Source organism: Pseudomonas sp. B21-010 (assembly GCF_024749325.1).
GTDB lineage: Bacteria > Pseudomonadota > Gammaproteobacteria > Pseudomonadales > Pseudomonadaceae > Aquipseudomonas > Aquipseudomonas kilonensis.
Map to the genome: position 1 here is coordinate 5975515 of NZ_CP087198.1, position 57469 is coordinate 6032983.

Annotated in this window: 48 protein-coding genes, 1 pseudogene and 1 riboswitch (2 of these 50 running past the window's edge); of the genes and pseudogenes, 27 read left to right on the top strand and 22 right to left on the bottom strand. The window is 61.6% G+C overall.

Annotated features, from left to right (window positions below; translation table 11 throughout):
- The 7 genes from betA to yccS all read left to right on the top strand — a co-directional run.
- Positions 1 to 683: the 3' portion of a choline dehydrogenase gene (gene betA, locus LOY50_RS26690; protein ID WP_258689586.1), read on the top strand. 1021 nt of this gene lie to the left of the window's left edge; 683 of the gene's 1704 nt are visible here — the last part of the coding sequence; its start codon lies off the left edge, out of view; it ends in the stop codon at positions 681 to 683.
- A 435-nt stretch (positions 684 to 1118) separates the two neighbouring features.
- Complete coding sequence (locus LOY50_RS26695; protein WP_053182646.1) at positions 1119 to 2561, top strand: TldD/PmbA family protein; 1443 nt, start codon at positions 1119 to 1121, stop codon at positions 2559 to 2561.
- 1 nt (position 2562) lies between these two features.
- On the top strand, positions 2563 to 3900 hold the full coding sequence (locus tag LOY50_RS26700) for a TldD/PmbA family protein (RefSeq protein WP_258689588.1): 1338 nt from the start codon (positions 2563 to 2565) through the stop codon (positions 3898 to 3900).
- Between the two features lie 236 nt (positions 3901 to 4136).
- Entirely contained in the window at positions 4137 to 5564 is a 1428-nt protein-coding gene (mdtD, locus tag LOY50_RS26705; protein WP_253470082.1) for a multidrug transporter subunit MdtD, read from the top strand.
- A 320-nt stretch (positions 5565 to 5884) separates the two neighbouring features.
- On the top strand, positions 5885 to 7222 hold the full coding sequence (dbpA, locus tag LOY50_RS26710) for an ATP-dependent RNA helicase DbpA (RefSeq protein WP_253478327.1): 1338 nt from the start codon (positions 5885 to 5887) through the stop codon (positions 7220 to 7222).
- 179 nt (positions 7223 to 7401) lie between these two features.
- On the top strand, positions 7402 to 8580 hold the full coding sequence (locus LOY50_RS26715) for an NAD(P)/FAD-dependent oxidoreductase (RefSeq protein ID WP_253470088.1): 1179 nt from the start codon (positions 7402 to 7404) through the stop codon (positions 8578 to 8580).
- A gap of 295 nt (positions 8581 to 8875) precedes the next feature.
- Entirely contained in the window at positions 8876 to 11059 is a 2184-nt protein-coding gene (gene yccS, locus LOY50_RS26720) for a YccS family putative transporter (RefSeq protein ID WP_253470092.1), read from the top strand.
- Between the two features lie 136 nt (positions 11060 to 11195).
- On the opposite strand, the gene LOY50_RS26725 is transcribed toward yccS, so the two are convergent.
- Entirely contained in the window at positions 11196 to 11933 is a 738-nt protein-coding gene (locus LOY50_RS26725) for an ABC transporter substrate-binding protein (RefSeq protein WP_253470094.1), read from the bottom strand.
- Positions 11934 to 12193: 260 nt separating this feature from the next.
- Here LOY50_RS26725 and LOY50_RS26730 point away from each other — a divergent pair, with 260 nt between their 5' ends.
- The gene (locus tag LOY50_RS26730; RefSeq protein ID WP_253470097.1) at positions 12194 to 12646 is read left to right on the top strand and encodes a GNAT family N-acetyltransferase; all 453 of its coding nucleotides are present in this window, start codon (positions 12194 to 12196) and stop codon (positions 12644 to 12646) included.
- Positions 12647 to 12753: 107 nt separating this feature from the next.
- Here LOY50_RS26730 and LOY50_RS26735 read toward each other — a convergent pair whose 3' ends face one another.
- The 3 genes from LOY50_RS26735 to LOY50_RS26745 are packed head-to-tail and all read right to left on the bottom strand — an operon-like array spanning position 12754 to position 15724.
- Positions 12754 to 13050 carry a winged helix-turn-helix domain-containing protein gene (locus LOY50_RS26735; protein WP_258689590.1) on the bottom strand — a complete coding sequence of 99 codons (297 nt, stop codon included), beginning with the start codon at positions 13048 to 13050 and terminating at the stop codon, positions 12754 to 12756.
- Between the two features lie 4 nt (positions 13051 to 13054).
- The gene (locus tag LOY50_RS26740; protein WP_024619094.1) at positions 13055 to 13558 is read right to left on the bottom strand and encodes a M48 family metallopeptidase; all 504 of its coding nucleotides are present in this window, start codon (positions 13556 to 13558) and stop codon (positions 13055 to 13057) included.
- Positions 13559 to 13600: 42 nt separating this feature from the next.
- Positions 13601 to 15724 carry a bifunctional diguanylate cyclase/phosphodiesterase gene (locus LOY50_RS26745; RefSeq protein WP_253470101.1) on the bottom strand — a complete coding sequence of 708 codons (2124 nt, stop codon included), beginning with the start codon at positions 15722 to 15724 and terminating at the stop codon, positions 13601 to 13603.
- A 322-nt stretch (positions 15725 to 16046) separates the two neighbouring features.
- Here LOY50_RS26745 and LOY50_RS26750 point away from each other — a divergent pair.
- The 4 genes and pseudogenes from LOY50_RS26750 (at position 16047) to LOY50_RS26765 (ending at position 19418) form a co-directional block, all read left to right on the top strand.
- A pseudogene (locus LOY50_RS26750) lies at positions 16047 to 16708 on the top strand (polysaccharide lyase family 7 protein).
- A gap of 282 nt (positions 16709 to 16990) precedes the next feature.
- The gene (locus tag LOY50_RS26755; RefSeq protein WP_253470105.1) at positions 16991 to 17662 is read left to right on the top strand and encodes a polysaccharide lyase family 7 protein; all 672 of its coding nucleotides are present in this window, start codon (positions 16991 to 16993) and stop codon (positions 17660 to 17662) included.
- A gap of 342 nt (positions 17663 to 18004) precedes the next feature.
- Positions 18005 to 18673, top strand: a complete 669-nt coding sequence (locus LOY50_RS26760; RefSeq protein WP_258689591.1) for a polysaccharide lyase family 7 protein — start codon at positions 18005 to 18007, stop codon at positions 18671 to 18673.
- Positions 18674 to 19133: 460 nt separating this feature from the next.
- A complete protein-coding gene (locus LOY50_RS26765) occupies positions 19134 to 19418 on the top strand; it encodes a fructose-bisphosphate aldolase (protein ID WP_258689592.1) in 285 nt (94 codons plus the stop codon).
- A gap of 1030 nt (positions 19419 to 20448) precedes the next feature.
- Here LOY50_RS26765 and fba read toward each other — a convergent pair.
- The 6 genes from fba to tkt form a co-directional block, all read right to left on the bottom strand.
- A complete protein-coding gene (gene fba, locus LOY50_RS26770; RefSeq protein ID WP_003177554.1) occupies positions 20449 to 21513 on the bottom strand; it encodes a class II fructose-bisphosphate aldolase in 1065 nt (354 codons plus the stop codon).
- A gap of 270 nt (positions 21514 to 21783) precedes the next feature.
- The gene (locus LOY50_RS26775) at positions 21784 to 22116 is read right to left on the bottom strand and encodes an MliC family protein (RefSeq protein WP_003206388.1); all 333 of its coding nucleotides are present in this window, start codon (positions 22114 to 22116) and stop codon (positions 21784 to 21786) included.
- Positions 22117 to 22172: 56 nt separating this feature from the next.
- Entirely contained in the window at positions 22173 to 22397 is a 225-nt protein-coding gene (locus tag LOY50_RS26780; protein WP_214509942.1) for a hypothetical protein, read from the bottom strand.
- A gap of 31 nt (positions 22398 to 22428) precedes the next feature.
- Positions 22429 to 23592: a phosphoglycerate kinase gene (locus LOY50_RS26785; RefSeq protein WP_258689593.1), complete on the bottom strand. Its 1164-nt coding sequence runs from the start codon at positions 23590 to 23592 to the stop codon at positions 22429 to 22431.
- 24 nt (positions 23593 to 23616) lie between these two features.
- Complete coding sequence (epd, locus tag LOY50_RS26790; protein WP_014340625.1) at positions 23617 to 24672, bottom strand: erythrose-4-phosphate dehydrogenase; 1056 nt, start codon at positions 24670 to 24672, stop codon at positions 23617 to 23619.
- Between the two features lie 151 nt (positions 24673 to 24823).
- Positions 24824 to 26821, bottom strand: coding sequence for a transketolase (gene tkt / locus LOY50_RS26795; protein ID WP_253470115.1), 1998 nt, complete (start codon positions 26819 to 26821; stop codon positions 24824 to 24826).
- A 293-nt stretch (positions 26822 to 27114) separates the two neighbouring features.
- On the opposite strand from tkt, the gene LOY50_RS26800 reads away from it, so the two are divergent.
- Positions 27115 to 28110: a metalloregulator ArsR/SmtB family transcription factor gene (locus LOY50_RS26800; protein WP_253470117.1), complete on the top strand. Its 996-nt coding sequence runs from the start codon at positions 27115 to 27117 to the stop codon at positions 28108 to 28110.
- A 19-nt stretch (positions 28111 to 28129) separates the two neighbouring features.
- Positions 28130 to 29320 (top strand): methionine adenosyltransferase, encoded by a 1191-nt coding sequence (gene metK / locus LOY50_RS26805; protein ID WP_258689595.1) that lies wholly within the window; start codon positions 28130 to 28132, stop codon positions 29318 to 29320.
- A gap of 254 nt (positions 29321 to 29574) precedes the next feature.
- Here the strand turns inward: metK and LOY50_RS26810 are convergent, their stop codons facing one another.
- The gene (locus LOY50_RS26810) at positions 29575 to 30195 is read right to left on the bottom strand and encodes a LysE family translocator (RefSeq protein ID WP_014340629.1); all 621 of its coding nucleotides are present in this window, start codon (positions 30193 to 30195) and stop codon (positions 29575 to 29577) included.
- Between the two features lie 206 nt (positions 30196 to 30401).
- On the opposite strand from LOY50_RS26810, the gene ligB reads away from it, so the two are divergent.
- Positions 30402 to 32075, top strand: coding sequence for an NAD-dependent DNA ligase LigB (gene ligB, locus LOY50_RS26815; protein ID WP_258689596.1), 1674 nt, complete (start codon positions 30402 to 30404; stop codon positions 32073 to 32075).
- Between the two features lie 90 nt (positions 32076 to 32165).
- Complete coding sequence (locus LOY50_RS26820) at positions 32166 to 32561, top strand: DUF1090 domain-containing protein (RefSeq protein ID WP_212797954.1); 396 nt, start codon at positions 32166 to 32168, stop codon at positions 32559 to 32561.
- Between the two features lie 82 nt (positions 32562 to 32643).
- On the opposite strand, the gene LOY50_RS26825 is transcribed toward LOY50_RS26820, so the two are convergent.
- Positions 32644 to 33093 (bottom strand): cytochrome c, encoded by a 450-nt coding sequence (locus LOY50_RS26825; protein WP_003206409.1) that lies wholly within the window; start codon positions 33091 to 33093, stop codon positions 32644 to 32646.
- Between the two features lie 125 nt (positions 33094 to 33218).
- Between LOY50_RS26825 and LOY50_RS26830 the strand changes: the two genes are divergently transcribed.
- Positions 33219 to 34406, top strand: coding sequence for a murein transglycosylase A (locus LOY50_RS26830; RefSeq protein ID WP_214509949.1), 1188 nt, complete (start codon positions 33219 to 33221; stop codon positions 34404 to 34406).
- 136 nt (positions 34407 to 34542) lie between these two features.
- On the opposite strand, the gene LOY50_RS26835 is transcribed toward LOY50_RS26830, so the two are convergent.
- Both LOY50_RS26835 and LOY50_RS26840 read right to left on the bottom strand, forming a co-directional pair.
- Positions 34543 to 34926 carry an MAPEG family protein gene (locus tag LOY50_RS26835; RefSeq protein ID WP_253470121.1) on the bottom strand — a complete coding sequence of 128 codons (384 nt, stop codon included), beginning with the start codon at positions 34924 to 34926 and terminating at the stop codon, positions 34543 to 34545.
- Between the two features lie 52 nt (positions 34927 to 34978).
- Positions 34979 to 35812, bottom strand: coding sequence for an EamA family transporter (locus tag LOY50_RS26840; RefSeq protein ID WP_214509951.1), 834 nt, complete (start codon positions 35810 to 35812; stop codon positions 34979 to 34981).
- 338 nt (positions 35813 to 36150) lie between these two features.
- On the opposite strand from LOY50_RS26840, the gene LOY50_RS26845 reads away from it, so the two are divergent.
- Entirely contained in the window at positions 36151 to 37311 is a 1161-nt protein-coding gene (locus LOY50_RS26845; protein WP_253470125.1) for an MFS transporter, read from the top strand.
- Between the two features lie 55 nt (positions 37312 to 37366).
- Here LOY50_RS26845 and LOY50_RS26850 read toward each other — a convergent pair whose 3' ends face one another.
- Together LOY50_RS26850 and LOY50_RS26855 are read right to left on the bottom strand one after the other, a co-directional pair.
- Complete coding sequence (locus LOY50_RS26850; protein WP_253470127.1) at positions 37367 to 38248, bottom strand: formate/nitrite transporter family protein; 882 nt, start codon at positions 38246 to 38248, stop codon at positions 37367 to 37369.
- Between the two features lie 189 nt (positions 38249 to 38437).
- The gene (locus LOY50_RS26855) at positions 38438 to 38839 is read right to left on the bottom strand and encodes an acyl-CoA thioesterase (RefSeq protein ID WP_057449563.1); all 402 of its coding nucleotides are present in this window, start codon (positions 38837 to 38839) and stop codon (positions 38438 to 38440) included.
- Positions 38840 to 39031: 192 nt separating this feature from the next.
- Positions 39032 to 39139, top strand: a riboswitch (S-adenosyl-L-homocysteine riboswitch).
- A gap of 23 nt (positions 39140 to 39162) precedes the next feature.
- Between LOY50_RS26855 and ahcY the strand changes: the two genes are divergently transcribed.
- The 5 genes from ahcY to LOY50_RS26880 all read left to right on the top strand — a co-directional run bounded on the left by ahcY (position 39163) and on the right by LOY50_RS26880 (position 45773).
- The gene (gene ahcY, locus LOY50_RS26860) at positions 39163 to 40572 is read left to right on the top strand and encodes an adenosylhomocysteinase (protein ID WP_258689597.1); all 1410 of its coding nucleotides are present in this window, start codon (positions 39163 to 39165) and stop codon (positions 40570 to 40572) included.
- Positions 40573 to 40756: 184 nt separating this feature from the next.
- Positions 40757 to 41602 (top strand): methylenetetrahydrofolate reductase [NAD(P)H], encoded by an 846-nt coding sequence (gene metF, locus LOY50_RS26865; RefSeq protein WP_018605035.1) that lies wholly within the window; start codon positions 40757 to 40759, stop codon positions 41600 to 41602.
- 84 nt (positions 41603 to 41686) lie between these two features.
- Positions 41687 to 42769 (top strand): hypothetical protein, encoded by a 1083-nt coding sequence (locus tag LOY50_RS26870; protein ID WP_258689599.1) that lies wholly within the window; start codon positions 41687 to 41689, stop codon positions 42767 to 42769.
- 89 nt (positions 42770 to 42858) lie between these two features.
- Positions 42859 to 43635: a substrate-binding periplasmic protein gene (locus LOY50_RS26875; RefSeq protein ID WP_408980826.1), complete on the top strand. Its 777-nt coding sequence runs from the start codon at positions 42859 to 42861 to the stop codon at positions 43633 to 43635.
- Positions 43636 to 43901: 266 nt separating this feature from the next.
- Positions 43902 to 45773, top strand: coding sequence for a DEAD/DEAH box helicase (locus LOY50_RS26880; RefSeq protein WP_253470134.1), 1872 nt, complete (start codon positions 43902 to 43904; stop codon positions 45771 to 45773).
- A 247-nt stretch (positions 45774 to 46020) separates the two neighbouring features.
- On the opposite strand, the gene LOY50_RS26885 is transcribed toward LOY50_RS26880, so the two are convergent.
- From LOY50_RS26885 to LOY50_RS26895, 3 genes are all read right to left on the bottom strand, one after another.
- A complete protein-coding gene (locus LOY50_RS26885; protein WP_003206427.1) occupies positions 46021 to 46617 on the bottom strand; it encodes a YceI family protein in 597 nt (198 codons plus the stop codon).
- 32 nt (positions 46618 to 46649) lie between these two features.
- The gene (locus LOY50_RS26890) at positions 46650 to 47201 is read right to left on the bottom strand and encodes a cytochrome b (protein ID WP_253470136.1); all 552 of its coding nucleotides are present in this window, start codon (positions 47199 to 47201) and stop codon (positions 46650 to 46652) included.
- A 1101-nt stretch (positions 47202 to 48302) separates the two neighbouring features.
- A complete protein-coding gene (locus LOY50_RS26895; RefSeq protein WP_253470140.1) occupies positions 48303 to 50057 on the bottom strand; it encodes a flavin monoamine oxidase family protein in 1755 nt (584 codons plus the stop codon).
- Positions 50058 to 50304: 247 nt separating this feature from the next.
- Here LOY50_RS26895 and LOY50_RS26900 point away from each other — a divergent pair, with 247 nt between their 5' ends.
- Both LOY50_RS26900 and LOY50_RS26905 read left to right on the top strand, forming a co-directional pair.
- On the top strand, positions 50305 to 51711 hold the full coding sequence (locus LOY50_RS26900) for an adenosylmethionine--8-amino-7-oxononanoate transaminase (RefSeq protein WP_253470141.1): 1407 nt from the start codon (positions 50305 to 50307) through the stop codon (positions 51709 to 51711).
- Positions 51712 to 51917: 206 nt separating this feature from the next.
- On the top strand, positions 51918 to 52637 hold the full coding sequence (locus LOY50_RS26905) for a 16S rRNA (uracil(1498)-N(3))-methyltransferase (RefSeq protein WP_253470142.1): 720 nt from the start codon (positions 51918 to 51920) through the stop codon (positions 52635 to 52637).
- Between the two features lie 111 nt (positions 52638 to 52748).
- Here the strand turns inward: LOY50_RS26905 and LOY50_RS26910 are convergent, their stop codons facing one another.
- Both LOY50_RS26910 and LOY50_RS26915 read right to left on the bottom strand, forming a co-directional pair.
- The gene (locus LOY50_RS26910; RefSeq protein WP_258689603.1) at positions 52749 to 53651 is read right to left on the bottom strand and encodes a transporter substrate-binding domain-containing protein; all 903 of its coding nucleotides are present in this window, start codon (positions 53649 to 53651) and stop codon (positions 52749 to 52751) included.
- Positions 53652 to 53672: 21 nt separating this feature from the next.
- Positions 53673 to 54914 (bottom strand): D-amino acid dehydrogenase, encoded by a 1242-nt coding sequence (locus LOY50_RS26915; protein ID WP_253470145.1) that lies wholly within the window; start codon positions 54912 to 54914, stop codon positions 53673 to 53675.
- A gap of 105 nt (positions 54915 to 55019) precedes the next feature.
- Here LOY50_RS26915 and LOY50_RS26920 point away from each other — a divergent pair, with 105 nt between their 5' ends.
- The gene (locus LOY50_RS26920) at positions 55020 to 55943 is read left to right on the top strand and encodes a LysR family transcriptional regulator (RefSeq protein ID WP_258689604.1); all 924 of its coding nucleotides are present in this window, start codon (positions 55020 to 55022) and stop codon (positions 55941 to 55943) included.
- On the opposite strand, the gene LOY50_RS26925 is transcribed toward LOY50_RS26920, so the two are convergent.
- Positions 55940 to 56557: a PAQR family membrane homeostasis protein TrhA gene (locus LOY50_RS26925; protein ID WP_018609564.1), complete on the bottom strand. Its 618-nt coding sequence runs from the start codon at positions 56555 to 56557 to the stop codon at positions 55940 to 55942. The genes LOY50_RS26920 and LOY50_RS26925 overlap by 4 nt on opposite strands.
- A 252-nt stretch (positions 56558 to 56809) precedes the next feature.
- Between LOY50_RS26925 and LOY50_RS26930 the strand changes: the two genes are divergently transcribed.
- A protein-coding gene (locus tag LOY50_RS26930) for a LysR substrate-binding domain-containing protein (protein WP_014340651.1) crosses the window boundary here: on the top strand, positions 56810 to 57469 show its 5' portion. 255 nt of this gene lie beyond the right edge of the window; 660 of the gene's 915 nt are visible here — the first part of the coding sequence; its start codon is at positions 56810 to 56812; its stop codon lies beyond the right edge, outside the window.

Genomic DNA, 57469 nt, shown 5'->3' on the forward strand with positions numbered 1-57469 from the left:
CCAGCAACCAGTTCGAGGCCGGCGGTTTCATCCGCACCCGTCCGGAATTCGATTGGCCGAACATCCAGTATCACTTCCTGCCGGTGGCGATTAACTACAACGGCAGCAACGGGGTGAAGGAACACGGTTTCCAGGCGCACATGGGTTCCATGCGCTCGCCAAGCCGCGGCCGGATCCAGGCCAAGTCCAAGGACCCACGCCAGTACCCGAGCATCCTGTTCAACTACATGGCGACCGAGCAGGACTGGCAGGAATTTCGCGATGGCATCCGCCTGACCCGCGAGATCATGCAGCAGCCAGCGCTCGATCCGTTCCGTGGCCGTGAGATCAGCCCGGGCATCGAGGTGCAGACGGACGAGCAGTTGGACCAGTTCATCCGCGAGCATGCCGAAACCGCGTTCCACCCCTCCTGCTCGTGCAAGATGGGCACCGACGACATGGCCGTGGTGGATGGCGAAGGCCGCGTGCATGGCATGCAAGGGTTGCGCGTGGTGGATGCCTCGATCATGCCGATCATCACCACCGGCAACCTGAACGCGCCGACGATCATGATCGCCGAGAAAATCGCCGACAAGATCCGCGGCCGCAAGCCCCTGCCACGCAGCACCGCGCCGTACTTCGTGGCCGGCGATGCGCCGGTGCGCGGCAAGCCGATGCGTGAAGTGGGGCCTAGCGCCCAGTAAGACTCAGGACCGCGGCGCGACCTTCGCGAGCAGGCTCGCTCCCAAATTTGGATCTGCAGCGGACACACATTTTGTGACCACTAAGATCCCTTGTGGGAGCGAGCCTGCTCGCGAAGGGGTCAGACCATTCAACATCTTCGCTGACTGCCACACCGCCATCGCGAGCAAGCTCGCTCCCACAGGGATTGGCGGCGGACACACATTTTGTGACCACCAAAGACCCACAGTGAGAGCTCCCACTGGGTTTGGTGGTGAACACAGATTTTGTGACCACCAAAGTTCCACTGTGGGAGCGAGCTTGCTCGCGATCGCGTCCACCCTGACGCCCCCAAATTCCTATCTGCCTTGATCCCTCCCCCGCCCCAGGCCTACTCTAGAGCCACCGCGTCAAAGCGCCGCACCTCGCCGCACCGCCACTCCAGACAAGGAGGTTCCATGTTCGACTTCCACCCCCAGCTCAAGCAGCGTTTTGCTGCCTTGCGCACGGGCGCTGAATTCTTTTCCCTGCGTTACGTGCGCGAGTCCGGCCAGCACCTGTCGGTGCGCAAGAATGTCGCCGAACCGCCCAGCCTGGGCCGTGATGAAGGGGCGATGCTCACCGTGCGGGTCAACGGGGTCGAGGCGTATGCCGCTACCAACGACCTGTCCCAGGCCGGCCTGCAAGCGGCACTGGAACGCGCCGAGCAACATGCTCGTGGGCTCAAGCCCCACGCCCTGTTGGACCTGCGCGAGCAAGCGGTGTCCAGCGACCGCGCCGATTACTTCTCGCCGAATTTCGACCAGGCCTTCCCGCCACTGAGCGATTGCTACCAATTGCTCGGCGACGAGTCAGCCGCAGTGCCTCAGGACGAGCGCCTGGTGAACTGGCAAGCCAGCATCGGCCTGACCCAGGTCGAGCAGATCTACCTCAACAGTGCCGGCGCTGAACTGCGCCAGGCCCAACGCTTCATCTACCCGGCCCTGGAAGTCACCGCCTTCGACGGCAACGACAGCCAGACCCGCACCCTGGGCCGGGAAAATTTCGGCCAGCAAGGCAGCTTCGATGTAATCAGCCGCAGCGGCTTGATCGGTGCCGGGCGGAAAATCGCTGACCAGGCCCTGCAATTGCTGCTGGCACCGAACACCCCGCAAGGCCCCCGTGACCTGCTGCTGATGCCTGACCAGATGATGTTGCAGATCCACGAATCCATCGGTCACCCGCTGGAACTGGACCGCATCCTCGGGGACGAGCGCAATTACGCCGGCACCAGCTTCGTCAAGGCCAGCGATTTCGGCCACCTGCAATACGGCTCCAGCCTGTTGAACGTGACCTTCGATCCGGACATTCCCGAAGAACTGGCGAGCTACAGCCATGACGACGATGGCAGCGCCGCCAGCAAACAGTTCCTGATTCGTGAAGGCCTGTTGCTGCGTCCACTGGGCGGCGCACTGTCACAGTTCCGTGCTGGCCTGGACGGTGTCGCCAACAGCCGCGCCTGCGGCTGGAATCGCCCGCCCATCGACCGCATGGCGAACCTGAACATCGAACCTGGCGACCAGTCCCTGGAACAACTGATCCAAGGCACCGAGCACGGCGTGCTGATGCGCACCAACCGCTCCTGGTCCATCGACGACGCCCGCAACAAATTCCAGTTCGGCTGCGAGTGGGGCCAGTTGATCGAGAACGGCGAGCTCAAGGGCGTGGTGAAGAACCCCAACTACCGGGGTATTTCCGCGCAATTCTGGAAGAGCCTGCGCGCCGTGGGCGATGCCAGTACCTCTCGGGTCCTGGGCACGCCGAACTGCGGCAAGGGCGAACCGAACCAGGTCATCCGCGTCGGCCATGCGTCGCCGGCCTGTGTGTTCAGCAACGTTGATGTGTTTGGGGGGGATGCCTGATATGAGCACCGTCAATAATCAGGCCGAGGCATTCAAGGTGTTGGTCGACTGGCTGCGCGATGCGCTGCATGAGCAGGAACAGTTCACCTTGGGTTATGCCGCCGAGTCCTCGGCCTTCGTGCGTTTCAACCACGCCAAGGTGCGCCAGGCCGGGCAGGTGCAGCAGGCCAATGTCAGTTTCAAATTGATCGACGACGGACGCCACGCCGACTTGCAGATCACCTTGTCCGGCGATACCGAGACCGACCTGCAACGCCTGTCCGAAGGCCTGCAACAGCTGCGCGAAACCTTGCCGCTGCTGCCCCGCGATCCGTACCTGCTGCTCAATCCCGACCACTGGCAGAGCCATAACGTGCAGGACCATCCGCTGCCGGACACCGAGCAGGCCGTGGCCGAAATCAGCCGCGCCGCCGAGGGCCTGGACCTGGTGGGGTTCTATGCGGCCGGGCCCATCAGCCGGGGTTTCGCCAGTTCGTCAGGAGCGTTCGGCTGGCATCAGGCCAACAGCTTCAACTTCGATTTCAGCCTGTTCCATGAAAACGGTCAGGCAGTGAAAGCCAGCTATGCCGGGCATGCGTGGAGCAGCGAAGGATTTGCCCGGCGCTTCGAGCAGGCCCGCGAGCAACTGGCGTTTCTCGGCCTGCCGTTGCGCACGTTGCCGCCTGGCGAATACCGTGCCTACCTGGCACCGGCCGCCCTGGAAGAGATCATGGGCATGCTCAGTTGGGGCGGGTTCTCGGCCCGGGCGATTGCCAGCAAGCAGAGCCCGTTGCAGAAGTTCTACGCCAACGAAGCAAGCCTGAGCCCCAACGTGTGGCTGAGCGAACAGGTCAGCGGCTCCTTGAGCCCGGCGTTTTCCGACGAAGGTTATCCCCGCGATGACCTGGGGCTGATCGCCAAGGGCACGGCCAATGCGCAGTTGGTCAACTCCCGAAGCGCCGCCGAATACGGCCTCGCCGCCAACGGCGCCAGCAGCTACGAATACCCCACGGCGCTGGACATGCAGGGCGGGCAACTGGAGCACAAATACATCCTCGAAGAACTTGGCACCGGGCTGTACATCAGCAACCTCTGGTACCTGAACTACTCGGACCAACCGGCCGCCCGCCTGACCGGCATGACCCGCTTCGCCACGTTCTGGGTCGAGAACGGCCAGATCGTAGCACCGGTCAGTACCATGCGCTTCGACGACAGCGTCTACAGCCTGCTCGGCTCGCAACTCGAAGGCCTGACCCGAGAGCGGGAACTGCTGCTCTCGGCCAGCACCTACAGCCAGCGGGCCACGGCCTCGATGTTGTTGCCGGGGGCGCTGGTCAAGCGGTTGACCTTGACGCTGTAACACCAGGAAGGTGGCTTCATCCCCTGTGGCGAGGGAGCTTGCTCCCGCTGGGTCTGTAGGAGCTGACGAGCGGAGCGAGGCTGCGATCTTTTCGCTGTCGATTGAGTCTGGAGCGAAAGATCAAAAGATCGCAGCCTTCGGCAGCTCCTACAACGCAGCCGAGCGGGAGCAAGCTCCCTCGCCACAAAGAGCTTCTCCGCCACAAGTAATTGTTCACTTTTCATACAAGAGGTCCCATGCCCAACCGCGCACCGCTCGACGCCGTCACCGCCCGCTGGCTTCCGTGGGTGGTGGCGATTGCCTTCTTCATGCAGTCCCTGGACGGGACCATCCTCAACACCGCCCTGCCCGCCATGGCCGGTGATCTGGCGGAAAACCCGCTGCGCATGCAGGGCGTGATCATTGCCTACATGCTCACCGTGGCGTTGCTGATCCCGGCCTCGGGCTGGATCGCCGACCGCTTCGGCACCAAGAAGATTTTCTTCGGGGCGATCCTGCTGTTCAGCTTCGGCTCGTTGCTGTGTGCCTTGTCCAGTTCGTTGAGCATGCTGATTGGCGCCCGGGTCATCCAGGGCCTGGGCGGTGCGCTGATGCTGCCGGTGGGCAGGCTGGTGGTGCTGCGGGCGTATCCGCGCTCGGAACTGGTGCGGATCATGGGCTTCATCACCATCCCCGGCCTGCTCGGCCCGCTGATCGGGCCGACCATGGGTGGCTGGATGGTCGAGTACCTGACCTGGCACTGGATCTTCATCATCAACCTGCCGGTGGGCGTGATCGGCTGTTATGCCGTGTGGAAGTTCATCCCCGACCTGCGGGGTAGCGAGCGCACGCGTTTCGACGGGGTGGGGTTCCTGCTGTTCGGCGCGGCGATGGTGCTGATCACCATCGCCATGGAAGGCCTGGGTGAACTGCACCTGCCGCACCTGCGCGTGATGTTGTTGCTGTTCGGCGGCATGGCCTGCCTGGCGGCCTATTGGCTACGGGCCGGGCATGTTGAAAACGCGCTGTTCCCGCCGTCACTGTTCAAGACCCGCACCTTCGCCGTGGGCATTCTCGGCAACCTGTTCGCGCGCCTGGGCAGCGGCGCCCTGCCGTTCCTGGTGCCGTTGCTGCTGCAAGTCGCCCTGGGCTATTCACCGTCCCAGGCCGGAATGAGCATGCTGCCCCTGGCGGCGGCGGCCATGGTCGCCAAGTCCGTGGCCCGGCCGCTGATCGAACGCCTGGGCTATCGCATCGTCCTGACCGGCAACACCCTGGCCCTGGGCCTGATGCTGGCAAGCATGGGCCTGGTCAGCGAACAGACGCCGTACTGGCTGCTGCTGGCGCAACTGGCGGTGCTGGGCGCGATCAACTCGCTGCAATTCACCGCGATGAACACCGTGACCCTGATCGACCTGGACGACGCCAGCGCCAGCAGCGGCAACAGCCTGCTGTCGGTGGTGGCGCAGCTGTCCCTGAGCCTCGGCGTGGCCTGCGCCGGCGCCCTGCTCGGCGGCTTTACCGCCCAGGTGGGCAACGATGGGGTGGAGACTGTACTGGGAGCGTTCCAGCTGACGTTCGTGACGGTGGGGATCATGGCGATGCTGGCGGCGACGATTTTTTCCCAGTTGTCGAAGCAGGATGGGCGGCGGGTCAAGCGGCCGGATGAGCATATCGAGCACTAGATAGGACTCGGGCGGTTTTAAGGCCTCAGGGCTTTTGTGGCGAGGGAGCTTGCTCCCGCTCGGCTGCGCAGCAGTCGCAATCCAGGCGATGCGAACTTTCAGGTACACCGTGTTGGCCGGTTTGGGGTCGCTTCGCGCCCCAGCGGGAGCAAGCTCCCTCGCCACAGGGAATTCGCCCACTTCAGAACTGCGCCACAGCTCGTCCAGAACTTTCGAAGAAAGTGGCACGAGGCTGCTACACTGCGCGACATTTTGTTTTGCAGGCCAGTCCCGTGACCACCATTGCCACCGCTTTTAATACTTTGCCGCTGTCCGCCGCCATGCTGGCTAACCTCGAATCACTCGGTTATGCCCAGATGACGCCGATCCAGGCGCAAAGCTTGCCGGTGATCCTCAAGGGCATGGACCTGATCGCCCAGGCCAAGACCGGCAGCGGCAAGACCGCCGCTTTCGGCATCGGCCTGCTGAACCCGATCAACCCGCGCTTCTTCGGCTGCCAGGCTCTGGTGATGTGCCCGACCCGTGAGCTGGCCGACCAGGTTGCCAAGGAAATCCGTCGCCTGGCCCGCGCCGAAGACAACATCAAGGTCCTGACCCTGTGCGGCGGCGTATCCTTCGGCCCGCAGATCGCCTCCCTGGAACACGGCGCCCACATCATCGTCGGCACTCCTGGACGCATCCAGCAGCACCTGCGCAAGGGCTCGCTGATCCTGGACGGCCTCAACACGCTGATCCTCGACGAAGCCGACCGCATGCTCGACATGGGTTTCTACGACGCCATCGAAGACATCATCCAGCAGACCCCGGAACGCCGCCAGACGCTGCTGTTCTCCGCCACCTACCCGGTGGGCATCAAGCAACTGTCGTCCAAGTTCATGCGTAACCCGCAGCAAGTGAAGGCCGAGGCGTTCCACTCCGACGCGCAGATTGAGCAGCGCTTCTACGAGATCTCCCCCGAGGAGCGCATGGACGCAGTGGTCAAGGTCCTCGCGCATTTCCGCCCAGCCTCCTGCGTGGCGTTCTGCTTCACCAAGCAGCAGGTCCAGGAAACCGTCGATCACCTGACGTCCAAGGGCATCTCGGCCGTCGGCCTGCACGGCGACCTGGAACAGCGCGACCGCGACCAGGTACTGGCCATGTTCGCCAACCGCAGCACCTCGGTGCTGGTCGCCACCGACGTGGCGGCCCGCGGCCTGGACATCGATGCTCTGGACATGGTGATCAACGTCGAACTGGCCCGGGACTCGGAAATCCACATCCACCGCGTCGGCCGCACTGGCCGCGCCGGTGAGAAAGGCATCGCCATCAGCCTGGTGGCGCCATCCGAAGCCCACCGCGCCCAAGCCATCGAGCAACTGCAGAAGTCGCCGCTGAGCTGGGACCAACTGGACAACCTCAAGTCCCAAGGCGGCGGCCCGCTGTTGCCGGCCATGAGCACCCTGTGCATCGGTGCCGGGCGCAAGGACAAGGTCCGCCCCGGTGACATCCTCGGCGCCCTGACCGGCGAGGCCGGCATCCCTGGCGCCCAGGTCGGCAAAATCGCGATCTTCGATTTCCAGGCCTACGTGGCCGTGGAACGCGGCATCGCCAAACAGGCCCTGCAACGCCTGAACGATGGCAAGATCAAGGGCCGCTCGTTGCGGGTGCGGATCCTGTAACCGATCGCCTGACGAACAGAGATCAAACTGTGGGAGCGAGCTGTGTGGGAGCAAGGCTTGCCCGCGATGAAAACGCCGCGGTCTCTTGAGGACCGCAGCGCCTGGATCGCGAGCAAGCTTTGCTCCCACACAGCTCGCTCCCACATTCAGTTATGTGGGAAAGCTGAGAGGACACCGTTTTGCGCTCTACCGAAGTCGTGATCATTGGCGCTGGCGCCGCGGGGTTGATGTGCGCGCTGACCGCGGCCGCGCGCGGGCGGCAGGTGATGTTGCTGGACCACGCCAACAAGGCCGGCAAGAAAATCCTCATGTCGGGCGGTGGGCGCTGCAATTTCACCAACATGTACACCGAGCCAGGCAATTTCCTCTCGCAGAACCCGCACTTCTGCAAATCGGCCCTGGCCCGCTACACCCAATGGGACTTCATTGCCCTGGTGGCCAAGCACGGCGTGCCCTATCACGAGAAAAAGCTCGGCCAGTTGTTCTGCGATAACAAATCCAGCGACATCCTCGGCCTGCTCTTGGATGAATGCGACCAGGCCGGCGTCAGCCTGCACCTGGACACCTCGATTACGCAGATCGAAAAAGCCGACGGCGGCTACCTGCTGCAAACCACCCTCGGCGCCATCGCCTGCCAGTCCCTGGTGATCGCCACGGGCGGGCTGTCGATCCCGACCCTGGGGGCGACCGGCTTCGGTTATCAGGTGGCAAAACAGTTTGGCCATGAACTGCTGCCGACCCGCGCCGGCCTGGTGCCGTTCACCATCACCGACCAGCTCAAGACCCTCTGCACCGAACTCTCGGGCACCTCGGTCGATTGCCTGGTGAGCTGCAACGAGCAGAGCTTTCGCGAGAACATCCTGTTCACCCACCGCGGCCTGAGCGGTCCGGCGATCCTGCAGATTTCCTCGTTCTGGGAATCGGGGGACACGGTGCAGATCAACCTGTTGCCCGACCACGACGTGCCGCAATGGCTGCAACAGCAACAGGCCGAACGCCCCAATAGCGAGCTCAAGACGTTGCTGGGCGAGTTGTTCACCAAGAAAATGGCCAACCTGCTGGCCGACACCTGGTTCGTCTCCAAACCCATGAAGCAGTACACCCACGCGGAGCTGGCAGACATCGCCGAGAAACTGGCGAGCTGGAACGTCGTCCCCGCCGGCACCGAAGGCTACCGCACCGCCGAAGTCACCCTGGGCGGCGTCGATACCCGGGAAGTCTCGTCCAAGACCATGGAATCGCTGAAAAGCCCTGGCCTGTATTTCATCGGCGAAGTGCTCGACGTCACCGGGCACCTGGGCGGGTTCAACTTCCAGTGGGCGTGGGCGTCGGGGTATGCGGCGGCGCAGTACGTCTGACCCCGCCCCATGTTGTACCTGCTTTTGTGGCGAGGGAGCTTGCTCCCGCTCGCTCTGTAGGAGCTGCCGAAGGCTGCGATCTTTTGATCTTTCGCTTGGGATTCAAGCGTCAGGGGAAAGATCGCAGCCTCGCTCCGCTCGACAGCTCCTACAGCCATCGCGAGCAAGCTCGCTCCCACAGGGGTTCAGCGGTATACGCCGGAACACTTTTTGCTGTCAGATGTGATCGCCGCCATTGCGTCGGCGTCATTACTGCCTCAATTTAGCGTCATTGCCCGTCAGGCCTGTGCACTTCATGTCAGCGAATTCGTTTAGCCAGTCTTTGCGTCGCCTTTGGGCGTTGGATAAGTTCAGTTATAGCGTGCGGGTCTTCATCGCCCTCACCGGCAGCATGGGGCTGTGCTGGTACCTGGACGAAATGGTGCTGCTGATTCCCTTGTTCCTGGGCATCATCGCCAGCGCCCTGGCCGAGACGGACGACAGTTGGCAGGGCCGCCTCAACGCGCTGGCCGTGACCCTGGTGTGTTTCACCGTCGCGGCGCTGTCGGTGGAATTATTGTTCCCCTACCCCGTCCTGTTCATCATCGCCCTGGCCCTGGCGGCCTTTGGCCTGACCATGCTTGGCGCCCTGGGTGAGCGCTATGGCGCCATCGCCTCGGCCACGCTGATTCTGTCGGTCTACACCATGATCGGCGTGGACCAGCGCGGCGGCGCCGTCAACGATTTCTGGCATGAACCCCTGCTGCTGGTCGCCGGTGCCGCGTGGTACGGCTTGCTGTCGGTGTTGTGGCAGGCGTTGTTTTCCAACCAACCGGTGCAACAAAGCCTGGCGCGGCTGTTTCGCGAGCTGGGGCGCTACCTGAAACTCAAATCGTCGCTCCTGGAGCCGATCCGCCAACTGGACGTCGAAGCCCGCCGCCTGGAACTGGCCCAGCAAAATGGCCGGGTGGTCGCTGCGCTCAACAGCGCCAAGGAAATCATCCTGCACCGCGTGGGCAATGGCCGCCCCGGCTCGAAAGTCAGCCGCTACCTGAAACTGTACTTCCTGGCCCAGGACATCCACGAACGCGCCAGCTCATCTCACTATCCCTACAATGCCCTGGCCGAGGCCTTCTTTCACAGCGATGTGCTGTTCCGCTGCCAGCGCCTGCTGCGCCAGCAAGGCAAGGCCTGCCAGGCACTGGCCGAGTCGATCCAACTGCGCCAGCCGTTCGTCTACGACCACACCTTTGCCGAGGCCCTCGACGACCTGCACGCGTCCCTCGAACACCTGCGCATCCAGAGCAACCCGGCCTGGCGTGGCTTGCTGCGTTCGTTGCGGGCACTGTCGGTGAACCTTGCCACCATGGACCGCCTGCTCAGCGACGCGAGCAACCCCGACACCCTGGCCGACGCCACCGACAGCAGCCTGCTCGACCGCTCGCCGCGCAACCTCAAGGATGTCTGGCTGCGCTTGCGCACCCAGCTCACGCCCACTTCGCTGCTGTTCCGGCATGCCCTGCGCTTGCCCTTGGCCCTGGCCGTGGGCTACGCCATGGTGCACCTGATCCACCCGTCCCAGGGCTATTGGATCATCCTCACCACACTGTTCGTGTGCCAGCCCAACTACGGCGCCACCCGGCGCAAGCTCGGCCAGCGGATCATCGGCACCGCCATCGGCCTGACGGTGGCCTGGGCGCTGTTCGATCTGTTTCCCAATCCGCTGGTGCAATCGAGCTTCGCCATTGCCGCCGGGGTAGTGTTCTTTACCAACCGCACGACCCGCTACACCCTGGCGACAGCGGCGATCACCATCATGGTGCTGTTCTGCTTCAACCAGGTGGGCGACGGCTACGGGCTGCTGTTGCCGCGGCTGTTCGATACCTTGCTCGGCAGCCTGATTGCCGGGCTGGCGGTCTTCCTGTTCCTGCCCGACTGGCAGGGCCGTCGGCTGAATAAAGTGCTGGCCAATACGCTGACCTGCAACAGCATCTACCTGCGCCAGATCATGCAGCAGTACGCCGCCGGCAAAAGCGACGACCTGGCCTATCGCCTGGCCCGACGCAACGCCCACAACGCCGATGCCGCGTTGTCCACCACCCTGGCCAACATGCTGATGGAGCCGGGGCATTTCCGTAAGGAAGCCGATGTGGGGTTCCGCTTCCTGGTGTTGTCCCACACCCTGCTCAGCTACCTGTCGGGCCTGGGCGCCCACCGCGGCACCGAACTGCCGGCGCAGGTACGCGAGCAACTGATCGATGGCGCGGGAGTGAAGCTGGCGGCGAGCATCGACGAGATCGCCCAGGGCCTGGCGAGTAAAACGCCGATTGTGCTCCAAAGCGACGAGGAGGAAGCCCTGGCCAACGAGCTTGAGCAGATGCCCGATGAAATTGACGAAGGACAGCGGTTGGTGCAGACACAGCTGGGGTTGATCTGCCGTCAGCTCGGTCCGTTGCGGACCTTGGCAGCACATCTGATCAAGGACACTGGCGAGGCTTGAGGGTTGTGGTGTTTACACCATCGCCATCGCGAGCAAGCTCGCTCCCACAGGGGGTTTCTTGTGTACACAGACTTTGTGGTTACAGCAGGTCCAATGTGGGAGCGAGCTTGCTCGCGATGAGGCCGGCCCAGGCCCCCTACATCCCGTGGGCCTTCAATAACCGCGCATAACTCCCATCCGCCTTCATCGCCGCGATCTCCCGGTCAAACCCCGCCACGATCTGCTCATGCTCCGGGTTCTTCAAGCTGACCAGGATGTGCAAGCTGTTTTCACTCAATGCCTTGGGCAAAAACTCCACGGCGTTACGCACCTTGGCGGATTCGCGGGCCAGGTAATAGCGGGCGACGTACTCGTCTTCCAGGGTCAACTTCACACGATCGGCAGCCAGCATGCGCACCGCCATCGCAAAGTTATGCACAGGGACTTTCTGCATTTGCAGGTCTTCGTCGAAGTCCTTGGAGTAGGCGTAGCCGCGAACCACGGCGATGGGATAGGCACGCAGCTGTTGCAGGTTGTCAAACTGGATCTCTTCGTCCTTGCGCTTGATGAAACGCACACGGTTGAGCAGATACTCGGCCGAGAACTGGCCGATGTGAGTGCGCTCCTCGCTGTACCAGGTGTTGACCAGCACGTCATAGCGGCCCTCGCCGATGCCCAGCATCGCCCGGGCCCAGGGCACCTGTTCGAAGTCCGTGGCATAGCCGGCCCGCGCCAGGGCCGTGCTGACGATATCGGTCGCCAGGCCACCATTGATCAAGGTGGAATCGGTAAAGGGCGGCCAGCCATCGGCGACCAGACGCAGCTTTTGCGCACAGGCCTCATAGCTCAGTAACAGCAACCCGATCAATGCAAGAGCTCGATGCAATCGCGGCATGCCAAACGTCCTTGACGGGTTCAAAGCCCGGTTTGTTTTTAGCCGACACTCAACAGGCATCCTCAGACACCCGGTTCTAACATTAGCTCATTGGAACCGCTGCGCAGCGCTGTCACGAAGATTACACAAAGACGACAACGCCGCGACAGAGGAATGATGGCGTTTTGGCCTTTATCGCAGATTTTCCAGCCGACCGAGAAAAAGACTTCCGGGCCAAGCACGCTTAATATCGGCATCAGGTTCTTCAGGAAATTCAAAAAATGGACATCGAGTGGGTCTGTAAACATCACAGTGACCTGAGCAAGGAACAGCTGTATGCCATCCTCAAATTGCGTGCCGAAGTGTTCGTTGTCGAGCAGAACTGCGCCTACCCGGATGTTGACGGCCTGGACCTTGAAGGCGACACGTGCCATTTGATGGCCTGGCAGGACAACCACCTGGTGGCCTACCTGCGCCTGCTCGACCCGCACTCGCAAAACAGTGACGTGGTGATCGGGCGCGTGATCATCGCGCCCCACGCACGCGGCCAGGGGCTGGGTCACACGTTGATGGAACAGGCGCTCAAGCAGGCCGAGAAATATTGGCCCGGTACGTCGATCTCATTGTCGGCCCAGGCGCATTTGCAGGGGTATTACGGGCGGTACGGGTTTGAAGTGGTGGGTGTGGAATATCTGGAAGATGGGATTCCGCACATTGGCATGCATCGGCCCTGAGGACGCCATCGCGAGCAAGCTCGCTCCCACAGGGATCTTCAGTGAACAACGATCAAATGTGGGAGCGAGCTTGCTCGCGATGGGGCCAGCCCAGGCAAAGCCAATACTCAGGGATACTCAAGCACCGCCTTGATCTGCGGCAAATTCCCCTCGATCCACCCCCGATCGATCGCCCCCCAATCGCGAATCCGATAACGCCCGGCATGGTTGCGTGCGCCGTCCTCTTGCTCGAACTCACAAACGATATCCAGGTCAGCCAGCGCGGCAATGGTGTCCTGGGCGGTGCGCCGGGGCATGCCGGTGGTTTCGGTGAGGGCCGGGACGTTGCTGGCGATACCGCTGTCGATCAGGTAAGCCACGTACAAGCGACGGTAGAAGCTGGTCTTGGTCTTGCTGACATCCATTCGGTCATTCCTTGTGGGGTTGCAGATCCCGCCAGGTCAGGTACACCCGCAGGTCGAATTCCAACTGGTGATACCCCGGCAGCATGTGCTCGCAGAGTTGGTAGAAGGCCTTGTTGTGGTCCGACTCCTTGAAGTGCGCCAGCTCGTGCACCACGATCATGTTCAGGAACTCGGGCGCCGCGTCCTTGAACAACGCAGCGATGCGGATTTCTTTCTTGGCCTTGAGCTTGCCACCCTGCACCCGCGACACCGCGGTATGCAGGCCGAGGGCGCGGTGGGTCAGGTCCAGGCGACTGTCGAACAACACCTTGTCGATGGCTGGCGCGTTACGCAGGTATTGCTGCTTGAGGTCCAGCGCATAACCGTACAGGGCTTTGTCGCTCTGGATCGGATGTCGGCCCGGGTAGCGCTGCTGCAGGTAATCGCCCAGTCGGTCCTGGGCAATCAATTGCTGCACTTGGGCTTGCAGGGCGGCGGGATAGGCCTGGAGGTATTTGAGCGCGGTCATCAAGGGGCAACACAGTCACAAGAGGCCGCCAGTGTAGCGAATTCAAGCCTGCACCGCGCTCCAGTCGAACGGCGTGGCGAAGGCATTGGTGTCTTCGGCCATCAAGGGCCGCGCCACGAGGAACCCCTGCACGTACTCACAGCCATGGGCCTGCAGCCACTCATATTGCTCGCGGGTTTCCACCCCTTCGGCAATCACCCGCAAGCCCAGTTGCGTACACAGGTCGATCACCGAGGCGGCCAACGCGGCATCCCGGGGCGATCCTGGTATGCGGGCGATCAAATGCCGATCGAGCTTGAGGGTATCGAGCTCAAGGTCGCGCAGATGCGCCAGTGAACAGGGCCCCGAACCAAAGTCATCCAATGCAACCCGCACCCCGAGGTGACGCAGCAGTCGCAATTGCTTTTGGGTTTCATCGGGGTTGCGCATCAGCGCATCCTCAGTCACCTCGACCTCCAGTTGCCGGGGCTTCAAGGCATGACGCTCCAGGACCTGGCGCAACTCGGTCACCAGGTTGGGCATGCCGAACTGGGTACTGCTCAGGCTTACCCCCAACACCAGGTCGTCAGCGAACAAGCGCTCCCAGACTTTGCGCTGGGCGGCGCTGCGATGATAAATCCAGCTGCCCAGGCGACTGATCAACCGCGCCTCTTCCAGCAAGGGCAGGAACAGGCCCGGCGGAACATCACCGACGCTGGGGTGCTGCCAGCGCAACAGCGCTTCGAACCCGCGGATCCGCCCGTCGACGATGCTCACCTGCGGCTGGTAGACCATATTGAAATCGCGGTTCTCGATGGCCGAGCGCACGCTCTCTTCCAGCATCAGCCGTGAACGGGCTCGACCGTTCATTTCATGATCGTAAAAACGGTATTGCTGGCGGCCGGCACGCTTGGCTTCGTACATGGCGATGTCGGACGCCCGCAGCAAACCATCGAGATTGGCGCCGCAGTCGGGGTACGTCGCGATGCCGATGCTGGCCCCAAGGGCCACGTCCATGCCTTCGATCTGCTGGCAGATGGCGACGCGCTCGATAAGTTTCTCGGCGATCTTGGCCGCCTGCTCGGGGAACTCCAGGTCCAGCAGCGCCGTGAACTCGTCCCCGCCCAGGCGCGCCAGGATATCGAATGGGCGCAGGCAGGCCTTCAACTGTTCCGACACCCAGCGCAATACCCGGTCCCCGGCATCGTGCCCCAGCGAGTCATTGACCCGCTTGAAACCATCGAGGTCCAGGTACAGCAACACCCAGTTGCTTTCCTGGCGCTCGCTGCGCATCAACAGGTTTTCGGCGGTCTGGTAGAACCCCCGACGGTTGAGCAAACCGGTCAGCGGGTCCGTGACGGCCTGGTATTCGAGTTGTTGGTGCAAGTGGCGAACCACGGACATGTCCTGGAGCGTCACCACCATCGCCTTCTGCTCCGACGGCAACGGCGCACAGGACAAGGCCACCGACACCTGCTGGCCGGGCGCCGTGCGCAGGACCGCGTCATGCAATCGCCAGGTTTCACCGCGACGATAGGCGTTGTGGATATCGGAATCGAGCCACTCGGGAATGTGCGGTTTCTGCAGGAAGTCCAGGAATGGCATGCCCTGCAATTGCTCGGCGGTGGCATTGAGCAAGCGGCAGGTAGAAGGGTTGGCGAAGCGGATACAGCCATTCTCATCCACCACCAGGATGCCTTCGGCGGCGTTGTCCAGCACCGAGGCATTAAAGGCCCTGGCCGCTTCGAGATCCTGGCTCAGGCGCTGCAAGGCCCGGCGATTGCGCTGGTGCTCGAGCAACGCCTGGACCTTGGGCTTGAGGATTTGCGGATCGAAGGGCTTGAACAGGTAATCCACGGCGCCACTGGCATAGCCCTTGATCACCGCATCCTGGGATTGCTCGTTGGCCGTCAGGAAAATGATCGGCGTGAGCCGCGTGCGCTGGCTGCCGCGCATCAGGCGCGCCACTTCGAAACCGTCCATGTCAGGCATCTGCACATCCAGCAGAACCAGGTCGATATCGTGTTCGAGCAGCAGGTTAAGCGCCTCGACCCCCGAGGACGCGGTCATGACTCGCCAATCCTGACGCTGCAACAAGGCTCGCATGCTGAGCAGGTTTTCAGGGTAGTCATCAACAATCAAAAGGACAGAGCTGTCTTCGCCGAGCGGTGGTTGCGCGCATTCCATGCTGCTTCTCTTATCGGGCGCCACGTCCGTTTTTACGTAGCAAAGCGGACAAATACTGTCCCCCCACTCTAGACCGGGATTGTCAAAAGCAGTAGGTGTCAACGCGCCATCATCCAGACAAAGCCCGAAATAGCCGACTAACGGTCACCCTCCTCGGGCACAGAAACTGCAATGACACCCTCGACGGACAATTGACGTCAACCACCCGCCGAAAAGTTGCCAGGCAGTTTCTTCCGTCACTTACCCATACGCCCGAAAAGACCGGCCTAGAGCCTTGGTTCGTGGTGTGCGGCTTTTTCATCGAGTGACATAGGATCCCATCATGATCGATCTCTCAACCTGGAACCTGAGCATCCCCGAAGGCAGCCCTCCGGCCACCATCGAAACCTCTCAACTCGTGCAAGGATTCCAGGACCAGTATTTCCATTCCGATTCCGGCACGGTTTTTTTCTGGGCACCGGTAACCGGCGCCACGACCACCAATGCTATTTATCCGCGCAGTGAACTTCGTGAAACCTACAGCAACGGCACCTTGCGCAATTGGCTGTACCCGGCCGCGGACAACAAGCTGGCTGCCACCCTGGCCGTCAGCCAGGTGCCCAGCACCGGCAAGGTGGTGATTGGTCAGATCCATGCCAAGGACAGCACCAGCCCCCTGGTGAAGCTGGAATACCAATATAAGACCTACCCACCGGCAACATTGTCGCCAAGGTGCGCATGCGCCCGGACGACGAAGCAGGCCAGGTCATTACCATCGCCACGGGCATCAAGCTGAATCAATCCTTCTCTTACCTGATCCATCTCAGCCCCGCCGGCGTCCTGACCATCAATGGCGCGGGTTACCAGTGGAGCTCCCCCATCAGCTCCACCTGGAGCGACAAGCCGCTGTACTTCAAGGCGGGCGTGTATGTGCAGGACAACACCGGTTATCCCACCGAAGGCGGGACCGTGACGTTCAGCCTGCTGGATATCGATCACATCTAGGCGCTTTGCGTGGTGCCAGGGCAGCAACGCAATGCTGCCAGCCAAGCCAGACACTATCGATACGCCATAGTTCAGTGCGATCTCGAAACTACCGACTAACGGTTATCCATCCAGGCATAAATGCTGCAATTGACATGTTCGACGGACAATTGACGTCAAACATCCGCCGGATGGCTATTCAAAAAGACCCCTTCCTGCGTGATCAACACACTCCAAATGCTCGGAGTAGAGCCTCCCGCTTTGGTACTCAGCACTTTTACGCCCGTTACGCAGGATCCGACCATGATCGATCTCAACACCTGGAACTTGAGCATTCCCGAAGGCAGCCCCGCCATCACCATCGAAACGCCTCGACTGGCCCAAGGGTTCAAGGATGAATATTTCCACTCCGACACCGGCACGCTGCTCTTCTGGGCGCCGGTGACCGGCACCAAGACTGCAAACGCGATCTACCCACGCAGCGAACTGCGGGAAACCTACAGCGACGGCACCCTGCGCAACTGGTTGTACCCAGCGGCGGACAACACCCTGCGTGCCGCCATCAGCGTCAATCAGGTGCCCAGCTCCGGCAAGATCGTGATCGGTCAGATCCACACCAAAGACAGCACCAGTCCGATGGTGAAACTGGAGTACCAGTACAAAACCTATAGCTCCACCGGCAACATCGTCGCCAAGGTGCGCATGCGCCCCGACGACGAAACCGGTCAAGTCATCACCATCGCCACCGGCGTGAAGCTCAACCAGAGCTTTACCTACATGATCCACCTCAGCCCGAAGGGGGCACTGGGCATCAGTGCGGCGGGCTACAACTGGAGAACCACTGTCGACCCTACCTGGAAGGTCAAACCGCTGTATTTCAAAGCGGGCGTGTACGTGCAGGACAACACCGGCTACACCACCGAAGGCGGCAAAGTGACGTTCAGCGCGCTGGAAATCAAACACACGACGCTTTGATCGAAAATCTGCTCAGCCGCAACAGCAGCACGGAACGCTGCTATCGGCGCCCCTCCTTAGAAGGCATCCGGTTCAGGGTGCTTTTTTTGCCCTGTACCTGGCAAAGCTGCCAAATTGCCATCGCGCAATGGTTCCGAGAAAAAACCAGGCAGCCGACCAATGGTTGTTTATCTCGGGCACAAAACCGGAAAACACCACTCTGACGGTCTGCTGACGCCAACCCTCCGCCGGACGACCGCGCCAAAAACTCGTCCGCGCCCCCCTTATGGCCTCAGCAAAAGCGCGTCTTAGAGCCTCCGGCTGTGGCGTAAATCATTTCTTCTTCTCAGAAAGGATCCGAACATGGTCGATCTTGCAACCTGGAACCTGAGCATCCCCGAAGGCAGCCCGCCGAAAACCATCGAAACCCCTCGACTGGTGGATGGGTTCCAGGACAAATATTTCAACTCCGAAGGCAGCACGGTGTATTTCTGGTCGCCGGTGACCGGCACCAAGACTGAAAACGCGATCTACCCGCGCAGCGAATTGCGAGAGACCTATAAAGACGGCACCTTGCGCAACTGGCTGTACCCCGACGCCGACAACCAATTGCGTGCGAACCTGGTCGTCAACCAGGTGCCCAGTAGCGGCAAGATCGTGATCGGTCAGATCCATGCCAAGGACAGCAGCAAGCCCTTGGTGAAGCTGGAATACCAATACAAGGATGCCACCAGCACGGGGGACATCGTCGCCAAGGTGCGCATGCGCCCCGATGACGACGAAGGCCGGGTCATCACCGTCGCCACCGGCGTGAAACTCAATCAGTCCTTCAGTTACCGGATCCACCTTGATCGTACCGGCGACCTGGGCATTACGGCGGCGGGTCGTAGCTGGTACACCACCATCAGCTCCACTTGGCGGGTCAAGCCGTTGTACTTCAAGGCCGGGGTGTACGTGCAGGACAACAGTGGCTACACCAGTGAAGGCGGGAAAGTGAAGTTCAGCGTGCTGGATATCGATCACAACACTTAAAAGTGCTTCCGAAAATCTCGTAGGATTTTGCTCCCCGTGGCGAGGGAGCTTGCTCCCGCTGGGCTGCGAAGCAGCCCCTCTTTTCGTCAGACCCACCGCATGTGCCGACTTTACGGCGGCTGCGCCCCCGAGCGGGAGCAAGCTCCCTCGCCACAGGGGGGCGGTGCGTCCTACAGGTCGATTTTGGTCTCGAAAATCTCCTCTATAGTTCGGCTTGTCTGCTGGCTTTGGTCAGTAGGCAGGGGTTTCGCAGCCCACTGACAGAACAGAGACTTTGCACCGTCAAATGAAAATTCAGGCAAACTCGCCTGCGTTCATTTTATGGCGGTTGCGTGCGGGAGACCTTCGGGTCTGCCGGGTTTGGTCTCTATCTCGGTCTGCGAACCCGCGCGCAACTGCCACCCATTTGTTTCGCAGCAAGAGGGTGGCGATCGATTTTTATTAATAGAGCCCAAACCTTATGACGACGACTCAATCACTTAGCCGCTTCACCCCTCTCACTCCAATCGCCACCACCCAACCTGTGCTGTTCATTGACAAAACCGTCCCGCTAACAGAGCTTCACGCCTGCGCCAGCGAACGCCTACACGCCACCCTCGACTATCTGACACTCATGGCCTGCGCCACCCTGCGCGATTCGGCCGCCAGCGATTTCAACACCCTCACCAATGTTGCCCGGATCCTGGTTCAGGATGTCACCGATGTGTTTGGTGTCATTGAACAACGCGGGCTCGAAGACCAATAAAGCCCTCCCAGTGGGAGATGATCCCCTGTGGGAGCGAGCTTGCTCGCGATAGCGCTGGGTCAGTGATAGGGATGTCGGCTGACACAGCGCTATCAGGATCTGTGTGTATATCCGTTTTTTTGTAACGGCCACTTATGGTTCCGCTCTTACAGCGGGTCACTTTCGAAAAGCGCGAAAGTAACCAAAGCGCTCCTGCCCCACCACTTGGCACCTCGCCTAGGCTCGGTGTGCCCTCACTCCGGCATCGCTCCGTGGGCCCGCCGCGAAGGGCCATCCATGGCCCAGCGCGGCTACCTCGGCATCCATGCCGAGGTGCCCACTACGCAATGCCTGCGTTCGGCCAGCGTGGTTAACGGGGCGCCGAGATCAACGTCCACCGCGAGGCGGCCTAGTAGCCGACCTGGCTCTCCCGGTCGTACACCCATCAGCTCTGCTTGAGCAGGACCTGTGGGAGCAAAGCTTGCTCGCGAGGCGGCCTGACAGCCGACCTGGCTCTCCCCCGGTCGTACCCCCATCAGCTCTGTTTGAGCAGGATCTGTGGGAGCAAAGCTTGCTCGCGAGGCGGTCGGTACATTCAACATCTTCATCGACTGAACCACCGCCTTCGCGAGCAAGCTTTGCTCCCACACATACCTGTTCCCACAGGGGAAACGCGGTCTCACCAAGAGCCAGGTCGGCTATAAGGCCGCCTCGGCGTGGACGTTGATCTCGGGCGCCCCGTTAACCACGATGGCCGAACGCAGGCATTGCGCAGTGGGCATCCCGGCATGGATGCCGGGATAGCCGCGCTGGGCCATGGATGGCCCTTCGCGGCGGGCCCACGGAGCAATGCCGGAGTGAGGGCATGCCGAGCCCTAGCGAGGCACCGAGTGGTGGGGCAAAAGCGTTTTGCTTACTTTTGCGCTTCTCAAAAGTGAGCCGCCGTAAGGGCGGAACCATAAGCCGCCATCACCCAAAAAACGGATACACACACAAACCCCACCCATAAAAAAACCCGCATCACTGCGGGTTTTCTCACAACGCTAAAACATCAATTAACCTTAGCGTTCAACTCACCTTTCAGATACCGCTGATACATAGCCTCCAGAGAGATCGGCTTGATCTTGGAAGCATTACCCGCAGTACCAAACGCCTCATAACGCGCAATACACACATCACGCATCGCCGTCACGGTCGCACCGAAGAACTTACGCGGATCAAACTCGCTCGGGTTGGTCGCCATCAAACGACGCATGGCACCAGTAGAAGCCAGACGCAGATCGGTATCGATGTTGACCTTGCGCACGCCGTACTTGATGCCTTCGACGATTTCCTCAACCGGCACGCCGTAGGTTTCCTTGATGTCGCCACCGTACTGGTTGATGATCGCCAGCCACTCTTGTGGAACCGAGGAAGAACCGTGCATCACCAGGTGGGTGTTCGGGATGCGCTTGTGGATTTCCTTGATGCGGTCGATCGCCAGCACATCGCCGGTTGGCGGCTTGGTGAACTTGTAGGCGCCGTGGCTGGTGCCGATGGCGATGGCCAGGGCGTCGACCTGGGTCTTCTTGACGAAGTCCGCCGCTTCTTCCGGATCGGTCAGCATCTGGCTGTGGTCCAGCACGCCTTCGGCGCCGATGCCGTCTTCTTCACCGGCCATACCGGTTTCCAACGAACCCAGGCAACCCAGTTCGCCTTCCACCGACACGCCGCAGGCGTGGGCCATGGCGACGGTCTGCTGGGTGACGCGTACGTTGTACTCGTAGTCGGTCGGGGTCTTGCCGTCTTCGCCGAGGGAACCGTCCATCATCACCGAGCTGAAGCCCAGCTGGATGGAACGCTGGCAGACGTCCGGGCTGGTGCCGTGGTCCTGGTGCATGCACACCGGGATGTGCGGGAATTCTTCGATCGCAGCCAGGATCAGGTGACGCAGGAACGGCGCGCCAGCGTATTTGCGGGCACCGGCCGAAGCCTGGACGATCACCGGAGAGTCAGTCTTGTCAGCGGCTTCCATGATGGCGCGCATCTGCTCAAGGTTGTTGACGTTAAAGGCTGGAACGCCGTAGCCGAACTCGGCTGCGTGGTCCAGCATCTGACGCATGCTGATAAGTGCCATTGTGTCTCTCTCCCGGTCGAGGGTCGTTAATCGTGCCAGCCTGCCGGAGCGGCGGCGGCTATTCAAGTCATTGCGGATCGGGGGTCGGTCCCGGTCTGCGTGTTCGGTATCGCTAAACCCAGATACTGACGCAATCCCTGTGGGAGCGAGCTTGCTCGCGATGAGGGCGGCACATGCAACATCACTGTCGCCTGCTACACCGCTATCGCGAGCAAGCTCGCTCCCACATGGGTTCTGTTCCAGCCTCTGGATCCGTGTGGATCAATCTTGTCACTCGGCCTTGCAGCCGCGCCCAATCAAATCATTGGTGGCGACCCAATAAACCAGGCCTTCCTCACCCTTGACGTGAAACGCCAGCATGTCATCGCTGTACAGTGAACCTTCAGCACCCGGTTCAAGCTTGAGGCGATAAACCTTATCGGCGCCGCCCAGGCGTACATCGACTTCCTTGTGGGCGGTGTCGGTGTAGCGCCAGAGCACCTTGGCCTCGCTGTCACAGGTCCAGGTCGTCCAACCTTCAACAGGTTCGGACGTGTGCAAAAAGTCCAACTGCGCACAACCGCCCAGCAATGCCAACGCCACGACGGCGATCAAGCCTTTCATCCGTGTTCCTCGACGGACGGCACACGCCGCCAGCCATGAGTTAAGAGTCAGACCCGTCAAGGACAACCATGTTCCTTGGTCGGGGTTTGCGTCTCGTATTTGTCCAGGCCGTCCGGTCCGGAACGCTTGTTCAGCACCGGGTTGGTCTCGGCCTGCCAGTCGGCCTGGTAACAGCCGTCTTCAGGCGCCGGCGTGCCGGGTTGCGAGGCCGGAGCCTGCGGGCCGCTTGAGCAGGCCACCAGCATCGTCGCCGCCAACAGCAACGGGATCGTCTTGACCATCAGAACACTCCTTTGCCTGGTCAATGCAGCTTCAGGCCTTGGCCCGGCTTTCCAGGACTTCCACGGCTGGCAACACTTTGCCTTCGACGAACTCGAGGAATGCGCCACCGCCAGTAGAAATGTAGGAGATCTGCTCGGCCACGCCATATTTGTCGATGGCCGCCAGGGTGTCGCCGCCACCGGCGATGGAGAACGCAGCGCTGTCGGCAATGGCCTGGGCCAGCACCTTGGTGCCGTTGCCGAACTGGTCGAACTCGAACACGCCGACCGGGCCGTTCCACAGGATGGTCTTGGAAGATTTCAGCAGTTCGGCGAAGTTGGCTGCGGTTTGCGGGCCGATGTCGAGGATCATGTCGTCCTCGGCTACGTCATCGACCAGCTTGACGGTGGCAGTGGCGCTTTCTGCGAACTCCTTGGCCACGACCACGTCCACTGGCAACGGTACGCTGACCTTGGCGGCGATTTCCCGAGCGGTGTTCAGCAGGTCCGGTTCGTACAGGGATTTACCGACCGGGTGACCCGCAGCGGCGAGGAAGGTGTTGGCGATGCCGCCACCGACGATCAACTGGTTGCAGACCTGGCTCAGGCTGTTGAGCACGTCCAGCTTGGTGGAGACCTTGGAGCCGGCAACGATGGCGGCCATCGGCTGGGCCGGGGAGCCCAGGGCCTTGCCCAGTGCGTCCAGCTCGGCAGCCAGCAACGGGCCTGCGGCGGCGACTTTGGCGAACTTCGCCACGCCGTGGGTCGAGCCCTCGGCACGGTGGGCGGTGCCGAACGCGTCCATCACGAACACGTCGCACAGGGCGGCGTATTGCTGGGCCAGTTCGTCGGCGTTCTTTTTCTCGCCCTTGTTGAAGCGCACGTTTTCAAACAGCACGACATCGCCGGCTTTCACGTCCACGCCGCCCAGGTAGTCAGCGACCAATGGCACTTCACGGCCCAGGGCACGGCTCAGGTAATCGGCCACAGGCTTGAGGCTGTTTTCCGCCGAGAACTCGCCTTCGGTCGGACGGCCCAGGTGGGAGCAGACCATCACGGCCGCGCCTTTTTCCAGGGCCAGCTTGATGGTCGGCAGCGAGGCCAGGATGCGCGCGTCGCTGGTGACAACACCGTCCTTGACGGGGACGTTGAGGTCTTCGCGGATCAGTACGCGCTTACCTTGCAGATCGAGGTCGGACATCTTCAACACGGTCATGGGTCGCAATTCCTGGGTAACTGTTTAGAGAGCAGGTTTTTTAGAAGCGGTTTGCAGGTAATGCTCGGCAACGTCCAGCATTCGGTTGGCAAACCCCCATTCGTTGTCGAACCAGGCCAGGATGTTCACAAGCCGAGGCCCGGAAACACGGGTCTGGCTGGCATCGACGATGGCCGAATGTGGGTCATGGTTAAAATCACAACTGGCATGAGGCAACTCGGTGTAGGCCAGAAGGCCTTTGAGCGGACCGCTGGTGGCGGCTTCGCGCAGGATCCGGTTGACCTCGGTGGCGTCGGTATCGCTCACGGTCTGCATCGTAATGTCGAGGCAGGACACGTTGACCGTCGGCACCCGCACGGCTTTGGCCTGAATTCGCCCCGCAAGTTCCGGCAACAGCCGTTCGATGCCGCGCGCCAGACCAGTGGACACCGGAATCACCGATTGGAACGCCGAACGGGTGCGGCGCAAGTCCTCATGGTGGTAAGCGTCGATCACCGGCTGGTCGTTCATCGCCGAGTGAATGGTGGTGATCGACACGTATTCCAGGCCAATGGCCTGGTCCAGCAGGCGCAACAGCGGCACGCCGCAGTTGGTGGTGCAGGACGCGTTGGACACCAGCAGCTCTTCGCCGGTCAGGCAATCCTGGTTCACGCCGTAGACGATGGTGGCGTCCACGTCCGCTTCACTGGCCATCGGCTGGGAGAACAACACCCGTGGCGCGCCGGCAGCGAGAAAACGCTGGCCGTCTTCGCGGGTGTGGTAGGCGCCGGAGCACTCGAGCACCAGATCGACATCCAGGGACGCCCAATCGATGCCTTCGGGGGTGGCACTGCGCAAGACCTTCACGCAGTCGCCATTAATATGCAGACAATCACCCTCGACCCGCACTTCGCCGGGAAACCGGCCGTGGGTGGAGTCAAAGCGTGTCAGGTATTCGATGCTGGCCATGTCGGCCAGGTCATTGATCGCCACAATCTCGAAACCGGCCTTGGCCCCTCGCTCGAACAACGCACGCAAGACGCAACGACCTATCCGGCCGTAGCCGTTGAGTGCAACTTTGTAGGGACGCGGTTGGGGCATGGGGTTCTCGATTAGCGGGGTGAATCCTTCAATCCTGCATGGCCTGGGCCATCGCTATCGCGAGCAAGCTCGCTCCCACATGGGATTGCATTCCAAATGTGGGAGCGAGCTTGCTCGCGATGGCGTCAGCCCAGGCGACGCAACTTTCGGATCAGTCTTCCAGCAACTCTTCAGCCTGACCCAGGATGTTTTCCAGGGTGAAACCGAATTCCTCGAACAGCGCCGGCGCAGGCGCCGATTCGCCGTAGGTGGTCATGCCGATCACGCGACCTTCCAGGCCCACGTACTTGTACCAGTAATCGGCGTGAGCAGCCTCGATGGCGATCCGCGCACTGACCTGCAGCGGCAACACCGCTTGCTTGTAGCCGGCATCCTGGGCATCGAACACGCTGGTGCAAGGCATGGACACTACGCGCACGTTGCGGCCCTGCTCGGTCAGCTTGTCGTAGGCCTGGACGGCCAGGCCGACTTCGGAACCGGTGGCGATCAGGATCAGCTCAGGCTCGCCGATGCAGTCCTTGAGCACATAGCCGCCACGAGCGATGTCGCCGATCTGGTCGGCATCGCGGTTCTGGTGCTGCAGGTTCTGGCGGGAGAAGATCAGCGCCGATGGACCGTCGTTGCGCTCGATGGCGTGTTTCCAGGCCACCGCCGATTCCACGGCATCGCATGGGCGCCAGGTGTCCAGGTTCGGCGTGCAACGCAGGCTCGCCAGTTGCTCGATCGGCTGGTGAGTCGGGCCGTCTTCGCCCAGGCCGATGGAGTCGTGGGTGAACACATACAGGATGCGTTTTTTCATCAGCGCCGACATGCGCACGGCGTTGCGGGCGTATTCCATGAACATCAGGAAGGTCGCGCCGTAAGGCACCAGGCCGCCGTGCAACGCCACGCCGTTCATGATCGCGCTCATGCCGAACTCGCGAACGCCGTAGTACATGTAGTTGCCGCTGGCATCTTCAGCGCTGACGCCTTTGCAGCCTTTCCACAAGGTCAGGTTGGAACCGGCCAGGTCGGCCGAACCGCCCAGCAGTTCCGGCAACAATGGGCCGAAGGCGTTCAGGGTGTTCTGGCTGGCCTTGCGGCTGGCGATGGTTTCGCCCTTGGCGGCGACTTCAGCGATGTACGCCGAGGCTTTTTCGGCGAAGTCGGCCGGCAGCTCGCCGCTGAGGCGACGCACCAGCTCATTGGCCAGCTCAGGGAATTCGGCGGAATACGCAGCGAAACGCTGATCCCATTCGGCTTCGACCGCGCGACCTTTTTCCTTGGCATCCCACTCGGCATAAATGTTGGCCGGGATTTCGAACGGGCCATGGTTCCACTTCAACGCGGCGCGGGTCAGGGCGATTTCCTCGGCACCCAGTGGCGCGCCGTGGCAGTCTTCCTTGCCTTGTTTGTTCGGCGAGCCGAAACCGATGGTGGTCTTGCAGCAGATCAGGGTCGGCTGGGCGCTTTTGCGGGCGGTCTCGATGGCGGTCTTGATCTCTTCCGGATCGTGGCCGTCGACGTTGCGGATCACCAGCCAGTTGTAGGCTTCGAAACGCTTGGGAGTGTCGTCGGTGAACCAGCCTTCGACTTCGCCATCGATGGAGATGCCGTTGTCGTCATAGAAGGCGATCAGCTTGTCCAGGCCCAGGGTGCCGGCCAGGGAGGCGACTTCATGGGAAATGCCTTCCATCATGCAGCCATCACCCAGGAATACGTAGGTGTGGTGATCGACGACGTTATGGCCGGGGCGGTTGAATTGCGCCGCCAGGACTTTTTCTGCCAATGCAAAACCTACGGCGTTGGCCAAGCCCTGGCCCAATGGACCGGTGGTGGTTTCCACGCCTGGGGTGTAGCCGTATTCCGGGTGGCCCGGGGTGCGGCTGTGCAGTTGACGGAAGTTCTTCAGGTCATCGATCGACAGGTCGTAGCCGGTCAGGTGCAGCAGCGAGTAGATCAACATCGAGCCGTGGCCGTTGGACAGTACGAAACGGTCACGGTCGGCGAAGGCTGGGTTGCTCGGGCTGTGCTTGAGGTAGTCGCGCCAAAGCACCTCGGCGATATCCGCCATACCCATGGGGGCACCGGGATGGCCGCTGTTGGCTTTCTGCACGGCATCCATGCTGAGGGCACGAATGGCATTGGCACGCTCACGACGGCTGGGCATCGCTGTTCTCCTGCGGGTATTGAATCGAGAATGAATAAAAATGGAACTGAAAAAAGGCGAGCATTTTCCCTCACCCACCCGCCCCGGGGCAATGACAGATAGTCATCCTTGGGCGTTTTTCCGGTGGATAAAGTCGCATTAGCCAGGTGAAACCTTTCCGCTGATGGCTTGTAGAGTCAAGCACAGGTTGGGAAGTGCCATTTATCCAGCAATATCAAAACTTTTTGATATTGAACTTGCGATGATCCAAACCCCTCACTAGACTGCCCCACTATGAAACAGACTGCCGCACTATGAACTTACCTGCGCCGTCCATTCGCCATGACGACTGCGATGAACTGGCGGCCCTTTGCAAGGCCGGCGGCGATCCGTTGCGGCTCAATGTATTGCGCGCCCTGGCCAACGACTCGTTCGGCGTGCTGGAACTGGCGCAGATCTTCGGCATCGGCCAGTCCGGCATGAGCCACCACCTCAAGGTCCTGGCCCAGGCTGACCTGGTGGCGACCCGCCGGGAAGGCAACGCCATTTTCTATCGCCGCGCCCTGCCCCACACCGACCTGCTGGGCGGCAAGCTGCACGCCGCGCTGCTGGACGAAGTGGACGCGCTGAACCTGCCGACGGACGTGCAGGCTCGCATCGCCCAGGTACACGGGCAACGGGCCGCAGCCAGCCAGGACTTTTTCGCCCGGGTCGCCGAGAAATTCCGCGCCCAGCAAGACCTGATCGCCGGACTGCCGCAATACCGCGAAAGCGTCGTGGCGCTGCTCGATAAACTAAGCTTCGAAGCCACGGCCACGGCGATCGAAGTCGGCCCCGGCGATGGCGCCTTTCTGCCGGAGCTGGCGCGACGCTTCAGCCAGGTGACGGCGCTGGACAACAGCCCGGCCATGCTTGAGCTGGCGCGCCAGGTGTGTGAACGCGAGGCCCTGGCTAACGTCAGCCTGCAACTGGCCGACGCCCTGGATGGCATGAGCCTGCAGGCCGACTGCGTAGTATTGAACATGGTGCTTCATCATTTCGCCGCGCCGGCCGATGCACTCAGGCACATGGCCGCCCTGCTGCAACCGGGCGGCAGCCTGCTGGTGACGGAGTTATGCAGTCACAACCAGAGCTGGGCCAGGGAGGCCTGTGGCGATCTCTGGCTCGGCTTCGAACAGGACGACCTGGCCCGCTGGGCCACCGCTGCGGGCCTCGTGCCCGGGGAAAGCCTCTATGTAGGCTTACGTAATGGTTTCCAGATCCAGGTTCGCCACTTTCAGCGGCCGACTGGCGACACTCACCAACGGTAACTTGTAGGAAAACATCGAGATGAGCGAATACTCCCTTTTCACCTCCGAGTCCGTGTCTGAAGGGCATCCGGACAAAATCGCCGACCAGATTTCTGATGCGGTGCTGGACGCCATCATTGCTGAAGACAAGTTCGCCCGCGTGGCGTGCGAGACTCTGGTGAAAACGGGCGTGGCGATCATCGCCGGCGAAGTCACTACTTCGGCCTGGGTCGACCTGGAACAGATCGTCCGCGACGTGATCCTGGGCATTGGCTACAACAGCTCCGACGTCGGCTTCGACGGCGCGACCTGCGGCGTGATGAACATCATCGGCAAGCAGTCCCCCGACATCAACCAAGGCGTTGACCGGGCCAAGCCGGAAGACCAGGGTGCCGGCGACCAGGGCCTGATGTTCGGCTACGCCAGCAACGAGACCGACGTGCTGATGCCGGCCCCGATCACCTTCTCGCACCAGTTGGTTCAACGCCAGGCCGAGGCCCGTAAATCCGGCCTGCTGCCTTGGCTGCGCCCGGACGCCAAGTCCCAGGTGACCTGCCGTTACGAAGGCGGCAAGGTGGTGGGTATCGATGCCGTCGTCCTGTCGACCCAGCACAACCCTGATGTGTCCTACAAAGACCTGCGCGAAGGCGTGATGGAACTGATCGTCAAGCACGTGCTGCCTGCCGAGTTGCTGTCCAAGGACACCCAGTTCCACATCAACCCGACTGGGCAGTTCATCATCGGCGGCCCGGTGGGCGACTGCGGCCTGACCGGTCGCAAGATCATCGTCGACAGCTACGGCGGCATGGCCCGTCATGGCGGCGGCGCGTTCTCCGGCAAGGACCCATCGAAGGTTGACCGTTCGGCGGCCTACGCCGGCCGCTATGTCGCCAAGAACATCGTCGCCGCCGGCCTGGCCGAGCGCTGCGAGATCCAGGTGTCCTACGCCATTGGCGTGGCCCAGCCTACGTCGATCTCGCTGAATACCTTCGGCACCGGCAAGATCGGCGATGACAAGATCATCAACCTGGTCCGTGAAGTGTTCGACCTGCGTCCATACGCCATCACCACCATGCTCGACCTGCTGCACCCGATGTACCAGGAGACCGCCGCCTATGGCCACTTCGGTCGTACGCCGCAGACCAAGACCGTGGGTGACGATACCTTCACCACCTTCACCTGGGAAAAAACCGACCGCGCCGACTCCCTGCGCGCCGCTGCCGGCCTGTAATACCGGCGGGTAAAGAAAAGCCCCTGGCGACTCGGTCGCCAGGGGCTTTTTCATGCCTTTGTGTTTTCATGCTTTTGTGGCGAGGGAGCTTGCTCCCGCTGGGCTCTGTAGGAGCTGCCGAAGGCTGCGATCTTTTGATCTTTCGCTTGAGACTCAAGTGTCCGGAGAAAGATCGCAGCCTCGTTGCACTCGACAGCTCCTACAACGCAACCCAGCGGGAGCAAGCTCCCTCGCCACTGGGCTGGTCATCGAATTCAAGCCCGCCGTGCCACCAGCAAAAACGAAGCCGCACTGGCGAGCAGCCCCGCACACATCCGATTGAACAGGCGCTTGCCACTAGGCCGGGCGAACAGCCGTCGCGCGTAAATGCCCATGTAGCAATACAAGCCGATGGCGATGCACTCCAGTGCCAGGAACAAACCACCCAGCACGGCGAATTGTTGAGTGACGGTGCCTGTACGGTCGACGAATTGCGGCAGGAACGCGGTAAACAACAGGATCGCCTTCGGATTGCCGATCGCCACCAGGAACTCCTGGCGCGCCAGGCCGGCCCGGCTCATCGACGCGACCGCGGCTTCACTGCCGGCCTCGGGCTGGGCCCGCCACAATTGCACCGCCAAATAGAACAGGTAACCGGCACCGACGAGCTTGATCCCCAGGAACAGCAACTCCGAGGTGTGCAGCACCGCGGTAAGCCCCACCGCTGCCAGGGCGATCATGATCGCAAATGCCAGCAATCGACCAATGCCGCCACTGCACGCCCGGACGAAGCCATAACGTGAGGCGTTACTGATGGACAGCAGGTTGTTCGGCCCCGGCGCCATGTTCAGCGCAAAGCAGGCCGGGATGAAAACAGCGAGCGTCGACAGTTCCATCGGGAGCATTCCAGGCAGCGGCGAATCGAAAGCCCATTCTGCGCCGGCCGTTGCCGAGGACAAGGCACAGTTGCGCGGCTAAATCGCCCCGCACTGTACCGCCGCGATTTTGCCACCAGGCTCCGCAAAATCCGGTAACGCTCCGGGCCTCGCAACTTCCGGGACGGTGGCTAGCCTTCAGTACTCAACCCAGCAAGGATGCTTCGATGCCACCGTTTTTGTATGCACTCGCCTGTCTTGTCTTCATTGCCATTCCTGCGCTCGCCGCGCCCTGTCCCGACTGGCCCGCTGAACGCGCCCGGGCCGAGATCGCCGCGCTGCAACAGCAAATCGACACCTGGGACGACAGCTATCACCGCCTCGGCCAATCGCTGGTGGCCGACGAACTGTATGATCAGTCCCGCGCACAGTTGGGCCAATGGCGCAGTTGCTTCAACCTCGCGGCGCCCGACGATCCCCTGGGCTCAGCGGGCGGAAAACTGCCGCACCCCGTCGTCCATACCGGCCTGGAAAAATTGAAGGATGCCGAGGCTGTGGGGACCTGGCTGCACGGTCGAGAGGACGTCTGGGTCCAGCCGAAGGTCGACGGCGTGGCGGTAACCCTGGTCTACCGCAAGGGTCACCTGCATCAGGCAATCAGCCGTGGCGATGGCGTCCAAGGGCACGACTGGACCACGAATGCGCGCAAGATCGCCGCCATCCCGCATCGACTCCGCCAGCCTGTGGACCTTGTCGTTCAGGGCGAGCTGTACTGGCGCCTGCTGGATCATGTCCAAGCCAACAATGGCAGTGTGAACGCCCGGGGCACCATGGCGGGTTTGATGGCACGCGGCAGCTTGACGGTGCACGATGGGATATATATCGGCCTGTTTGTCTGGGAGTGGCCTGACGGACCGGACACCCTGCCCGAGCGAATGGCCGCTCTGAGGGAGTTGGGTTTCGCCGACACCCTCGACTACAACCAACCTGTGCGGACATTGGCCGATGCCGAGCAGTGGCGCGATCACTGGTACCGCACACCGCTGCCATTCGCCAGCGACGGGATCGTCCTGCGCCAGAGCCGCCGCCCACCCGCCGACCGCTGGCAAGCCAGGGCGCCATTCTGGAGCGTCGCCTGGAAATACCCGTATGCCCAGGCGCTGGCCGAAGTGCGCAAGGTGCACTTCAAAGTCGGTCGTACCGGGCGCATCACGCCCGCACTGGAGCTTGAACGCATCCGGCTCGACGACCGGTGGATTCGCCGGGTAAGTGTCAGTTCCCTCCAGCGTTGGGAGGAGATGGACATTCGTCCCGGCGACCAGGTCGCCATCAGCCTGGCCGGGCTGACCATCCCACGGCTCGACAGCGTCGTGCTGCGCAGCGTCGAGCGGCAGGACCTCAACGCCCCTGCGCAAACCGATTACCACTTCTTGAGTTGCTGGCAACCGACAGCCGGCTGTGAAAGCCAGTTCCTCGCACGACTGGGCTGGCTCAGCGGCAAACAAGGGCTTGCCCTGCCCCACGTCGGCCCGGGCACCTGGGAAAAGCTGCTGGCCGCCGGACGACTCGACGGATTGCTGGATTGGATGACCCTCGATGCCGCCGAGCTTGCTAACATTGCCGGCTTCGGCGAACACAGCAGCACCCGCCTGCTCGCCAGCCTGCACAGCGCCCGGCAACGCCCTTTCGCGCAATGGCTCAAGGCCCTGGGCCTGCCGCCCGCTGGTGAGGCCCGGCTGGAAGGGCCGTGGCAGGTGCTGGCCGAGCGCAGCACCGAACAATGGCAAGCCGAGGCCGGCATCGGACCGGGACGCGCCGCGCAACTGAGCGCATTTTTTCGCGACCCGCAGGTGCTGGCCTTGAGTGACGTATTACGCACTGCCGGGGTCGACGGTTTTTAATCCGGGCCCTGTGCGGTTGAACCCAAGGGGCAAGCATGCGTTCCAACAGCGCATCTGTACCGACCGCTCGCGATTTTTTACGGAGTTGCTATGAATTTCCTGTCCCCCGTTGCCCTGCTGGTCTTATGCAGTGCCATGGCCGCCCCCTTGATGGCGGACGAGCAAACCCCGGAGCTCACCGGTTGCGCGGCCAAGCGCCAGGGCATCATCAACCAGATCGAACTGGCCAAGTCCCGTGGCAACCAGGACCAGCAGGCAGGCCTGGAAACCGCGTTGGACGAAGTCACCAGCCATTGCACCGATGCGTCCTTGCGCAAGGAGCGTGAAAACAAGGTGCTCGATGCCAAGCACGAGGTCAGTCGGCGTCAGGCCGACCTGGAAAAGGCCATGAAGAAAGGCGACGCCGAGCGGATCAACAAACGCAAGGACAAGCTGGCAACCTCCCGCAAGGAGCTGCAGGAAGCGGTGGACGAGCTGGACAAGTGAACCTTGAAAAGATCGCAGCCCCCTACAGGTTGAATACGATTCCCCGTAGGTGCTGGCAAAGCCTGCGATCTTTCAAGACATGTCAATGATCGCGAAACTCCTTATGACACGCACTGCACGCATCCTCGACCTTTTGCACCGCCGGCCCCAAGTAACTGGCCTTGTAGGGTTGGACGTTGCTGGCGGTCACCAACTCACCGGTGGCGGCTTCAAGGTTGCGGGCCATTTCCTGGAAACGCGCCTGCTTTTGCCAGACTTCATCCCGGGCGCTGGTGTGGTCTTGCTCGCGCACTTGCGGGAAGTGTTTCCATGGCTCATGAGAGAGTTGATCCAGTTGCGCCGCGCCTTCGGCAAATCGTGGACCATCGAACGGGACTCGCCCACGCAACATGCCGCCCAACTCTTCGTTGGTCTTGAGCATCTGCTTGAAGATCGCCTTGCGCTGGCCAAGGGGAGAATTGGGATCGACGCCACCACAGGCGGACAACATCAGGCAGGCCAGTACGGCCATGGAAAATCGTTTTACAAACATCTTGGCCTCGGGGCAGGAAACGGCAGTTAGTATCCTCGGGTCATCGGTAAAGACCAATGGCCCTATCAACAATACGGGTTGTTCGAGCGCCTGACAGCGTTCGAATGACTGCAAAGGAAATCTTCATGAACAGCTGCATCAAGACCTGGCACAAAGGCCTGGCATTGACCCTACCGCTGATCGCACTGTTGGCCGGTTGTAATCGCGGCGAAAAGGTCGAAGAACCTCAGACCCACGCCCTCGCCACCTATGTCAGCGCACCGTGGGAAGCGTTGCCGTCGGTGTCCGATGCAGACCTGCTGGCCGGTTTCGGCTCCTGGCGCAGTGCCTGCACCCGGCTCAAGGCCGATGCGACCTGGGGCCCGACCTGCGCGGCAGCGGCCAATGTGCCGCAAACCGCACAGGATGTACGCAATTTCCTGAAACAGAACCTGGACGTCTATGGCCTGCGCTCGGGAGACAACAGCCCCAACGGCCTGATTACCGGCTACTACGAGCCGGTCTACCCCGGCAGCCTCACCCAGACCGCCACGGCGAATATCCCGGTCTACGGTGTGCCGGAGGACATGATCATTGTGTCGCTGGACAGCATTTACCCTGAACTCAAGGGCAAACGCCTGCGTGGCCGCCTCGAAGGTCGAGTGCTCAAGCCCTACGACGACGCGGCCACCATCGAAACCAACGGCGTAAAGGCACCGGTCATCGCCTGGCTGACCGACCCCATGAACCTGCAATTCCTGCAAATCCAGGGTTCGGGACGCATTCGACTCGCCGATGGCCGCCAGCTGCGCATCGGTTATGCCGACCAGAACGGCCACCCTTACCGTCCCATCGGGCGCTGGCTGGTTGAACAGGGCGAACTGAAGAAAGAAGACGTGACCATGGGCGCCATCAGTGCCTGGGCCAAGGCCAACCCGAACCGTATTCCCGAATTGCTGGGCAGCAACCCCAGCTACGTATTCTTCAACCGTAACCCCGACAGCAACGAAGGCCCGCGAGGCTCGCTGAATGTACCGCTGACAGCCGGCTACAGCGTGGCGGTGGACCGCAAGGTGATTCCGCTGGGCAGCCTGCTCTGGCTATCCACCACCCGACCCGACGGCAGCACCTTGAACCGGCCCGTCGCCGCCCAGGACACTGGCGGTGCAATTGCCGGCGAAGTGCGGGCGGACCTGTTCTGGGGCACGGGCGAGGCGGCCGGGCAACTGGCCGGGGACATGAAGCAACAAGGGCAGATCTGGATGCTCTGGCCCAAGGGCATGGCGTTGCCGCAAGTGCCACAGGTGGCGAATGCGGTTACCGCCAATCCCTAGGATCCCAATCGCGAGCAAGCTCGCTCCCACTTTGGATCGGGTGTGTACACAAAATATGTATTCACCCAGATCAACTGTGGGAGCGAGCTTGCTCGCGAAGAGGCCCGCACAGACGCCAGAAATTCACCAGCCAGATTCAGACCGAAACAAAGAAGAAACTCAAGACCAACCCCACCCCCACGAACCACACCAGCGAACGCAGGATCGCCCAGTCAGCCAGATAGCAAATGATGTAGAGCAGGCGACTGGTGATGAACAGCACCGCCAGCACATTGATGGTCACCAGCTCGGCATTGCCGGCCAGGTGCGCGACGATCACCGCGGCGGCAAAAAACGGGCTGATTTCAAAGCTGTTCAGTTGCGCAGCGTATGCCCGCCGGGGAGCGCCTTCGAGTGTTTCCAGAAAGTCCCGAGGGTCGTGGTTATCTGCCAACCTGTATCGTCCACCAATCTTGGCAATGGCGATGCACAGATAAGGCAGGAGAAAGGCAATCAAAATACACCACAGGGCAACCGTCATTGACGCAGTTCCTTCTTTGAGTTTTATAGAAAATCGCGAGTTCGGGCGCCGGTCAGAACTTCATCACCAGCATGCCAACCAACACCAGCCCGCAGGCTAAGAGCCGCGGCAAGCCGAAAGGTTCTTTCAAGTAACGCATGCCGAACAGCACCACCAGGATCACGCTGATCTCCCGCAGCGCCGCCGCTTCGGCGATCGAGCCCAGTTGCATGGCCCACAGCACCAGAGCGTAGCTGAACAATACGCAGAATCCGACCGCCAACCCCAACCGCCACTGCTCACGCCAGAACCGCATGAAGGCCGGCCGCTTGCTCACCAGCGCCAGCAACGGGAACGGCCAGGCACTGAGCAGCGTGACCCAGACCAAGTAATCCAGCGGATGGGACCAGCGCCGCAGAGCGTGACCGTCGATAAAGGTGTAGCAACCGATGCACAGGCCGATCAGCGCCACCACCGGCAGCATCGACCAGGGCAGCCGCTCGCCACCACCGCCCTGCCACAACAGGCAAAGCATGCCGAACGGGATCAGCAAAATGCCGATGACCTGCTGGGTCGTCAGGGCTTCACCGGCGAACATAAATGTCAGCGCCAGCACCACCAGCGGCGACAGGCCGCGCATCAGCGGATAGACCAACCCCAGGTCACCGACCCGATACGCCTGGATCAGCAAATAGCGATAGAGCAACTCGAACGCCGCCGACGCCAGGATCCACGGCCAGATCTCCAACGGCGGCAAGGCCACGAAACCCAGTGCCAACGCGACGAACAGCAAGGCGACGCTGTCCATGCATGCCACCACCAGCAAGCGCTCGCCACTGAACTTGATCAGCGTATTCCATGCCGCATGCAACAGCGCCGCGACCAACACCAAGGCCGTTGCAAGCACGGCACGCTCCTTGTCTTGTCCCCCGCCCCGTAGGAGCCGTAGGAGCCGTAGGAGCTGTCGAGTGCAACGAGGCTGCGATCTTTTGATCTTTCACTCCAGACTCAATTGTCGGTGGAAAGATCGCAGCCTCGTTTGCACTCGACAGCTCCTACAGCTCCTACGCTCGGTAAGGCTCATGAACTGATTCGCTATCGTTTATACTGCAAACCGACCACGCCGCACTCAGTTGCGCATACACCTATTCCAATAATCTCACTGTTGCCCCGCTCATTCGAATGGGGGCGCCGGCATGCGTATGCCTGATCAGAGCGTCAAGACTACAGACAGAGACCTTGCGCATGCCACTCGCCTTGCTTGCTTTGGCCGTCGCCGCTTTCGGCATCGGCACGACTGAATTCGTCATCATGGGCCTGTTACCCGATGTCGCCCGTGACCTGGCCGTGAGCATTCCCCAGGCCGGGCTGCTGATCACTGGCTACGCCCTGGGCGTGGTGTTCGGCGCGCCGATCCTGGCGATTGGCACCGCCAACATGCCGCGCAAGGCCACGCTGCTGGGCATGACCCTGATGTTCATCCTCGGCAACGTGCTCTGCGCCCTGGCGCCGAACTACGCCACGCTGATGGCCGCCCGGGTCATTACTGCACTGTGCCACGGAGCGTTCTTTGGCATCGGTTCGGTGGTGGCGGCCGGGTTGGTGGCGCCGAACAAACGGGCCCAGGCGATTGCCATGATGTTCACCGGCCTGACCCTGGCAAACGTGCTGGGCGTACCGTTGGGCACGGCTTTGGGGCAATTCGCCGGTTGGCGTTCGACGTTCTGGGCGGTATCGGTGATCGGCGTGATCGCCGCCATCGCCCAATGGGTCTGGCTGCCCAGGGAAATCCCCATGGAGAGGGCCAACCTGGCCAGCGAATTCAAGGTGCTGGGCAAGGTCAACGTGTTGCTGGCCCTGGGCATGAGCGTACTGGCCTCCACCAGTTTGTTCAGCGTGTTCACCTACATCGCGCCGATCCTGCAGGACATCACCGGTGTCAGCCCCCACGGCATCACCGTCATGCTGCTGTTGTTCGGTGTCGGCCTGACAGCGGGCAGTTTCCTCGGCGGGCGCCTGGCGGACCGGCGCCTGCTGCCTGCGCTGGTGGGCATGGCCCTGGCCGTGGTGCTGGTGCTGGCCGCGTTCAGCCAGACCAGCCAGTCGGTGATTCCGGCGGCGATCACCCTGGTGCTGTGGGGGATCTTCGCCTTCGCCCTGTGCCCGATCCTGCAACTGCTGATCATCGACCAGGCCCACGAAGCACCGAACCTCGGCTCCACACTCAACCAGAGTGCATTCAACCTGGGCAACGCGGCCGGGGCCTGGATGGGTGGGTTGGTGGTGGCCAGTGGTGCCGACCTGGCGGATTTGCCATGGACCGGAGCAGCGGTCGGCGGCCTCACGGTATTGACCGCCTTGTTCTTCATTCATCGCCAACGACGCTTGGCCGCAGTCGCTGTTTGAAGGCCTGGGCAATCAACCCTGCCCGTGAGCGGGGCGCCTGGTAACAGGTTCGCGCCTACTCCGAGTCGCTGCGCCGTGCTGGCGTAGCGGATGATTTATCCTTGGGCAGGCCGACTTCGCTGCGAATCTGCGCATGGCTGATCAACGCAAAGATAAAACTCCCGCCAACGATATTGCCTGCCAACGTCGGCCCGGCGAACACCATCCAGAAGTCCTCCCAGGACAACTGGCCAGCGAACACCAGGTAGGACACCTCGGCCGAACCGACGACGATGTGGGTGAAATCCCCGAGCGCCATGAGGTAGGTGATCAGAATGATGATCCACATCTTGGCGCTTTCCATGGACGGGATCATCCAGACCATGGTGGCGATCATCCAGCCGGAAATGATGCCCTTGGCGAACATCTGGCCGGTGTCGTTTTCCATGACCTTGCGGCCGATCTCCAGGAAAGCCTGGTCGGTGCGCTGATCGAAGATCGGCAAGTGCAACATCACGTAGGCCACCAGCAAGGTGCCGCACAGGTTGCCCACCAGCACCACGCCCCAGAGCCGCAACAGCCGGCCGAAGTTGCCCAGCGTGGGTTTGCTCATGATCGGCAGCACGGCGGTCAGGGTGTTTTCGGTGAACAGTTGCTGGCGGGCCAGGATCACCGCGAGAAAGCCGGCGCAGTAACCGAAACTGGCGATCACCTTGAAGCCTTCGTGGTCCGGCAGCCGGGAGTTGAGCAACCCCATCGCCATCAGCGACAGGCCCATGGTCAAACCCGCCGCCAGGGCCGACCACCAGAGCGCGGCGATACTGCGCTCCAGCTCCTGATTGCCCTGGGTGCGGATGATTTCGTGCAGCACCGCAGCCCGCGGTGGCTGGTTGCGGTCGACTTCGTGCTGTTCCTGGGCTGAAAGGTCAGGGGTCTTGCCTTCTTCATGGGTGTCCATACAGCTCCTGAACCGGTGGCGTGATGTACCTACGACACGCGGCGATCAGCGCTGTTCAGTTACCTCAGCCTCAAACCGCTATCGCGAGCAAGCTCGCTCCCACAGGGGGACGGCGGTGAACACAAATCCCGTGATCACCCCGAAATCAATGTGGGAGCGAGCTTGCTCGCGATAGCAGCGCCGCCGATCTCACTCGACGACAGCATCCTTGAACTGATCCTTGACGTATGTGATCTCGGTCCGCCCGTGAGGCGCGGGCAGGCCGTCTTCGCCGAGGTTGACGAAGACCATCTTCTCCACGGTCAGGATGCTCTTGCGGGTGATTTTGTTGCGCACCTCGCAGGTCAGGGTAATGGAAGTACGGCCAAACTCGGTGGCGGTGATGCCCAACTCGATGATGTCGCCCTGGCGCGAAGCGCTGACGAAATTGATTTCCGAGATGTACTTGGTGACGACGCGCTGGTTACCCAGCTGGACGATGGCGTAGATCGCCGCCTCCTCGTCGATCCAGCGCAACAGGCTGCCGCCGAACAGCGTGCCGTTGGGATTGAGGTCTTCGGGCTTGACCCATTTGCGGGTGTGGAAATTCATGATCACTCCTGAGTGTCTGGCCGTTGGATTGCTGCATCATGGCAGACCGCACGGTCAGGCTCTACGTCGCGGCCCCTATAACGGTCATCGACAATTTCGATTTGCCGACAGAAACCCTTTTGGAAGATCCGATTAGCCCGTTATAATCGCCACCGCTTTACCTCGGTCCACCCTTTGGACCGTTCCCGCCACCTGTCCGAGGGGCGCTGCAGCAGGCTCGACCTGTCAGGCTCGGATGGGGCGTTGTTTGTACGGGGGCTCCCCGCACGGACACTAAACGCACAACGGCGCCCATTCGCATACATTACGAATGGAGACTCTTCATGAGCGCTGTTATCACGCCTGCCGATTTTACCGACTACAAAGTCGCCGACATGTCCCTGGCTGCCTGGGGCCGTCGCGAAATCATCATCGCCGAATCCGAAATGCCAGCCCTGATGGGCCTGCGCCGCAAGTACTCTGGCGAACAGCCATTGAAGGGCGCAAAAATCCTCGGCTGCATCCACATGACCATCCAGACCGCCGTGCTGATCGAAACCCTGGTTGCCCTGGGTGCCGAAGTGCGCTGGTCGTCCTGCAACATCTTCTCGACCCAGGACCAGGCCGCGGCCGCCATCGCCGCCGCCGGCATCCCGGTATTCGCCTGGAAAGGCGAGACCGAGCAAGAGTACGAGTGGTGCCTGGAGCAGACCATCCTCAAGGATGGCCAGCCGTGGGACACCAACATGATCCTCGACGACGGCGGCGACCTGACCGAGCTGCTGCACAAAAAGTACGCAGCCGTGCTGGAAAACGTCCACGGCGTGACCGAAGAGACCACCACTGGCGTGCATCGCCTGCTGGACATGCTGGCCAAGGGCGAACTGAAGATCCCGGCCATCAACGTCAACGACTCGGTGACCAAGAGCAAGAACGACAACAAGTACGGCTGCCGTCACAGCCTCAACGACGCCATCAAGCGCGGCACCGACCACCTGTTGTCGGGCAAGCAGGCACTGGTGATCGGCTACGGCGACGTGGGCAAGGGCTCGGCCCAGTCCCTGCGTCAGGAAGGCATGATCGTCAAGGTGTCCGAAGTCGATCCGATCTGCGCCATGCAGGCCTGCATGGACGGTTTCGAACTGGTTTCGCCGTTCATCGACGGGATCAACGACGGCACCGAAGCTAGCATCGACAAGGCTCTGCTGGGCAAGATCGACCTGATCGTGACCACCACCGGCAACGTCAACGTCTGCGATGCCAACATGCTCAAGGCCCTGAAGAAGCGCGCCGTGGTCTGCAACATCGGCCACTTCGACAATGAAATCGACACCGCTTTCATGCGCAAGAACTGGGCATGGGAAGAAGTGAAGCCGCAGGTCCACAAGGTGCATCGCACCGGCACTGGCAGCTTCGATCCACAGAACGACGACTACCTGATCCTGCTGGCTGAAGGCCGCCTGGTTAACCTGGGCAACGCCACCGGCCACCCAAGCCGCATCATGGACGGCTCGTTCGCCAACCAGGTCCTGGCCCAGATCTTCCTGTTCGGCCAGAAATACGCCGACCTGTCGCCAGCCCAGAAAGCCGAGCGCCTGACCGTGGAAGTACTGCCCAAGAAACTCGACGAAGAAGTGGCCCTGGAAATGGTCCGCGGTTTCGGCGGCGTGGTCACCAAACTGACCAAGCAACAGGCTGAGTACATCGGCGTCACCGTCGAAGGCCCGTTCAAGCCGCACGCTTACCGCTACTGATCGGCGCTGCTCCCCCTGCGGGAGCGGGCTCTCTTGTGGGAGCGAGCTTGCTCGCGATGCAGACACCTCGACTCAGCTGTCAGACCGAGGCAATGCCAATCGCGAGCAAGCTCGCTCCCACACAAGCCCGCCTCTCAAGGCTTGTGCAGGCCTCTCCGGCTTACGAGTTTCCAAGGATATGACCATGTCCCAAGACCGTCGCTACAGCTTCGAGTTCTTCCCGACGAAGACCGATGCTGGGCATGAAAAACTGATCGCCACTGCCCGTCAGTTGGCCAGCTACAACCCCGACTTCTTCTCCTGCACCTATGGCGCCGGCGGCTCGACCCGTGACCGCACCCTGAACACCGTGTTGCAGCTTGAAAGCGAAGTCAAAGTCCCGGCCGCCCCTCACCTGTCTTGCGTGGGTGACAGCAAGGACGACCTGCGAAGCCTGCTGACCCAGTACAAGGCCGCCGGCATCAAGCGCATCGTTGCCCTGCGCGGCGACCTGCCGTCAGGCATGGGCATGGCCAGCGGCGAGCTGCGCCACGCCAACGAACTGGTAGAGTTCATTCGTGAAGAAACCGGCGATCACTTCCACATCGAAGTGGCTGCGTATCCGGAAATGCACCCACAGGCGCGCAATTTCGAAGACGATCTGCGCAACTTCGTGCGCAAGGCCAACGCTGGCGCCAGCAGCGCGATCACCCAGTACTTCTTCAACGCCGACAGTTATTTCTACTTCGTCGAGCGCATACGCCAGTTGGGCGTCGACATTCCTGTGGTGCCGGGGATCATGCCGATCACCAACTACAGCAAGCTGGCGCGCTTCTCCGACGCGTGCGGTGCAGAAATCCCACGCTGGATCCGCAAGCAGTTGGAAGCCTACGGCGACGACTCCTCCAGCATCCAAAGCTTTGGCGAGGAAGTCATCACGCAAATGTGTGAGCGTTTGTTACAAGGTGGTGCACCGGGGCTGCATTTCTATACCCTTAACCAGGCCGAACCCAGCCTCGCGGTATGGAACAACCTCAAGCTGCCGCGCTGAATGACTTAATGCGGTGGTACAAAGAGGCCTTGGCGAAAACCAAGGCCTTTTTTTTAAGCAAGGAAATCCGGAGGATTGCAATAGATGCCTAATGGTCACAGGCTAACGACCCCACAACTCATTTACCTGGTCTACGGGGCCGAAACCTATCACCAGGAAGCATTGTTCAGCATCGCCAGCGCGGTGGCCGGCCTGCGCAAGACGCCGGACGAAGCATTGGATATCCAGGTATTCACCGACAATCCCGCGCCGTACGAAGGGCTGCCGGTGCGTTTGCGCCCGTTGGACAACGAGACCCGCCAGGCCTGGATCGAACCCTACGGTTATCATTTCCGCGCCAAGCATGTGGTGATGCAGAAAGTCCTTGAAGAAGCCGAAGTGGCGCTGCTGATCGACACCGACACTTTTTTCCACTGCTCGCCCCTCGAACTGTTCCGCCGTGTGCAGCCTGGCACGCTGCTGTGCAACGCCTTCGGCATGAATTATGGCGCCAACAAGGATGCCGGGCTGTACCAGACACTGGCCGACACACTGCGCCAGCGGCAATTGGCAGACGACGACATGCCCTTGTTGAACTCGGGGGTCATTGGGCTCAACTGCGCCGATGCGTCAGTCCTGGATCGCTCGATCGTCCTGATGGATGAACTGTATCCATTGGCGCAGGGTGCCTACACACTCGAAGAGTTCTGCCTTTCGGTGGCCGCCTATCGCTCGGTGCAGGTGCGCGAATGCCCGGATCTGATCCATCATTACTGGAGCCGCAAGCAACTGTTCCGCGCCAAGACCAAAGCCTGGCTCGACAAACACCGTGACGCGCCGGTCTGCCAACAGGCTCTGGATGAAACCGGCCAAGTGACTGCGACGCTGCCCCGGCCGCCGGGCCTCCAGCGCCTGGCCTACAAGTTCATCACCCTGGCACTGCCCAGCCATAAACGCCAATTCATGCGCGAGATCCTCTACGGCTGCTATCGCCACACCAACCAGTTCGATCAAGCCTGCGCCCCGGTCTGGTGGGAAAAGGCCCTGGAGAACGTCGAACAGCGGCTGAAAAAACCATTGCACGACCATGAGCTCAAGCGCTGGTTCAATCATCCACTGATTCGCCTGGTACTGGGCCAGCGCCGCGAAGCCATCTACGAGCACCTGATGCAGGCGAAGGGCAATTAGTGGCCTGTGTGGTTAGTTCGTTAGTTGCCACTAGGGCGCAGGCCAGAGCGCTCTAGCTATTTGATGAGCTCTCGTCGTAACCTCAGGCCATGCCCGTCATTGTCCAGCTGCTGACCGCCCTTCTTCTCTTGTGCCTGAGCATGGTTGCCCGGGCCGAGAAGTTGCGCATTGTCACCGAACCCTGGGCCCCGTATGTCTACGAAGAGAACGGCAAGATGCTGGGCCTGGACTACGAAACCACGGCCATCGTCTTCAAGCGCCTGGGTATCGACGTGGAATGGCAGTTCCTGCCGTGGAAGCGTTGCCTGGTGATGCTGGAGCAGGGATTGGCGGACGGTGCGCTGGACATTTTCCACAGCGATGAACGCGATTCCATGCTGCTTTACCCCAGCGAACCGCTGTCGGACGTAGAGTTCGTGATGTTCTACGCCAATGCCCGGCCCCATCCGTTTCGCACACTTGATGACCTGGGCGGCCTGACCGTCGGCACCTCACCCGGTTATCTCTACAGCCAGGCCTTCAGTGAGTCGACCCTGTTCACCCGGGAAACGGCGCCCACCCACGAAGCCAATTTCGGCAAGTTGCAGCTGGGACGCATCGACCTGCTCATCACCGACCGCAGGGTGGGCCGATATGTACTCGAACAAATGCAGTTGGGCGACCAGATCACCGAAAACCCGACGGTCGTGAGCCGCCAAAGCCAATACCTGGCGGTGCGGCGCAACGCCGGGATGGATTTGCTGGTGCAACGCTTCAGTGCCGAACTCAAGCGTTTCAAGCGCGAACCCGCCTATGCCGAACTGAGCGCCCGCTACGGTGCCGGCCCAGTGGCCAAGGTCATCTCGCCGGACCTGGGTCAACGTTGAAATAAACCGTTGAGCAGCAGGAAAGCGGCGCACGGCGTTTGCTCTGTTATACTCCGGCCTTCCCGCCAGGCTCACGCCCGGACGCCCGGCCTTGCAAAAGGCATCCCGACACCGCTACAGCGCCGCCTACGGCCCGCGCGAGCCTTGTCCGGATCCGCCTTCGAGGCCCGGCAGGACCGGACGGGATGACGTCTTTTTGTTGAACGTCATTCGCGCCAGGCAAGACTATCCCATTGGGCCAGGCCCTCACTAAAACAGGATTACTCATGTCCTTTGCTTCCCTCGGTCTCTCCGAGGCTTTAGTCGGCGCCATCGAAGCCGCCGGCTATACCCAGCCTACCCCGGTGCAACAGCGGGCCATTCCCGCCGTGTTGCAAGGTCGCGACCTGATGGTCGCGGCGCAGACAGGTACTGGTAAAACCGGCGGTTTCGCCCTTCCGATCCTGGAGCGGTTGTTCCCCAACGGTCACCCAGACAAGTCCCAGCGTCATGGTCCGCGCCAACCGCGCGTACTGGTCCTGACCCCAACCCGCGAACTGGCGGCCCAGGTACACGAGAGCTTCAAGGTCTACGCTCGCGACCTGAAGTTCGTCAGCGCCTGCATTTTTGGCGGCGTGGGCATGAACCCCCAAGTCCAGGCCATGTCCCGTGGCGTCGATGTACTGGTTGCCTGCCCCGGCCGCCTGCTGGACCTGGCCGGCCAGGGCAGCGTCGATTTGTCCCACGTGGAAATCCTCGTGCTGGACGAAGCCGACCGCATGCTCGACATGGGCTTTGTCCATGACGTGAAGAAAGTCCTCGCTCGCCTGCCCGCCAAGCGTCAGAACCTGCTGTTTTCGGCGACGTTCTCCAAGGACATCACCGACCTGGCTGGCAAGCTGCTGCACAACCCGGAGCGCATCGAAGTCACGCCACCGAACACCACGGTCGAGCGCATCGAGCAACGCGTCTTCCGCCTGCCGGCCAGCCACAAGCGCGCCCTGCTGGCGCACCTGATTACCGCCGGCGCCTGGGAACAGGTCCTGGTGTTCACCCGCACCAAGCACGGCGCCAATCGCCTGGCCGAGTACCTGGACAAGCACGGCCTGCCGGCTGTGGCGATCCACGGTAACAAGAGCCAGAACGCCCGCACCAAAGCCCTCGCCGACTTCAAGGCCGGCGAAGTGCGCATCCTCGTGGCCACCGACATCGCGGCCCGTGGCCTGGACATCGACCAGTTGCCTCACGTGGTCAACTTCGAACTGCCGAACGTCGATGAAGACTACGTGCACCGTATCGGCCGCACCGGCCGGGCCGGTCGCTCGGGCGAAGCGATCTCGCTGGTCGCACCGGACGAAGAAAAACTGCTCAAAAGCATCGAGCGCATGACCAAGCAGAAAATTGCCGACGGCGACCTGATGGGCTTCGATGCCAGCACCATCGAGGCCGAGAAGCCTGAAGTGCGCGAACGTCCGGACGTGCGCAATCCGCGCAATGCCCGTGGCCCGCGCGGCGACGGTCCGAATGGCGGCGGCGGTGGTGGTGGCGGCCGCAAAGACAAAGGCAAGGACAAGGGCAAGGAAAAATCGGCCAGCAACAGCAATGGCCGCGGCGAACGCCCAGCCCGCGAACAGAAGCCCCGCGAAGGCACGCCAGCCCGTGAACAGCAGCGTCCAGCCCCGCGCGCCGCAGCCGATCGTGCCCCGGACGAGTTCCTGGATGACGACGTCGACAACTTCGGTAACCGCGTCGACTACGTGCCACAGCAGAAACCGGCCCAGGGCCGTGGTCGTCGCCCGGGTGCCCCGGCACAGGGTGCAACTGCAGGCGCGCCGCGCAGTGGCCAGCCACAAGGCCGCCAGAACGGTCCGCGCAACAGCAACGGCTCGTCTACCGGCACGCCACCGGCCAAGCGCAGCGGCCCACGCAACGGTGCCCCGCGTGACGGCCAGGCTCGTCGCGATGACACCCGCCCGCGCCGCCCGGCCCATGACGACCAGCCTCGTCAGGAACCCGCCGTGCAGAACCCGCGCGGCAGCCAGCCGAAGATCATGCACAAGGAGTCGAAAGCCGATCGCTTCCCGACGCCTGAACAGCTGGATCAACTGCCAAGCCGTCCACGGGGCGAAAAACCGGCATTGCTGACGCGCAATCGCTGAGTTTTTTCCAAGCCTTGAAAAATGCCCCGGGTCTCGCGACCTGGGGCTTTTTTTTGAGTGATACCGATCTAACCCCGTGGGAGCGAGCCTGCTCGCGATAGCGTTGGGTCAGTCAATATCTGTATGGCTGATCCGGCGCAATCGCGAGCAAGCTCGCTCCCACAGAGGATCTCTGTGTTGCCGGAATCCGCGCAATAAAAAACGCCCCTGATCGCAAGACCAGGGGCGTTTTTTGTCACTGCGAAGGTTACTTCGCTTTGACACCTTCAAACGAGATGTACAGCTCAACGGCGTCGGATTGTGGGCCCAGGTCCATCATCTTGCCGAAGTCGGAACGCTTGATGCTGGTGGTGCCCTCGAAGCCAGCACGGTAGCCGCCCCATGGATCCTTGCCTTCGCCCAGGAACGTGGCCTTGACCACGATTGGCTTGGTCACGCCATGCAGCGTCAGGTCACCCGTCACGTCTGCAGTGTCTTTACCATCAGCGTTCTTGCCAGTGGACTTGACGCTGGTGGACACGAACTTGGCATCGGCGAACTTGCCTACGTCCAGGAAGTCCTTGCTGGCGATGTGCTTGTCGCGCTCGGCGTGGTTGGTGAACACACTGGCGGTACGTACGTTGAACTCGATCTTGCTGGCCTCAGGCTTGGCGGCGTCAAAGCTGAACTTGCCGTCGATGTCCTTGAAGGTACCGGTGATGTAGCTATAGCCCAGGTGGCTGATCTTGAAGTCGACGAAGGCGTGCTGGCCTTCCTTGTCAACCACGTAGTCAGCAGCCATGGCCTGGCCGGCTGACAACAGGGCAGAACCGATTGCCAGGGCGGCGAGCGTCTTTTTCAACATGCTTTCTATTCCTTTGGAGTCGAGGTTGAACATCAGGCTTGGCGCCCCAGCATTCGCTTGAGGGTCGCGTCACGGTCGATAAAGTGGTGTTTCAATGCTGCCAACGCATGAAGGCCGGAGAAAATTACCAACGCCCACGCCAGGTAGAGGTGAATCTGGCCAGCGACGTCTGCCTGATCGGGCAGTCCGGACACCAGCGCGGGTACTTCAAACAAACCAAACACCGGGATCCCGACACCGTCTGCGGTGGAAATCAGGTAACCGGCAATCATCACGGCGAACAACCCGAGATACAGTGCGCTATGACCGAGCTTGGCGCCGACGCGGGTCAGGCGGCCATAGGTTGGCAGGGTCGGTGGCGGCGGGCTGACAACGCGCCAGATCACCCGCAGCAGCATGACCGCCAGTAGCACCAGGCCAATGCTCTTGTGCAGGTCCGGTGCGTCTTTGCGCCAGGTGCTGTAGTAATCCAGGCCAACCATCCACAGGCCCAGGGCAAACAGCCCATAGACCGCCAGCGCAACACCCCAGTGCAAAGCGATACTGACCCAGCCATAGCGAGAAGAAGAGTTGCGTAGCTGCATTGCTCATTTCCTGTAAAAACTGCGATCAAGACTAGCGAGTTATCTATCGATTTAAAGCGGAAAATTTCGCTTTGAAATATCGAGAAATACGATCATCAGTCTGGAGGGGGTGGGTTAAGGAAAGATTAAAGGGGAAACGGTGGGTGATGGCGAGGGGGTCAGGCAGCCTTTAGGGGCCTGCATGGACCTCATCGCGAGCAGGCTCGCTCCCACAGGAGACCACGCAGGGGCTGTCACCGCCGCCCAACTATTTTTGCCATGCAATATATATGTATCGCCATTTCCACTTTTACCCTTGATCAAATGAGCACTCAACAACTTATTGAACAAGGTGAACAAGGTGAACAAGGTGAACAAAATGGTTGTTCGTTATACCCCTTTCAAAGCTAGCGGTTCGCCGCAACTACCGCCTAATCAAACAATATCCACGGGGCAATACCTAAAATCCAGCAATGGGCGGTTCCGATTGAGCGGGTCAAAACTTTATTTGAGAACTTTGAAATTAAAACTTGGTCGTTTTCGCTGCCGCCTCTCTAGAGTCACTTATTGACGCACTCAGACCGGTAAGGATCCATGTCGCATCTATAAACTAATTGAGGATCGTGCTTTTTCAGCACCATACGGCCATCAGCAGTGCAACCACTGACACCGAATACTGCCAATAGCATTAAAGCCGCTATCAATTTCATGTTAACTCCAGCTTTCACGAGGTGGAAATTTTGAATTATTAGTTTACCGAGCACTCAGGCCTATATGGATCGATGGAGCATTTGTGTGCTAGCTGCGGATCTATTTTTGGAATCATCGGATTCGTCAAAGGATCTCGGCATTCGCCATACACACATCCATATATCGAAGCCAATACGACCACTGCCATTAGTATTTTCATACGCGCTCCTGTTTTTGGAGGAGCCTAGATTTGTGGCTTGGTGCGGGCTATCGCCTGCTTCCGGTTAAAGGGTGGGAAGTTTCCGATATATCGCCAAGACGTGTAGGACGTAGCGCTTATTAAGCGATGCCGGGCTTTGAGAGGCGCCGCCGGTACGCTTGATGCTGGATAAAAAAACGCGGCCCTTGAGCCGCGTTCTTTCCACCTGATCGTTACTGAGCCTTCGTCTCAGTCGCCGCCGGCGTTGTCGCTGCCGGCTTGGCCGCCGGTTTCTTCGCCGGAGTGGCTTTCTTCACTGGCGCTTTTTTAGCCGGGGTCTTGGCCGCTGGTTTTTTCGCCGCTGGTTTGGCCGCTGCTTTCTTGGCTGGCTCAACCTTTGCCGGGGCTGGTGCAGGTGGTTCCACCGGTGCCGGCGCAGGAGCGGGTGCAGGTGCTGGAGCCGGCGCTACCGGTTCCGGTGCCTTGACCGGCTCTGGCTTCTTGTCATCGTCCGAGCCACCAAACAGGTTGCTGAAGAAGTTGCCCTTCTTCGCCGCCACTGCACCAGCAGCCGCCGTTGCAGCAGGCGCGACCTTGGGAGGTTCAAACGACTTGCCCGCCGCCAGGTCTTCAACCTGGCTGGCGGCCCGCTGGCCGCTGCGCAGCGCGCCTTCCAGGGTGCCCGGATACAGGGTGTCGGTGTGTTCACCGGCAAAGGCTACGCGCTGCAGTGGCTTTTCCCACAGGCGCCAGTACTTGCTGATCTGGCCCGGGCCAAAGGCCAGGTACGCGCCACCCATGGACGGGTCGGTGCTGTAGCGGCGGATTTCGTAGCCGGTGAACGCGCCACGGGCCTGTGGATAAAACGCGTGCAGGCGGATCAGTACCTGATCGACCATCTGCTTGTCGCCGAAGGCCTGCATCACCCGGGCGTTGTCGCCGGACAGGTTGATGACCACGTTGGCACCGCCCTTCAAGGCCGGTTCGATCCACATCATGCCCAGGCCGGCATTGCTGTAGATCTCACCCGACATGCGCGCCTTGCTGTCCCAGACCGGGGTCTTGAACTTGAGCATGATCTGGTCGCGCCAGCCGTAGTTGGTGCCCTTGATCGCGCCTTGATGCTGGGCGTCCAGGGCCGGGGTCAACTGGATCTTGTTCAGGGCCCGCAGGGGCACGGCCAGCACCACGTAGTCAGCCTGGTAGCCAACGGCGCCAACCTTGACGGTCACCCCGTCCTTGTCCTGGGAGATGGCCGACACGGGCGAATTGGTCTTGATGGTTTTCAGTTGCTTGACGAACGCCTGGGCCAGGACCTGGCTGCCGCCGAGCAGGCGCGAGGCCCGCAGGTCGCGGTCGGACACGCCGCGATAGACGCGGTTCTGCTGGGCGAAATACAGCAGCGACAGACGCGAAGGTTCGTCATAGCGGGTGCGAATCTCTTGGTTCACCAACTGCCGCGCCGTGGCCGGCAGTTGCAGACGGTCGAGCCAGTTGGACACAGTGATCTGGTCCAGCGCATGCAGCGTGCTGGTCGCCGCCGGGTTCTGCGGGTCTTCGATGGAGCGCGCCAGGTCGTCCAGGGTGGTTTCGTAGCGCTTGAGGGCTTCGGCGGTGGCCGGCTGTTTGGTCGCCAGGTCCGCGGCGGTGAAGTAGGTGCCGTCGATCAGATAGCTGGGGGTACGCACGAACTCCGGCGCCGGCGTGGTGCCCAGCTTGAATGTGGAGACGTATTTGTTCAGCACCGGCTGGGTCTTCTCGTTGCCGATCCACTCGCTGGTGGCCATGCCCGAACGACCGCCCAGGTCCGGCTTGGCTTCCAGCAGCGTCACGGCCCAGCCTTTGTTCTGCAACTCGTAGGCTGCGGTGAGCCCCGCCAGGCCGCCGCCAATCACGATGGCCGTCGGTTGTTTGTCCTTGGCCAGCGCCGAAACGCTGAACAGCCCTATCATCACCAGCGCACAGGCGCGCAGCCAACCAGCAGACATTCAACGAACTCCGGATTAAAACGTAGGAAATTTCAGTTTTCGAGCCAGGCGGCTCTCGGTTTTTCGAGCCAGTCGGCTCAGGGAACGGCGAAGAATACGTCAGCCATCAAAACGCCGCCAGCGACGTCTATCGCCTCGTTCAAAGTAGTGGGAATGACACAATGGGTTGTCCCCAGGGCCGCCATTGCATAGGCTTGCGCGATTGTTTTGCCCGCGCCCGCCGCGAGCCGCCTCGAGGAGACTGTAAATGGGCCTGAATAACCAGTGGATGCAACGCGACCTCGCGGTGCTATGGCATCCCTGCACCCAGATGAAAGACCACGAACAGCTGCCGCTGATCCCCATCAAGCGCGGTGAAGGCGTGTGGCTGGAAGATTTCGAAGGCAAGCGCTATCTCGATGCCGTCAGCTCCTGGTGGGTCAACGTGTTTGGCCACGCCAATCCGCGCATCAACCAGCGTATCAAGGACCAGGTCGATCAGTTGGAGCATGTGATTCTCGCCGGCTTCAGCCACCAGCCGGTGATCGAGCTGTCCGAGCGCCTGGTGAAGATGACGCCCGAAGGCCTGACCCGGTGTTTCTACTCCGATAACGGCTCGTCCTGCATCGAAGTGGCGATGAAGATGAGCTTCCACTACTGGATCAATCGCGGCCGGCCGGACAAGAAGCGCTTCGTCACCCTGAGCAACAGTTACCACGGCGAAACCATCGCGGCGATGTCGGTGGGCGATGTGCCGTTGTTCACTGAAACCTACAAGGCGTTGCTGCTGGACACGATCAAGGTGCCGAGCCCCGACTGCTACCACCGCCCTGAAGGCATGGGTTGGGAAGAACATTCGCGCAACATGTTCGCGGCCATGGAACAGACCCTGGCCGAGCACCACGACACGGTGGCGGCAGTGATCGTCGAACCGCTGATCCAGGGCGCCGGCGGCATGCGCATGTACCACCCGGTGTACCTGAAGTTGCTGCGCGAGGCCTGCGATCGCTATGGCGTGCACCTGATCCACGACGAAATCGCCGTCGGCTTTGGCCGTACCGGGACGATGTTCGCCTGTGAGCAGGCCGGCATCACGCCAGATTTCCTCTGCCTGTCCAAGGCCCTGACCGGCGGTTACCTGCCGCTGGCCGTATGCGTGACCACCGACGAGGTCTACAGCGCGTTCTACGACGACTACCCGACCCTGCGCGCCTTCCTGCACTCCCACAGCTACACCGGCAACCCGCTGGCCTGCGCGGCGGCCCTGGCGACGCTGGATATCTTCGAAGAAGACAACGTCATCGAAAACAACCAGGCCCTGGCCCAGCGCATGGCGAGCGCCACCGCGCACCTGGCCGATCACCCGAACGTCGCCGAAGTGCGCCAGACCGGCATGGTGCTGGCCATCGAGATGGTCAAGGACAAGGCCAGCAAAACCGCTTATCCGTGGCAGGAACGGCGCGGCCTGAGTGTGTTCCAGCATGCCTTGGAGCGCGGTGCCTTGCTGCGTCCGCTGGGCAGCGTGGTGTATTTCCTGCCGCCGTATGTCATTACCCCGGAGCAGATCGATTTCCTGGCCGAAGTGGCCAGCGAAGGCATCGACATTGCCACCCGGGACAAGGTCAGCGTGGCGGTGCCGAAGGACTTCCACCCGGGTTATCGCGATCCGGGCTGAATCCCGGCTTTCTGTTGAAACACTGTTGTGGTGAGGGGATTTAGCGAAACGTCGCACCGCACCGCGGGACTCTGTAGGAGCTGGCGAAGCCTGCGATCTTTTGATCTTTCGCTTGAGACTCAAGTGTTTGGGGAAAGATCGCAGCCTCGTTGCACTCGTCAGCTCCTACACAGCTCCTACACATTTAACTTTTCCAGAGATTCAGCATGAGACTGTCCCGCTTCTTCATCGACGCGCCCCTGAGCCTCGGCGACCACGAACTGCCTGAAGCCCAGGCCCACTACATCGGCCGGGTGCTGCGCATGGCCGAGGGCGATGCGGTGCAGGTGTTCGATGGCTCGGGCCAGGAGTTTCGCGGCACCCTGGCCGAGGTCGGCAAGAAACGCGTGCGGGTGCAATTGGACGAGCAGTTCGCCGGACAGCCTGAATCGCCGCTGCGCATTCACCTCGGCCAAGGCCTGTCCCGAGGCGAGCGCATGGATTGGGCGATCCAGAAAGCCACGGAGCTGGGCGTCAACGAGATCACGCCGATTTTCAGCGAACGCTGCGAAGTGCGTCTCAAGGACGAGCGCGCCGACAAGCGCCTGCTGCACTGGCGCCAGGTGGCAATCAGCGCCTGCGAGCAATGCGGGCGCTCGAGCGTGCCGATCATCCACCCGCCCCTGCTGCTGGCCGACTGGCTGAAGCAGACCGAGGCCGCGCTCAAACTGGTGCTGCATCCGGTGGCCGAGCCGCTGGTCAGCCATGACAAACCGTCGACGCTGGCGTTCCTGATTGGTCCTGAAGGCGGTTTGTCGGACGCCGAAGTCGAACAGGCCAAGACCGCCGGCTACCACGCCGCCCGCCTCGGCCCTCGCGTGCTGCGCACCGAAACCGCGCCGGTGGTGGCACTGGCGGTGGCGCAGCAGTTGTGGGGGGATTTCTGAAGTCGGATATAAACCCCATGTGGGAGCGAGCTTGCTCGCGATAGCAGTGGGTCAGTCAACATCGATGCTGACTGATCCGGCGCTATCGCGAGCAAGCTCGCTCCCACAGGCCTACTGCACCGGCTCGCTAGTGGGCTTGGCAATGATCGCCTTCAACTCGCTGGTCATCGGGAATTCCAGGTTCAGGCCCTTGGGTGGGATCGGTTTCTGGAACCAACGGTCGTAAATGTCGTTGATCTCTCCCGACTTATACAAATCGGCCAGGGTCGCGTTGACCAGCGCCAGGAATTGCGGGTCGTCCTTGCGCACCATGCAGCTGTAGATTTCCCGCGATTGCTCTTGCCCCACCACCACCCATTTGTGCGGGTCGCGAGCCTTGGCCCGTTCGCCGTATAGCAACGCATCATCCATGTAGAACGCCGCCGCCCGGCCTGTTTCGAGCATCTGGAAGGATTCGCCGTGGTCCTTGGCGCTGATGATGAACATGTCGGCCTTGTTGTCCTGGTTGTAGCTTTTCAGGAAGCGTTCGTTGGTGGTGCCGGCGGTGGTCACCACGTTCTTGCCGCGCAGGTCGGCGAAGCTGTGGATACCGCTGTCCTTGGCCGTCAGCAACTGGCCCTTCACGTAGATGAAGCCGTAGGAAAACGCCACTTGCTTCTGCCGCTCGGCCGTCACCCCGGTAGAGCCGCACTCCAGGTCCACGGTGCCGTTCTGCACCAGTGGAATGCGGGTCTGGGACGTGACCAGGTTGTACTTCACGTTCAGTTGCGGCAACGCCAGTTGGGTCTTGATGCGCCCGACAACCTTGCCCGCCAGTTCCACCGAGTAACCCATCGGTTGGCCGCTGCTGTCACCGACGTAGGAAAACGGTACCGAAGCGTCGCGATAGCCCAGGGTAATGCTCCGGGTGCTGGCGATCTTGCCCAGTGTGCCAGCCGGGGGGGCTTCATTGGCATGGGCCTGGACGCTTAACAACAGGCTCAGGGTGTAGCCGATCAACGTGATTTTTTGCATTGTTATTCTCCGTTGGGTGGGTCAGGCGGCGCGGGGCGTCAGGCCCTGCAAGTCGATGGAAGGCGTGTGCTGGCCGATCAGCTCGCTGAGCAAGCGAGCGCTGCCACACGCCAGGGTAAAGCCCAAGGCCCCATGGCCGAGGTTGAGCCACAGGTTACGGTAGCCGGTGGCGCCGATCAGCGGCACGCCGCTGGGGGTCGCCGGGCGCATGCCGGCCCATTCGACGGCACGCGAATAATCCCCACCCAGAGGGAAGGTTTCCAAGGCCTGGCGCTTGATCAGGGCCAGGCGCTTGGGGTCCGGCGCCGGGTCGAAACCGACGATGTCCACCATCGCCGCAACGCGCAGTTGTTCGCCGATGCGCGCGTAGACGACCTTGCGGTCATAGTCGGTGATGCTCAACTGCGGTGCCCGATGCCGTGGGCCAATGGGCGCGGTCAAGCTGTAGCCCTTGAGCGGATACAGCGGCATCCGCACGCCGGGCAATGCGAGCGCTGCGCTGCGGTGGCCGGCGGCAATCACCAGTTGCTCCACCGGCAGCCGCTGCCCGTCCAGCACAATGGCCTGCACCGCACCGTCGGCGTGCTCGATGCCGCTGACCGGGTGCCCCAACAGGAACTCGCAACGCCCCGAAGCCCGCAAACGTGCCGCCAATTGCTGGCAGAAGGCATGGCAATCGGCGACTTCCTCAGCCGGCGTGTAGATCCCGCCCACGTACGGCACGCCGGCCAGCGCCGGTTCCAGGCTCGCGCACTCGATGGGGCCAAGCACCTGCTGGTGGGCACTGTCCAACAACCCCTGCCGCGCACGCTGGAAATGCCTCGCGTCGCGAAATGTCACCAGCTTGCCGTTGCGCCGCCAGTTGAAACCGTCGAGGCGGTCTTGCTCGCGCCAGTCCTGCAAGGTGGCCTGGCTCAACAGTGCCAGGCGCAACAGGTGGGCGCCGTTACGCCGGTTGACCGAGCTCCGGCAGGCGCCGATGAACGCGGCCATCCAGCGCCACTGCGCCGGATCAAGGCGCGGTCGCAACTTGAGCGGCGAATCACCGCGCAGCATCCAGCCCAGCGCCTGCCAGGGCACCCCGGCGTCCGCCAGCGGGGTGACGTAGCGATAAGACAACTGGCCACCGTTGGCGAAACTGGTTTCGCTGCCCAAGGTCTCCCGGGCCTCCACCAAGGTTACCTCGACGCCGTCGCGCACCAGCGCATAAGCCGTCGCCAGCCCGACCACGCCACCACCGATGATGCAAACCCGCTGAGCCATGTCCATCTCACGTCCGTTTTCAGTGGCTTGAGGTTAGGGCCAGGTGACAGGCCTCGAACAATGAATAAAGATGGACTCCCTATAAACAAAGGTTATGGGCTCGCCATGCGTCTTCGCCATATCGAGATCTTCCAGGCCATCCGCCAGGCCGGCTCCATCAGCGGTGCGGCCCAACTGCTGCACGTTTCGCAACCGGCGGTGACCAAAGTGTTGCAGCATGCCGAGCAGCAATTGGGGTTTGCGTTGTTTCTGCGGGTACGCGGCAAGTTGCAGGCCACGCCCGAAGCGCTGGAACTGGAGCGCGAAGTCGATAAGGTCAGCGAGAGCCTGCAAGGTGTCCGGCGCCTCGCCCAGAGCCTGCGGCGCGAGCCGGGTCACAGCCTGCGGATCGGCGCGACACCGGCCCTGGCCCTGTCGCTGCTGCCGGCGGCGGTTCATCAATGGACGCAGCGCTATCCGGACATCGTCTGCGAGTTGTCCAGCGCCCACAGCCGCGAACTGGTGCAGAACCTGTTGATGCGCGAAATCGACGTCGCCCTGACCCTGCAACCGCCCGATCATCCGGGACTCAAGGCCCAGGCCCTTGCCTGCGGTGTGCTGGTGGCCCTGGCGCCAAGCGGGCATTGGACCGAAGCACAGGTGGGCCAGCCGATGCCGTTGCAGGCACTGGCCGGTGCACCGTTGATCGGCCTGTCCAGCGCCGACCCGCTCTCGGCCAGGCTGGACAGCTATCTCAAGGCCGTGGAACCGCCGCCGCGCATCAGCATCGCTGTACAGACGTATTCACTGGCCCGGGCCATGGTCGAGTCTGGTGCCGGGCTGGCGGTGATCGACCCGTTCACGGCCCTCGGCGCCTCGAGCACCCGCACGGCCATCCGACCGTTGTCGCCACCGCTGCCCATTTCCCTGTATGCCGTGACCCGGGCCAACGAGGCCCCGGTGCACACCCTCGGCGCGTTGCTGGAGATTTTCGCCAGCCAGGCCCAGGCACAACTGGATCGCCTGTTCGCGGTGGCTGAACGTGGTTAGAGCACGTAGAACAGGATTGCCACGAAGTGCAGCAAGCTGCCGGCAATGACAAACAGGTGCCAGATACCGTGGGCGTGGCGCAGCCGATGGTCGAGGGCGAAGAAGATAATGCCCACGGTGTACAACACGCCGCCCGAGGCCAGCCAGGCAAACCCGGCGCTGCCCAGGGCCGCCAGCAGCGGCTTGACCGCCACCAGCACGATCCAGCCCATCACCGCGTAGATGACGATCGACAGGATCCGCGCTTCGGAGCGCGGCTTGATCTCCTGCAGTATCCCGATCAGCGCCAGCCCCCAGACGATCCCGAACAAGGTCCAGCCCCACGGCCCGCGCAGCGTCACCAGACAGAATGGCGTATAGCTGCCGGCGATCAGCAGGTAGATCGAAAAGTGATCGACCTTCTGCATGATTGCTTTTTTGCGCCCGCGCACGCTGTGGTAAACCGTCGAAGCGCTGTACAGCACCAGCAGGGTGAAGCCGTAGATCGCCACGCTGACGATCTTCCACGGATCGCCCGCCATCCCGGCAATCACCAGCAACCACACCGCCCCGATAAAAGCCGCCACCGCCCCGACCAAGTGCGTCCAGGCGTTGAGTCGTTCCCCGTGATACATCCAGTCCCACCTCACATTCCAGAACAGACGCCAAGGCTCAGGCCTGGCGCTTTAAAGTGCAATGTTTTGCTTGCTGTGAAAGCAAGGCTAATGATCGTTCCCACGCTCCGCGTGGGAATGCAGCCGGGGATGCTCCGCGTCCCGAAGCGGACGCAGAGCGTCCATTGAGGCATTCCCACGCAGAGCGTGGGAACGATCACATCCCAAGGCCGATTGGGGCACAATCGGGCCATACGAATAAGAGTCCGTCCCATGCTGATCGACGAAGAATTGACCCTGAAGAAACTCGAGGTGTTCCTGGCCTTCATGCGCACCGGCAACCTGGCGCGGGCGGCAGCCGAGTTGCAGACCAGCAATGTCAGTGTGCACCGGGCCATTCACTCGCTGGAGAGCGCCCTGCGCTGCCCGTTGTTCAAGCACGAAGGCCGCAACCTCACGCCGCTGGAAAGCGCTTACGTGCTCGAAGAGCGGGCGCAGAAGCTGATCCAGGACGTGGTCGAAAGCGTACGCCTGACCCGCGAAGCCGCTGGCTTCTCCGCCGAACGCTTCAAGCTCGGCTCGCTGTATTCGTTGACGGTCAAGACCGTGCCACAACTGATCATGGGCCTGAAAATCCGTCGCAGCGAGCTCAATATCGACCTGATCCTGGGCTCGAATATCGACCTGCTGTACAAGCTCAAGAACATGGAGGTGGACGCGATCCTGATCTCCCTGGACGACAGCGTGAACGACCCGGACTGCGAGCATATCGAGCTGTTTTCCGACGACATCTTCCTCGCCACGCCGGCCGACTCACCCTTTGCCCAACGCAGCGAGGTCGATCTGGCCGAGGTGCGTGACGAGACGTTCATCACCCTGACCCAGGGTTTTGCCACGCACCAGGACGGTATCCGGGTGTTCAAGCAGGCGGGG

Excerpts from the sequence above, each read along its gene's own strand:
- LOY50_RS26890 (WP_253470136.1), bottom strand. The coding sequence starts at position 47,201 with ATGCAGCTACGCAACTCTTCTTCTCGCTATGGCTGGGTCAGTATCGCT.
- epd (WP_014340625.1), bottom strand. The coding sequence starts at position 24,672 with ATGCCCCAACCGCGTCCCTACAAAGTTGCACTCAACGGCTACGGCCGG.
- LOY50_RS26785 (WP_258689593.1), bottom strand. The coding sequence starts at position 23,592 with ATGACCGTGTTGAAGATGTCCGACCTCGATCTGCAAGGTAAGCGCGTA.
- LOY50_RS26910 (WP_258689603.1), bottom strand. The coding sequence starts at position 53,651 with ATGCAAAAAATCACGTTGATCGGCTACACCCTGAGCCTGTTGTTAAGC.
- LOY50_RS26920 (WP_258689604.1), top strand. The coding sequence starts at position 55,020 with ATGCGTCTTCGCCATATCGAGATCTTCCAGGCCATCCGCCAGGCCGGC.
- LOY50_RS26835 (WP_253470121.1), bottom strand. The coding sequence starts at position 34,926 with ATGACGGTTGCCCTGTGGTGTATTTTGATTGCCTTTCTCCTGCCTTAT.
- fba (WP_003177554.1), bottom strand. The coding sequence starts at position 21,513 with ATGGCACTTATCAGCATGCGTCAGATGCTGGACCACGCAGCCGAGTTC.
- LOY50_RS26730 (WP_253470097.1), top strand. The coding sequence starts at position 12,194 with ATGGACATCGAGTGGGTCTGTAAACATCACAGTGACCTGAGCAAGGAA.
- LOY50_RS26880 (WP_253470134.1), top strand. The coding sequence starts at position 43,902 with ATGTCCTTTGCTTCCCTCGGTCTCTCCGAGGCTTTAGTCGGCGCCATC.
- LOY50_RS26735 (WP_258689590.1), bottom strand. The coding sequence starts at position 13,050 with ATGGATGTCAGCAAGACCAAGACCAGCTTCTACCGTCGCTTGTACGTG.
- metK (WP_258689595.1), top strand. The coding sequence starts at position 28,130 with ATGAGCGAATACTCCCTTTTCACCTCCGAGTCCGTGTCTGAAGGGCAT.
- LOY50_RS26885 (WP_003206427.1), bottom strand. The coding sequence starts at position 46,617 with ATGTTGAAAAAGACGCTCGCCGCCCTGGCAATCGGTTCTGCCCTGTTG.
- LOY50_RS26845 (WP_253470125.1), top strand. The coding sequence starts at position 36,151 with ATGCCACTCGCCTTGCTTGCTTTGGCCGTCGCCGCTTTCGGCATCGGC.
- LOY50_RS26915 (WP_253470145.1), bottom strand. The coding sequence starts at position 54,914 with ATGGCTCAGCGGGTTTGCATCATCGGTGGTGGCGTGGTCGGGCTGGCG.
- LOY50_RS26740 (WP_024619094.1), bottom strand. The coding sequence starts at position 13,558 with ATGACCGCGCTCAAATACCTCCAGGCCTATCCCGCCGCCCTGCAAGCC.
- LOY50_RS26800 (WP_253470117.1), top strand. The coding sequence starts at position 27,115 with ATGAACTTACCTGCGCCGTCCATTCGCCATGACGACTGCGATGAACTG.
- LOY50_RS26820 (WP_212797954.1), top strand. The coding sequence starts at position 32,166 with ATGAATTTCCTGTCCCCCGTTGCCCTGCTGGTCTTATGCAGTGCCATG.
- LOY50_RS26875 (WP_408980826.1), top strand. The coding sequence starts at position 42,859 with ATGCCCGTCATTGTCCAGCTGCTGACCGCCCTTCTTCTCTTGTGCCTG.
- LOY50_RS26900 (WP_253470141.1), top strand. The coding sequence starts at position 50,305 with ATGGGCCTGAATAACCAGTGGATGCAACGCGACCTCGCGGTGCTATGG.
- ahcY (WP_258689597.1), top strand. The coding sequence starts at position 39,163 with ATGAGCGCTGTTATCACGCCTGCCGATTTTACCGACTACAAAGTCGCC.
- dbpA (WP_253478327.1), top strand. The coding sequence starts at position 5,885 with ATGCTGGCTAACCTCGAATCACTCGGTTATGCCCAGATGACGCCGATC.
- LOY50_RS26855 (WP_057449563.1), bottom strand. The coding sequence starts at position 38,839 with ATGAATTTCCACACCCGCAAATGGGTCAAGCCCGAAGACCTCAATCCC.
- LOY50_RS26760 (WP_258689591.1), top strand. The coding sequence starts at position 18,005 with ATGGTCGATCTTGCAACCTGGAACCTGAGCATCCCCGAAGGCAGCCCG.
- LOY50_RS26870 (WP_258689599.1), top strand. The coding sequence starts at position 41,687 with ATGCCTAATGGTCACAGGCTAACGACCCCACAACTCATTTACCTGGTC.
- LOY50_RS26765 (WP_258689592.1), top strand. The coding sequence starts at position 19,134 with ATGACGACGACTCAATCACTTAGCCGCTTCACCCCTCTCACTCCAATC.
- ligB (WP_258689596.1), top strand. The coding sequence starts at position 30,402 with ATGCCACCGTTTTTGTATGCACTCGCCTGTCTTGTCTTCATTGCCATT.
- LOY50_RS26775 (WP_003206388.1), bottom strand. The coding sequence starts at position 22,116 with ATGAAAGGCTTGATCGCCGTCGTGGCGTTGGCATTGCTGGGCGGTTGT.
- metF (WP_018605035.1), top strand. The coding sequence starts at position 40,757 with ATGTCCCAAGACCGTCGCTACAGCTTCGAGTTCTTCCCGACGAAGACC.
- LOY50_RS26700 (WP_258689588.1), top strand. The coding sequence starts at position 2,563 with ATGAGCACCGTCAATAATCAGGCCGAGGCATTCAAGGTGTTGGTCGAC.
- LOY50_RS26780 (WP_214509942.1), bottom strand. The coding sequence starts at position 22,397 with ATGGTCAAGACGATCCCGTTGCTGTTGGCGGCGACGATGCTGGTGGCC.
- yccS (WP_253470092.1), top strand. The coding sequence starts at position 8,876 with ATGTCAGCGAATTCGTTTAGCCAGTCTTTGCGTCGCCTTTGGGCGTTG.
- LOY50_RS26725 (WP_253470094.1), bottom strand. The coding sequence starts at position 11,933 with ATGCCGCGATTGCATCGAGCTCTTGCATTGATCGGGTTGCTGTTACTG.
- tkt (WP_253470115.1), bottom strand. The coding sequence starts at position 26,821 with ATGCCCAGCCGTCGTGAGCGTGCCAATGCCATTCGTGCCCTCAGCATG.
- LOY50_RS26895 (WP_253470140.1), bottom strand. The coding sequence starts at position 50,057 with ATGTCTGCTGGTTGGCTGCGCGCCTGTGCGCTGGTGATGATAGGGCTG.
- LOY50_RS26830 (WP_214509949.1), top strand. The coding sequence starts at position 33,219 with ATGAACAGCTGCATCAAGACCTGGCACAAAGGCCTGGCATTGACCCTA.
- mdtD (WP_253470082.1), top strand. The coding sequence starts at position 4,137 with ATGCCCAACCGCGCACCGCTCGACGCCGTCACCGCCCGCTGGCTTCCG.
- LOY50_RS26905 (WP_253470142.1), top strand. The coding sequence starts at position 51,918 with ATGAGACTGTCCCGCTTCTTCATCGACGCGCCCCTGAGCCTCGGCGAC.
- LOY50_RS26810 (WP_014340629.1), bottom strand. The coding sequence starts at position 30,195 with ATGGAACTGTCGACGCTCGCTGTTTTCATCCCGGCCTGCTTTGCGCTG.
- LOY50_RS26695 (WP_053182646.1), top strand. The coding sequence starts at position 1,119 with ATGTTCGACTTCCACCCCCAGCTCAAGCAGCGTTTTGCTGCCTTGCGC.
- LOY50_RS26745 (WP_253470101.1), bottom strand. The coding sequence starts at position 15,724 with ATGGAATGCGCGCAACCACCGCTCGGCGAAGACAGCTCTGTCCTTTTG.
- LOY50_RS26850 (WP_253470127.1), bottom strand. The coding sequence starts at position 38,248 with ATGGACACCCATGAAGAAGGCAAGACCCCTGACCTTTCAGCCCAGGAA.
- LOY50_RS26925 (WP_018609564.1), bottom strand. The coding sequence starts at position 56,557 with ATGTATCACGGGGAACGACTCAACGCCTGGACGCACTTGGTCGGGGCG.
- LOY50_RS26755 (WP_253470105.1), top strand. The coding sequence starts at position 16,991 with ATGATCGATCTCAACACCTGGAACTTGAGCATTCCCGAAGGCAGCCCC.
- LOY50_RS26825 (WP_003206409.1), bottom strand. The coding sequence starts at position 33,093 with ATGTTTGTAAAACGATTTTCCATGGCCGTACTGGCCTGCCTGATGTTG.